The organism is Mycobacterium sp. SMC-18 (assembly GCF_045310895.1).
Taxonomy (GTDB): domain Bacteria; phylum Actinomycetota; class Actinomycetes; order Mycobacteriales; family Mycobacteriaceae; genus Mycobacterium.
This window is the reverse complement of the sequence record NZ_JBJIAL010000023.1, coordinates 1-55336: the sequence shown is the minus strand read 5'-3', so window position 1 is coordinate 55336 and position 55336 is coordinate 1. Positions and strand designations below refer to the sequence as shown.

At 66.8% G+C, this 55336-nt stretch carries 57 protein-coding genes and 4 tRNA genes (1 of these 61 cut by a window edge); 33 read left to right on the top strand and 28 right to left on the bottom strand.

Translation table 11 applies throughout. The annotated features are described in order from the left end of the window. On the bottom strand, positions 1–1030 hold the 5' portion of the coding sequence (locus ACJH6J_RS19650; protein WP_244872946.1) for a glycosyltransferase family 39 protein. It extends 872 nt beyond the left edge of the window; 1030 of the gene's 1902 nt are visible here — the first part of the coding sequence; it begins with the start codon at positions 1028–1030; its stop codon lies off the left edge, out of view. 172 nt (positions 1031–1202) lie between these two features. Between ACJH6J_RS19650 and ACJH6J_RS19645 the strand changes: the two genes are divergently transcribed. Then, positions 1203–2411, top strand: coding sequence for a lipase family alpha/beta hydrolase (locus tag ACJH6J_RS19645; RefSeq protein WP_406804418.1), 1209 nt, complete (start codon positions 1203–1205; stop codon positions 2409–2411). Between the two features lie 200 nt (positions 2412–2611). After that, the gene (locus ACJH6J_RS19640) at positions 2612–3352 is read left to right on the top strand and encodes a hypothetical protein (protein ID WP_406804417.1); all 741 of its coding nucleotides are present in this window, start codon (positions 2612–2614) and stop codon (positions 3350–3352) included. Positions 3353–3367: 15 nt separating this feature from the next. On the opposite strand, the gene pdxT is transcribed toward ACJH6J_RS19640, so the two are convergent. From pdxT to ACJH6J_RS19590, 10 genes are all read right to left on the bottom strand, one after another. Next, a complete protein-coding gene (gene pdxT, locus ACJH6J_RS19635) occupies positions 3368–3955 on the bottom strand; it encodes a pyridoxal 5'-phosphate synthase glutaminase subunit PdxT (RefSeq protein ID WP_406804416.1) in 588 nt (195 codons plus the stop codon). Then, positions 3952–4797 (bottom strand): acyl-CoA thioesterase II, encoded by an 846-nt coding sequence (gene tesB / locus ACJH6J_RS19630; RefSeq protein WP_406804415.1) that lies wholly within the window; start codon positions 4795–4797, stop codon positions 3952–3954. Before tesB ends, pdxT begins: the two co-directional genes overlap by 4 nt. 9 nt (positions 4798–4806) lie before the next feature. Next, positions 4807–5712, bottom strand: a complete 906-nt coding sequence (pdxS, locus tag ACJH6J_RS19625; protein WP_020101778.1) for a pyridoxal 5'-phosphate synthase lyase subunit PdxS — start codon at positions 5710–5712, stop codon at positions 4807–4809. Positions 5713–5781: 69 nt separating this feature from the next. Beyond that, positions 5782–6816, bottom strand: a complete 1035-nt coding sequence (locus ACJH6J_RS19620; protein ID WP_209841214.1) for an NUDIX hydrolase — start codon at positions 6814–6816, stop codon at positions 5782–5784. Further along, positions 6816–7946 (bottom strand): glycosyltransferase family 4 protein, encoded by a 1131-nt coding sequence (locus tag ACJH6J_RS19615; protein WP_135356932.1) that lies wholly within the window; start codon positions 7944–7946, stop codon positions 6816–6818. Before ACJH6J_RS19615 ends, ACJH6J_RS19620 begins: the two co-directional genes overlap by 1 nt. After that, on the bottom strand, positions 7946–8899 hold the full coding sequence (locus tag ACJH6J_RS19610; protein WP_135356931.1) for a phosphatidylinositol mannoside acyltransferase: 954 nt from the start codon (positions 8897–8899) through the stop codon (positions 7946–7948). Before ACJH6J_RS19610 ends, ACJH6J_RS19615 begins: the two co-directional genes overlap by 1 nt. Then, positions 8896–9555 (bottom strand): phosphatidylinositol phosphate synthase, encoded by a 660-nt coding sequence (gene pgsA, locus ACJH6J_RS19605; RefSeq protein WP_135356930.1) that lies wholly within the window; start codon positions 9553–9555, stop codon positions 8896–8898. Before pgsA ends, ACJH6J_RS19610 begins: the two co-directional genes overlap by 4 nt. After that, a complete protein-coding gene (locus tag ACJH6J_RS19600) occupies positions 9552–10184 on the bottom strand; it encodes an HIT domain-containing protein (protein WP_244602313.1) in 633 nt (210 codons plus the stop codon). Before ACJH6J_RS19600 ends, pgsA begins: the two co-directional genes overlap by 4 nt. Beyond that, on the bottom strand, positions 10181–12241 hold the full coding sequence (thrS, locus tag ACJH6J_RS19595; protein WP_406804414.1) for a threonine--tRNA ligase: 2061 nt from the start codon (positions 12239–12241) through the stop codon (positions 10181–10183). The genes ACJH6J_RS19600 and thrS overlap by 4 nt, the downstream gene beginning before the upstream one ends. 78 nt (positions 12242–12319) lie before the next feature. Next, positions 12320–12931: a PaaI family thioesterase gene (locus ACJH6J_RS19590; RefSeq protein WP_135356928.1), complete on the bottom strand. Its 612-nt coding sequence runs from the start codon at positions 12929–12931 to the stop codon at positions 12320–12322. A 33-nt stretch (positions 12932–12964) separates the two neighbouring features. Here ACJH6J_RS19590 and ACJH6J_RS19585 point away from each other — a divergent pair, with 33 nt between their 5' ends. Further along, positions 12965–13462, top strand: a complete 498-nt coding sequence (locus tag ACJH6J_RS19585; protein WP_135356927.1) for a DUF1990 family protein — start codon at positions 12965–12967, stop codon at positions 13460–13462. A 109-nt stretch (positions 13463–13571) separates the two neighbouring features. Here the strand turns inward: ACJH6J_RS19585 and ACJH6J_RS19580 are convergent, their stop codons facing one another. After that, the gene (locus ACJH6J_RS19580) at positions 13572–14813 is read right to left on the bottom strand and encodes an HNH endonuclease signature motif containing protein (RefSeq protein ID WP_135356926.1); all 1242 of its coding nucleotides are present in this window, start codon (positions 14811–14813) and stop codon (positions 13572–13574) included. 239 nt (positions 14814–15052) lie between these two features. Between ACJH6J_RS19580 and ACJH6J_RS19575 the strand changes: the two genes are divergently transcribed. After that, on the top strand, positions 15053–16822 hold the full coding sequence (locus tag ACJH6J_RS19575; RefSeq protein ID WP_135356925.1) for a bifunctional serine/threonine-protein kinase/transporter substrate-binding domain-containing protein: 1770 nt from the start codon (positions 15053–15055) through the stop codon (positions 16820–16822). A gap of 5 nt (positions 16823–16827) precedes the next feature. Here the strand turns inward: ACJH6J_RS19575 and ACJH6J_RS19570 are convergent, their stop codons facing one another. After that, positions 16828–17604, bottom strand: coding sequence for a transporter substrate-binding domain-containing protein (locus ACJH6J_RS19570; RefSeq protein WP_135356924.1), 777 nt, complete (start codon positions 17602–17604; stop codon positions 16828–16830). Between the two features lie 45 nt (positions 17605–17649). On the opposite strand from ACJH6J_RS19570, the gene ACJH6J_RS19565 reads away from it, so the two are divergent. Further along, positions 17650–18093, top strand: a complete 444-nt coding sequence (locus ACJH6J_RS19565; protein WP_135356923.1) for a hypothetical protein — start codon at positions 17650–17652, stop codon at positions 18091–18093. Here ACJH6J_RS19565 and ACJH6J_RS19560 read toward each other — a convergent pair. Beyond that, the gene (locus ACJH6J_RS19560) at positions 18090–18917 is read right to left on the bottom strand and encodes a class I SAM-dependent methyltransferase (protein WP_406804413.1); all 828 of its coding nucleotides are present in this window, start codon (positions 18915–18917) and stop codon (positions 18090–18092) included. The two genes, ACJH6J_RS19565 and ACJH6J_RS19560, sit on opposite strands and share 4 nt — an antisense overlap. Positions 18918–19065: 148 nt before the next feature. Here ACJH6J_RS19560 and ACJH6J_RS19555 point away from each other — a divergent pair, with 148 nt between their 5' ends. Together ACJH6J_RS19555 and ACJH6J_RS19550 are read left to right on the top strand one after the other, a co-directional pair. Continuing rightward, positions 19066–20463 (top strand): NAD(P)/FAD-dependent oxidoreductase, encoded by a 1398-nt coding sequence (locus ACJH6J_RS19555; protein WP_135356921.1) that lies wholly within the window; start codon positions 19066–19068, stop codon positions 20461–20463. A gap of 6 nt (positions 20464–20469) precedes the next feature. Next, on the top strand, positions 20470–21042 hold the full coding sequence (locus ACJH6J_RS19550) for a hypothetical protein (RefSeq protein WP_406802368.1): 573 nt from the start codon (positions 20470–20472) through the stop codon (positions 21040–21042). A 3-nt stretch (positions 21043–21045) separates the two neighbouring features. Here ACJH6J_RS19550 and ACJH6J_RS19545 read toward each other — a convergent pair whose 3' ends face one another. Further along, positions 21046–22494 (bottom strand): PPE family protein, encoded by a 1449-nt coding sequence (locus ACJH6J_RS19545; RefSeq protein WP_406802369.1) that lies wholly within the window; start codon positions 22492–22494, stop codon positions 21046–21048. 154 nt (positions 22495–22648) lie between these two features. On the opposite strand from ACJH6J_RS19545, the gene ACJH6J_RS19540 reads away from it, so the two are divergent. Then, entirely contained in the window at positions 22649–23386 is a 738-nt protein-coding gene (locus ACJH6J_RS19540; protein WP_135356919.1) for a GNAT family N-acetyltransferase, read from the top strand. Positions 23387–23399: 13 nt separating this feature from the next. On the opposite strand, the gene ACJH6J_RS19535 is transcribed toward ACJH6J_RS19540, so the two are convergent. Beyond that, positions 23400–23474, bottom strand: a tRNA-Val gene (locus ACJH6J_RS19535). 290 nt (positions 23475–23764) lie between these two features. Here ACJH6J_RS19535 and ACJH6J_RS19530 point away from each other — a divergent pair. From ACJH6J_RS19530 to ACJH6J_RS19515, 4 genes are all read left to right on the top strand, one after another. Then, positions 23765–23837: transfer RNA gene (locus ACJH6J_RS19530), tRNA-Gly, on the top strand. A 28-nt stretch (positions 23838–23865) separates the two neighbouring features. Next, positions 23866–23939, top strand: a tRNA-Cys gene (locus ACJH6J_RS19525). 14 nt (positions 23940–23953) lie between these two features. Next, a tRNA-Val gene (locus ACJH6J_RS19520) sits at positions 23954–24028 on the top strand. Positions 24029–24213: 185 nt separating this feature from the next. Further along, entirely contained in the window at positions 24214–24405 is a 192-nt protein-coding gene (locus tag ACJH6J_RS19515; protein ID WP_135356918.1) for an excalibur calcium-binding domain-containing protein, read from the top strand. A gap of 21 nt (positions 24406–24426) precedes the next feature. On the opposite strand, the gene ACJH6J_RS19510 is transcribed toward ACJH6J_RS19515, so the two are convergent. The 3 genes from ACJH6J_RS19510 to ACJH6J_RS19500 are packed head-to-tail and all read right to left on the bottom strand — an operon-like array spanning position 24427 to position 25771. Further along, positions 24427–24639 (bottom strand): three-helix bundle dimerization domain-containing protein, encoded by a 213-nt coding sequence (locus tag ACJH6J_RS19510; protein WP_135356917.1) that lies wholly within the window; start codon positions 24637–24639, stop codon positions 24427–24429. 59 nt (positions 24640–24698) lie between these two features. Beyond that, on the bottom strand, positions 24699–25178 hold the full coding sequence (locus ACJH6J_RS19505) for a DUF6653 family protein (protein WP_135356916.1): 480 nt from the start codon (positions 25176–25178) through the stop codon (positions 24699–24701). Next, positions 25175–25771, bottom strand: coding sequence for a TetR/AcrR family transcriptional regulator (locus ACJH6J_RS19500; RefSeq protein WP_135356915.1), 597 nt, complete (start codon positions 25769–25771; stop codon positions 25175–25177). The genes ACJH6J_RS19505 and ACJH6J_RS19500 overlap by 4 nt, the downstream gene beginning before the upstream one ends. A 530-nt stretch (positions 25772–26301) precedes the next feature. Here ACJH6J_RS19500 and ACJH6J_RS19495 point away from each other — a divergent pair. The 6 genes from ACJH6J_RS19495 (at position 26302) to ACJH6J_RS19470 (ending at position 30043) form a co-directional block, all read left to right on the top strand. Then, positions 26302–26622, top strand: a complete 321-nt coding sequence (locus ACJH6J_RS19495) for a hypothetical protein (protein ID WP_135356914.1) — start codon at positions 26302–26304, stop codon at positions 26620–26622. 110 nt (positions 26623–26732) lie between these two features. Then, positions 26733–27257 (top strand): hypothetical protein, encoded by a 525-nt coding sequence (locus ACJH6J_RS19490; RefSeq protein WP_135356913.1) that lies wholly within the window; start codon positions 26733–26735, stop codon positions 27255–27257. A gap of 18 nt (positions 27258–27275) precedes the next feature. Next, positions 27276–27929: a DedA family protein gene (locus ACJH6J_RS19485; protein ID WP_135356912.1), complete on the top strand. Its 654-nt coding sequence runs from the start codon at positions 27276–27278 to the stop codon at positions 27927–27929. Positions 27930–27981: 52 nt separating this feature from the next. After that, positions 27982–28761 (top strand): Clp protease N-terminal domain-containing protein, encoded by a 780-nt coding sequence (locus tag ACJH6J_RS19480; RefSeq protein ID WP_135356911.1) that lies wholly within the window; start codon positions 27982–27984, stop codon positions 28759–28761. A gap of 123 nt (positions 28762–28884) precedes the next feature. Next, positions 28885–29433: a hypothetical protein gene (locus ACJH6J_RS19475; RefSeq protein WP_135356910.1), complete on the top strand. Its 549-nt coding sequence runs from the start codon at positions 28885–28887 to the stop codon at positions 29431–29433. A 79-nt stretch (positions 29434–29512) separates the two neighbouring features. Next, positions 29513–30043 (top strand): GNAT family N-acetyltransferase, encoded by a 531-nt coding sequence (locus tag ACJH6J_RS19470; RefSeq protein ID WP_135356909.1) that lies wholly within the window; start codon positions 29513–29515, stop codon positions 30041–30043. Positions 30044–30046: 3 nt separating this feature from the next. On the opposite strand, the gene zapE is transcribed toward ACJH6J_RS19470, so the two are convergent. Then, positions 30047–31090 carry a cell division protein ZapE gene (gene zapE, locus ACJH6J_RS19465; protein ID WP_061001716.1) on the bottom strand — a complete coding sequence of 348 codons (1044 nt, stop codon included), beginning with the start codon at positions 31088–31090 and terminating at the stop codon, positions 30047–30049. Positions 31091–31115: 25 nt separating this feature from the next. On the opposite strand from zapE, the gene ACJH6J_RS19460 reads away from it, so the two are divergent. The 6 genes from ACJH6J_RS19460 to ACJH6J_RS19435 are packed head-to-tail and all read left to right on the top strand — an operon-like array spanning position 31116 to position 37712. Next, the gene (locus tag ACJH6J_RS19460) at positions 31116–31916 is read left to right on the top strand and encodes a pyrimidine reductase family protein (RefSeq protein ID WP_135356908.1); all 801 of its coding nucleotides are present in this window, start codon (positions 31116–31118) and stop codon (positions 31914–31916) included. A 36-nt stretch (positions 31917–31952) separates the two neighbouring features. Continuing rightward, positions 31953–33524, top strand: coding sequence for an alpha/beta fold hydrolase (locus ACJH6J_RS19455; protein ID WP_406804412.1), 1572 nt, complete (start codon positions 31953–31955; stop codon positions 33522–33524). Between the two features lie 35 nt (positions 33525–33559). After that, on the top strand, positions 33560–34837 hold the full coding sequence (aftC, locus tag ACJH6J_RS19450) for an arabinofuranan 3-O-arabinosyltransferase (protein WP_406804411.1): 1278 nt from the start codon (positions 33560–33562) through the stop codon (positions 34835–34837). Beyond that, positions 34834–35250, top strand: a complete 417-nt coding sequence (msrB, locus tag ACJH6J_RS19445; RefSeq protein WP_212811659.1) for a peptide-methionine (R)-S-oxide reductase MsrB — start codon at positions 34834–34836, stop codon at positions 35248–35250. Before aftC ends, msrB begins: the two co-directional genes overlap by 4 nt. A 3-nt stretch (positions 35251–35253) precedes the next feature. Beyond that, positions 35254–36333, top strand: a complete 1080-nt coding sequence (locus ACJH6J_RS19440; protein WP_406804410.1) for a VIT1/CCC1 transporter family protein — start codon at positions 35254–35256, stop codon at positions 36331–36333. Further along, positions 36333–37712, top strand: coding sequence for a DUF2252 domain-containing protein (locus ACJH6J_RS19435; RefSeq protein WP_406804409.1), 1380 nt, complete (start codon positions 36333–36335; stop codon positions 37710–37712). The genes ACJH6J_RS19440 and ACJH6J_RS19435 overlap by 1 nt, the downstream gene beginning before the upstream one ends. Positions 37713–37820: 108 nt before the next feature. On the opposite strand, the gene ACJH6J_RS19430 is transcribed toward ACJH6J_RS19435, so the two are convergent. From ACJH6J_RS19430 to hemE, 4 genes are all read right to left on the bottom strand, one after another. Next, positions 37821–39770: a glycosyltransferase gene (locus ACJH6J_RS19430; protein ID WP_406804408.1), complete on the bottom strand. Its 1950-nt coding sequence runs from the start codon at positions 39768–39770 to the stop codon at positions 37821–37823. Positions 39771–39898: 128 nt separating this feature from the next. Then, positions 39899–40600 (bottom strand): hydrogen peroxide-dependent heme synthase, encoded by a 702-nt coding sequence (hemQ, locus tag ACJH6J_RS19425; protein WP_406804407.1) that lies wholly within the window; start codon positions 40598–40600, stop codon positions 39899–39901. Positions 40601–40614: 14 nt separating this feature from the next. After that, positions 40615–41967, bottom strand: a complete 1353-nt coding sequence (locus tag ACJH6J_RS19420) for a protoporphyrinogen oxidase (RefSeq protein ID WP_406804406.1) — start codon at positions 41965–41967, stop codon at positions 40615–40617. A 7-nt stretch (positions 41968–41974) separates the two neighbouring features. Beyond that, positions 41975–43024: a uroporphyrinogen decarboxylase gene (gene hemE / locus ACJH6J_RS19415; protein WP_406804405.1), complete on the bottom strand. Its 1050-nt coding sequence runs from the start codon at positions 43022–43024 to the stop codon at positions 41975–41977. A 161-nt stretch (positions 43025–43185) separates the two neighbouring features. Here hemE and ACJH6J_RS19410 point away from each other — a divergent pair, with 161 nt between their 5' ends. Next, positions 43186–43722 (top strand): DUF3000 domain-containing protein, encoded by a 537-nt coding sequence (locus ACJH6J_RS19410; RefSeq protein ID WP_231575647.1) that lies wholly within the window; start codon positions 43186–43188, stop codon positions 43720–43722. 4 nt (positions 43723–43726) lie between these two features. Beyond that, positions 43727–44962: a ribonuclease D gene (locus ACJH6J_RS19405; protein WP_064859589.1), complete on the top strand. Its 1236-nt coding sequence runs from the start codon at positions 43727–43729 to the stop codon at positions 44960–44962. A gap of 70 nt (positions 44963–45032) precedes the next feature. Here ACJH6J_RS19405 and ACJH6J_RS19400 read toward each other — a convergent pair whose 3' ends face one another. Continuing rightward, complete coding sequence (locus tag ACJH6J_RS19400) at positions 45033–45485, bottom strand: lipoprotein LpqH (RefSeq protein WP_064859590.1); 453 nt, start codon at positions 45483–45485, stop codon at positions 45033–45035. A gap of 51 nt (positions 45486–45536) precedes the next feature. Continuing rightward, a complete protein-coding gene (locus tag ACJH6J_RS19395) occupies positions 45537–46466 on the bottom strand; it encodes an alpha/beta fold hydrolase (protein ID WP_064859591.1) in 930 nt (309 codons plus the stop codon). A gap of 107 nt (positions 46467–46573) precedes the next feature. On the opposite strand from ACJH6J_RS19395, the gene ACJH6J_RS19390 reads away from it, so the two are divergent. Beyond that, positions 46574–47401, top strand: a complete 828-nt coding sequence (locus ACJH6J_RS19390; protein WP_131808785.1) for a hypothetical protein — start codon at positions 46574–46576, stop codon at positions 47399–47401. A 12-nt stretch (positions 47402–47413) separates the two neighbouring features. Here ACJH6J_RS19390 and ACJH6J_RS19385 read toward each other — a convergent pair whose 3' ends face one another. Beyond that, positions 47414–47881 (bottom strand): PIN domain-containing protein, encoded by a 468-nt coding sequence (locus ACJH6J_RS19385; RefSeq protein WP_064859593.1) that lies wholly within the window; start codon positions 47879–47881, stop codon positions 47414–47416. Beyond that, complete coding sequence (locus ACJH6J_RS19380) at positions 47878–48165, bottom strand: type II toxin-antitoxin system Phd/YefM family antitoxin (RefSeq protein WP_082934757.1); 288 nt, start codon at positions 48163–48165, stop codon at positions 47878–47880. The genes ACJH6J_RS19385 and ACJH6J_RS19380 overlap by 4 nt, the downstream gene beginning before the upstream one ends. A 263-nt stretch (positions 48166–48428) precedes the next feature. On the opposite strand from ACJH6J_RS19380, the gene ACJH6J_RS19375 reads away from it, so the two are divergent. The 6 genes from ACJH6J_RS19375 to ACJH6J_RS19350 are packed head-to-tail and all read left to right on the top strand — an operon-like array spanning position 48429 to position 55279. Next, positions 48429–49886, top strand: a complete 1458-nt coding sequence (locus ACJH6J_RS19375) for a class I SAM-dependent DNA methyltransferase (protein WP_064859594.1) — start codon at positions 48429–48431, stop codon at positions 49884–49886. Beyond that, positions 49883–51064, top strand: coding sequence for a restriction endonuclease subunit S (locus ACJH6J_RS19370; RefSeq protein WP_167838140.1), 1182 nt, complete (start codon positions 49883–49885; stop codon positions 51062–51064). The genes ACJH6J_RS19375 and ACJH6J_RS19370 overlap by 4 nt, the downstream gene beginning before the upstream one ends. Next, entirely contained in the window at positions 51064–52287 is a 1224-nt protein-coding gene (locus tag ACJH6J_RS19365) for an exonuclease domain-containing protein (RefSeq protein ID WP_064859595.1), read from the top strand. The genes ACJH6J_RS19370 and ACJH6J_RS19365 overlap by 1 nt, the downstream gene beginning before the upstream one ends. A 36-nt stretch (positions 52288–52323) precedes the next feature. Then, the gene (locus ACJH6J_RS19360; protein WP_406804404.1) at positions 52324–54177 is read left to right on the top strand and encodes a hypothetical protein; all 1854 of its coding nucleotides are present in this window, start codon (positions 52324–52326) and stop codon (positions 54175–54177) included. Positions 54178–54231: 54 nt separating this feature from the next. Then, positions 54232–54921 carry a hypothetical protein gene (locus ACJH6J_RS19355; protein WP_064859615.1) on the top strand — a complete coding sequence of 230 codons (690 nt, stop codon included), beginning with the start codon at positions 54232–54234 and terminating at the stop codon, positions 54919–54921. 10 nt (positions 54922–54931) lie between these two features. After that, on the top strand, positions 54932–55279 hold the full coding sequence (locus ACJH6J_RS19350) for a hypothetical protein (protein WP_406804403.1): 348 nt from the start codon (positions 54932–54934) through the stop codon (positions 55277–55279). Positions 55280–55336: the final 57 nt, after the last annotated feature.

The following is a 55336-nucleotide window of genomic DNA, read 5'->3' as shown; positions in this document are numbered from 1 at the left end:
GCAGCGCGGCCGGCACCAGCCAGCCGATCTCGAAACCGAATTCACCGGTGAACAGCCGCGGCAGGCCCTGCGTCTGATCACCCATGCCGAAGCCATGGTGCCCGGCGGTCTTGATCGTCTCGCCGGCGGCGTGTCCGGCGTGTTCCCCGGTGAGGGTGTGCACGGTCGACGGCTTGTCGGGGTCGCTCTTGCCCATGTGGTTCTTGCCGAGCACGCGGCCAAAGCCGTTGTAGCCCAACACCAGATTCATGAAGCTGTTGTCGGTCGAGCCGGCCATGTAGGGCCGGGACGACGCCGGCCACAGGATCGTCAGCACCACGAACCAGCCGGCGGAGACCAGCATGGCCGCGAGTGCACCGAGCAGGTGCCACAGGCGGGCGCGTAGCGCGACGGGCGCGGCGACGAGGTACGCCAGACCGAGCGCCGGCATGACCATCAGACCCTCGAGCATCTTGGCCAGGAACGCGAAACCCAGTGCGACACCGGCCAGGGCCATCCACTTGGCGCCACCGCGGCGAGCCGCGCCGTGTGCACCGTTGTCGAGCGCACGGACCGTGAAGTACGCGGCCAGTGTCATCAGCAGCACCATGGCCGCGTCGGGGTTGTTGAAGCGGAACATCATGGCGGACACCGGGGTCAGCGCGAGCACCGCACCGGCGAGCAGCCCGGCCGCCGGACCACTGATCCGTCGTACCGCGGCGTAGAGCAGCCAGACCGAGCCGACGGCCATCAATGCCTCGGGGATCAACATGCTCGCGCTGCTGAAGCCGAAAATCTGGCCGGACAGCGCCATCACCCACTGTGACAACGGCGGCTTGTCGACGGTGATGACGTTGTTCGGGTCGATGGAGCCGAACAACAGCGCCTCCCAGTTCCGGGAGCCGGCCCACACGGCGGCGGCATAGAACTGGTTGCCCATGCCGTTGACCGTGATGTTCCACAGGTAGCCGACGGCCGTCACGATCAGCAGCAGGGCCAGCGCCGCGCGCTCGCGCGTCTTGGTGGGTGCCGTGATCTCCGGCTCGGCCATCGGGGCGTCCAGGACGGCGGATGTCGTAGTCACCCGACCATTAAGGCAGCCCCAGCTATGGCCCAGCTGTGAAGCGGGCGAGCCGCCGCTATGACGTGCGGACGCGATGAAACTGCTCACAATCAGCGGATTCACAGAAGACCGTCCCGGTGAACAGTCGTACACTCAACCTATGGACGACCCTCTCGCCAGCGAAGCCGCCGCCCTCACCGAGCTCGGCCTCAACGAGCTGGGCACTGCCGTCGACGGCATCCACAAGGTCCAGCGCGCCATCTCCGAGCGGGTCTTCCGGCTGGTGGGCCTCGGTGTCGGTCCCGCCGCCAAGCCCGTGAAGGTCGTCTACGACGCCATCACCGACGGCGTCTACTCCACCATCAGCCATGTGGCCACCACGGCCGCGCCCATCGCCGGCAAAGCCGTGCACGACCAGACCGCAGGCAAGCTGTCCGATCAGGCCGGTGGCGCGCGCGTCCTCGCCTTGCTGCAGGGATTGATCGGCGACAAGCTCCACGAGCAGGGTTCCGTGCTGGCGACGACGATGTCGGTGCGGGTCGACGGCCGGCCGGTCACCCTCGACACCGACAGCCTGCGCGCCGCCTACCCGGCCGCCACGGGTGACGTCGTGGTGTTCCTCCACGGCCTGATCGAGACCGAGGCCTTCTGGGCCCTCGGGAAGCGGCCGACGTACGCCCAGCGGCTCGCGGCCGACATCGGCATCACCGGCGTCGAGATCCGCTACAACACCGGCCTGCACATCTCCGACAACGGCATGCTGCTGTCCGAACTGCTGGACCAGCTGGTGGCCGCCTGGCCGGTGCCGGTCACGTCGATCTCGCTGGTCGGCCATTCGATGGGCGGGTTGGTCGTCCGGTCGGCGTGCGCGGTGCCCGGCGCGTCATGGGTGGACCGGGTACGCACCGTCGTCACGCTGGGCACCCCGCACACCGGCGCACCGCTGGAGAAGGTCGTGCACTACGGGTCGGCGGCACTCAGCGCACTGCCCGAAACCCGCCCGTTCGGCAGCCTGCTGCGCCGGCGCAGCACCGGGATCAGAGACTTGCGCTTCGGCTCACTCGACGAACGTGACTGGCGCGACTGCGAACCGGACGCCCTGCGAGCGCAGCAGCCACCGATCGACGTGCCCCTGCTCGAAGGGGTGTCGTACTACTGCGTGACCGCGACCATCGCCCGTACGCCGGCCAACCCGATCGGCTGGGTACTCGGCGACGGACTCGTGCAGGTGCGCAGCGCGCAAGGCCGAAGCCGCAAGCGCGACATGGGGTTCGACCGCGAAAATCGCCTGCACCTGCCGGAGGCGCACCACTTCACGCTGCTGAACGACGAGCGGATCTACGAGCGCCTGCGCGTCTGGTTGGCATAGTTAGCTACCGTCGTTGCGATCGCACTCGGCGATGTCGGCCGAACGGATGAACTTCACGGACTGACCACTCACTGGCAAATCAATCTGCACCACATAAAGCTGCATTACGTGCTATCACTATCCCGTTCAGTTAACTGTGCGCGAGCACTGAGGGGTAAGCGAGCCAGCACATGCGTGATCGGGTTATCGAAATTGCCAGGGTGACAGTGGCAGCGGGACTGATGTTGCCCGTACTGATGCAGACCGCCGTGGCCCACGCCGACCCGGTCGCCACCGTGAAGGCGCGGACCCAGCGGATGAGCGACGCCAATCTCAGTTCGCACCAAGAAGGTTGGTACAACGTCGGCGACAAGTTGACTCTTGTCTGCTCGAAGCGCGGACAGAACGTCAAGGGCTTCTTCAGTTTCAACATCCCCGGCGGATGGGACAATCTCTGGTACCAGACCTCGGACGGCCACTTCGTGGCCGACGTGGACATCGAAACCGGAACACTCAACGACGTGACGGGCGTCTGCGGCGACAGCCGCCAAGCGGCCCCCGCGGCTGCCCAACCCACCAGCGGGATCGCCGCCTTCGTCGCGAACACCAACGGACAGCAGATCGGCGACGGCCAGTGCGTGACGCTGATCAAGCGGTACCTCAGCGATGTCTACGGCATCGCCGCAGGCTCGTGGGGCAACGCGATCGACTACCGCAGCGGCGGCAGGGGCGGCAACGAACTCCAGTCCCGCGGGTTCACCTGGAGCAACGGCAGAGACTTCAGCGATGGCGACATCCTTGTGTGGCAACAGGATCCGCGGTTTGCCTATCTGCCGCAAGGGCACATTGCCACCTGGTACAACGGCAGGATCTACGACCAAAACTATGCCGGACGGCTGACCGCCGGTTCTGACCCGTTCTCCGGATACGGGTACCTCGGACGGTGGCGCAAGACGTCGTAGTCGCGCGCGACCGCGCTACCGGCCGAGGGACTCGACGAAGAGCTTGTGGATGCGCCGGTCGCCGGTGACCTCGGGATGGAACGACGTCGCGAGCATGCGGCCCTGACGGACGGCGACGGGATGTCCGGCCGCGCGGGCCAGCACCTCGACGTCGGGTCCGACGCGCTCGACCCAGGGCGCCCGGATGAACACCGCGTGGACGGGATCGTCGAGGCCGACGAAGTCGAGGTCGTCTTCGAACGAGTCGACCTGACGACCGAAGGCGTTGCGCCGCACCGTCATATCGATCCCGCGTAGCGGCAGGGCCTCACGGCCCGGCACGCCCGCGTCGTTGATCTCGGTGGCGAGCAGGATCATGCCGGCGCACGATCCGTAGCACGGCATCCCCGCGGCCAGCCGCTCGCGCAGCGGCTCCAGCAGCTCCAGCTCGCGCAGCAGGTGACTCATCGCGGTGGACTCCCCGCCCGGGATCACCAGGGCGTCAACGGTATTCAGCTCCGTAAGGCGCCGGACCGTGGACACCTCGGCGCCCGCCTCGCGCAGGGCGGCCAGATGCTCTCGGGTGTCCCCCTGCAAGGCCAGGACACCGACGTGCGGGCTCACTCCGCCGGTGGGACGAAGCCGCGGTTGTAGCGGGTCAGTCCCTCCTGCATCACAGCGGCCACCATCTCGCCGTACTGGTTGAAAATCTTGCCCTGCGTCAGCGCCCGGCCGCCGGTCGCCGACGGTGACGACTGGTCGTACAGCAGCCATTCGTCAGCCCGGAAGGGCCGCATGAACCACATGGCGTGGTCCAGCGAGGCGATGTTCATATGTTTGCGTACCTCAAGGTGATTCACCTGCGCCGAACCCAGCAGCGTCAGGTCGCTCATGTAGGCCAGGGCGCAGATGTGCAGGACGTGGTCGTCGGGCAGCGGGTCGCGGTGCCGGAACCAGACCTGCTGCTGCGACGCCTTGCCGGGCACCCGGGCCACCTGGTCGCGCGGCACGATGCGCACGTCCCACTCGGCGAACTGGGCGAACCCGGCGTCGTCGAACGCCCCGGCGGACCGGAAGCCCTTCGACAGGTCGGGCGGCGGCGGCACCGGCATGGCGTCCTGGTGCTCGATGCCGGACTGGTCGGTCTGGAACGACGCCGACATCGAGAAGATGTTCTCGCCGTGCTGGATGGCACTCACGCGGCGGGTGCAGAACGACCCACCGTCGCGAATGCGCTCCACCATGTACACCGTCGGTGCGCGGGCGTCACCGGGACGCAGGAAGTACCCGTGCAGCGAGTGCACCTGGTACTTCGGCTCCACGGTGCGCACCGCCGACACCAACGACTGACCGGCTACGTGGCCACCGAAAGTGCGCTGCAGAAAACCCGATTCCGGGCTGAAGACACTGCCGCGGTAGATGTTGACCTCGAGTTGTTCGAGGTCGAGTATCTGCTCGATTGCCACCTGTTGGTTTTACCAGCCACGCTCTGCGAGCCGATGAGGCTCCGGCACGTCCTCCACGTTGATGCCGACCATGGCCTCACCCAGACCGCGCGACACCTTGGCCAGCGTGTCCGGGTCGTCGTAGAACGTCGTGGCCTTGACGATGGCCGCGGCACGAGCGGCCGGGTCACCCGACTTGAAGATGCCCGAACCGACGAACACGCCTTCGGCGCCCAGCTGCATCATCATCGCGGCGTCGGCCGGGGTGGCGATGCCACCGGCGGTGAACAGCGTCACGGGCAGCTTGCCGGCCCGCGCGACCTCGACCACCAGCTCGTACGGCGCCTGCAATTCCTTTGCGGCAACGTACAGTTCGTCCTCCGACAGCGACGTCAGCCGACGGATCTCGCCGCCGATCTTGCGCATGTGCGTAGTGGCGTTGGAGACGTCACCGGTGCCGGCCTCACCCTTCGAGCGGATCATGGCCGCGCCCTCGTTGATGCGACGCAGGGCCTCACCCAGGTTGGTGGCGCCGCACACGAACGGCACGGTGAACTTCCACTTGTCGATGTGGTGGGTGTAGTCGGCCGGGGTCAGCACCTCGGACTCGTCGATGTAGTCCACGCCGAGGCTCTGCAGAATCTGCGCCTCGACGAAGTGGCCGATGCGGGCCTTGGCCATCACCGGGATGGTGACGGCGTCGATGATGCCCTCGATCATGTCCGGGTCGCTCATCCGCGAGACGCCACCCTGCGCGCGGATATCGGCGGGCACGCGCTCGAGCGCCATGACGGCTACGGCGCCTGAGCCTTCGGCGATGCGCGCCTGCTCGGGTGTTACGACGTCCATGATGACGCCGCCCTTCAGCATCTCGGCCATGCCGCGCTTGACCCGGGCGGTGCCCGTCTGACCGCTGTTGTCCGCTGCGGTATCCACTGCAATCTCCCTCAAGAATTTGGTACCCGCCAAGTCTAGTGGCCGTACCAAATCGGTTATCCGCGCAGGTCAGCGGATGGTCTGCGGCGCCGGGCCGGCCATCGCCGCCGGAGCCTTCCCGTCCGCCAATTCGCCTGCGAGGGAAAGGTATTCGCCGAGCTGCAATGGGTAGACAGTCTCACCATCGGCGGCCAGCCGGGCGATGACCGCCGCGTCGCACCAGCGGTGGGCGTGGATCGACTGCCGTTCGACCGTGGTGTGACCGGTGGTCACCGGCTCGAATCGTGAGGTGCGGTACACGAAGAAGAATTCCTCGCTGCGGATCACAGACCCGTTGAACTCGAACACCGCCTCACGCCGCCACACCGGGCCGATCAGATCGGCCGGGTCGACCTTCAGCCCGGTCTCCTCGGCCACCTCACGGGCTGCCGCGTCGGGCAGCGATTCGTCCGGTTCGACCGCTCCCCCGACGGTGAACCACCACCGCGGCGCCATCAGCGGGTCGGCGGCCGGGTCGCTGCCGCAGAACAGCAGCACCTGCCCGTCCTGGTCCAGCAGCACCACGCGGGCCGACGTGCGTCGTCCCACCGCGCCGGGCTCGTGCCGCGACGCCCGCTCGACGATCTCGAAATACGTTGGCATGGCCGCGGTTCCACCCAGGTGCAGCCAGCGCACCAGGGTGCGCTCGCGCAGGGCGAGGGTGTCGCGCACGGCGTCGTTGTGGAAGCGGCGGGCCAGCAGTACCCGGGCCTCGGCGTCGGCGAGCTCGGCGACCAGGGTGACCGGGATGGATGCCGGATCGACCTGCGCCAGGGCTCCCGACAGTTCGTTCTCGGCGGCCTCGCGGGCCGCGCGCGGTGCCCGCTCGGCTTCGTCCGCCAGCGCCGCGAGACGGCGGCCCGCCGGCCGGGAACCGTACGCGTCGGCGGCGACGGCCCGGGCCACCACCGCGCGCCGGGCCAGCGCCCCGTCCAGAGCCTGCCACGACAGGTCGTAGCGGACGTGCAGCCGGTCGAGCCGATGCGCGGTCTGATAGGCCCACACGACGGTGAACAGGACCGTGAGCACCAGCAAGACCAGTGCGACGATCAGCAGCCAGCTCATCAGGCCTCCACCCTGACCTTGATCCCCGATCCGGCCACCGTCTCGTAGACCAGCATGATCTGCTGCGCGACCACCGACCAGTCGTATCGCCGCACCGCCTGGGCGGCCGCCTCGGCGTACCGGCGGCGGGCGGCGTCGTTCGACAGCATCTCGACCAGCGCTTCGCCGAGGGCTTCGGCGTCGTCGACCGGCACCAGCCGGCCCGCCGCACCCTGGTCCAGCACGCGCCGGAAGGCGTCCAGGTCGCTGGCCACCACGGGTGTACCCGCGGCCATGGCCTCGACCAGCACGATGCCGAAGCTCTCGCCGCCGGTGTTCGGGGCGCAGTAGACGTCGGCGCTGCGCATCGCCGACGCCTTCTCGGCATCATCGACCAGACCGAGGAACCGCAGGTGCCCCGCATGCTCGCCGACGGTCTCCTTGAGTGCCTCCTCGTCGCCGCGGCCGACGACCAGCACCTCGACGTCCGGGCAGGCCGCCACGAGCTTGGGCAGCGCGCCGACGAGCACCTGCATGCCTTTGCGCGGCTCGTCGAACCGGCCGAGGAACAGCACCGTGCGGCCGGGCCGCGGATAGCCGGGCAGCAGCGGCGCGTTGTCGAACGCCGACACGTCGACGCCGTTGGGAATCTCGACAGCATCCGAGCCAAGGGCTTCCATCTGCCAGCGCCGTGCCAGATCGGACACCGCGATGCGACCCATGATCTTCTCGTTCCAGGGCCGCAGAATTCCCTGAAAGACGTTGAGTGTCAACGACTTCGTGGTCGACGTATGGAACGTCGCGACGATCGGGCCGTTGGCCACCATGAGCGCCAGCAGCGACAGGCTCGGGGCATTGGGCTCGTGCAGGTGCAGTACGTCGAAGTCGCCCTCGACGATCCAGCGCTTGACCATCCGGCGGGTGGCCGGCCCGAATCGCAGCCGCGCCACGGACCCGTTGTACGGGATGGGCACGGCCTTGCCGCCGGAGACGACGTAGTCGGGCAGGTCGGCGTGCGTCTCGGCCGACGAGGGCGCCAGCACACTGACCGTGTGGCCGTAGCCGCGCATCACCTCGGCCAGTTGCAGCACGTGTGCCTGAACGCCGCCCGGTACGTCGAACGAGTACGGGCACACCATGCCGATGCGCATCAGTCGTTCCCGGCCAACCGGGCCCGACGTTCCTCGGACAGGTCGGCCAGCCACTGCGGTTGCAGCATGTGCCAGTCCGTGGGGTGCGCGGCGATGCCCGCTTCGAAGCGGGTGGCCAGAGCCTGCGTGATGGTCGCAACGTCGCCGCTCGAGGTGTCGACCGGCCCGGAGATGTCGAACTGCCAGTCGTTGGGCTTGTTCCAGCAGTGCACGGTCAGCAGCGTCGCACCGGTCTTCAGCGCGAGCTTGGCAGCGCCGGCGGGCATGCGGGTCGGCTCGCCGAAGAGGTTGACCTGCACGCCATTTCGGGACAGGTCCCGGTCGGCCATCAAGCAGACGATGCGGTTGGCCTCCAACCGCTCGGTCAGCACGTCGAACGGCGGGCGCACTCCCCCCGTCAGCGGCAGAATCTCGAATCCCAGCGACTCGCGGTACTCGACGAACCGGTTGTACAGCGACTCGGGTTTGAGACGCTCGGCCACCGTCGTGAACTTGCCGTACTGGTGCACCACCGAGACACCGGCCATGTCCCAGTTGCCGCTGTGCGGCAGCGCCAGGATGACGCCGTTACCGTTCTCGAGCCCGCGGGCGATGTGGTCGGTACCCACCAGGCAGTGCCGGAGCCTCTCCCCGAGCGTGCGCTGGTTCATCGACGGCAGCCGGAAGGCCTCCCGCCAGTAACGGCCGTACGACGCCAGCGAGGCGCGGATGACGCGGCCCGGCACCTTGGCCGGCCGCACACCCAGCACGCGGGCCAGATTCTTGCGCAGCTGCTCGGGACCACCGCCGCGCGCCGCATACAGCGCACCGGCGTCGAACATGTTGCGGGCGGCGAACTCCGGCATGGTCCGGATCAGCCCCCAACCCGCGGCATAGCCGAGGTCCTTGAGCTGCTCGCCCATCGGGACGTCGAAACCCCCGAAGGACGGCACACCGCCGGTGGGGACGCTCATGGCTGCTCCTTCGACGGCGCACTCGACGGCAGCGGCTGGTCGGCGCCCGGCGAACGGCGCACCGAGGCGACCCGCTGGCCCAGCGTGATGATGCTGGCCACCGCCAGCAGCCACATCGCGATGGGCAGCGCCAGCGGCAGCGGATGGATCGGCAGGTCCGAGAAGCCGGCGCCCACCAGGACGATGATCAGCCGTTCGGGGCGTTCGATGAAGCCGCCGTCGGCGTTCAGTCCGCTGGCTTCGGCACGGGCCTTGATGTACGAGATGACCTGCGAGGTGACCAGGCAGATCAACGTGGCGACGGCCAGCGGCTTGTCGTGCATCTCGAACGCGATCCACCACAGCAGGCCGCAGAACACGGCGCCGTCACCGATGCGGTCACAGGTCGCGTCGAGCACCGCACCGAGTCGCGTGCCGTAGCCGCGTTCGCGGGCCATGGCGCCGTCGAGCATGTCGGCGAGCACGAAGAACCAGACCACCAGGGCGCCGTACCAGAGGTGCCCCGTCGGGAACAGCGTCAGCGCGCCGACGACCGACGCGGTGGTGCCCAGGACGGTGACGCTGTCCGGCGTCAGGCCGATGCGCAGCGCTCCCCGGGCCAGCGGGCGGCTCAACTTGGTGTAGGCCGCGCGGGTCAGGAGGTAGAAGTCGCTCACGGGGCGTCCTCAGTCCTTCCCGTCGCTCCGCTCGCCCCTGCCCCGTCCTGCGCCGCCCACTCGTCGGCCAGCAGCTTGCGGGTGTCGCGCAGCAGCTGCGGGATCACCTTGGTACCGCCGATGACGGTGATGAAGTTGGCGTCGCCGCCCCAGCGCGGCACCACGTGCATATGCAGGTGGTCGGCCAGCGAGCCGCCGGCCGAGGTGCCCAGGTTGAGCCCGACGTTGAACGCGTGCGGGTTCGAGATGGCCTTCATCACGCGAATTGCCTTCTGGGTGAACGCCATCAGCTCGCTGCTCTCGGCCTCGGTCAGGTCCTCGAGCTCCGACACCTTGCGGTAGGGCACGACCATGAGGTGTCCCGGGTTGTACGGGTACAGGTTGAGCACCGCGTACACCTGCTCGCCGCGCGCGACGATCAGGCCTTCCTCGTCGGACATCGTGGGAATGTCGATGAAGGGCTGCTTCGAGCCCGCGGACGTGCCCTCGCCGCCCTTCATCGGAGCGTCGACGATGTAGCTCATCCGGTGCGGCGTCCACAGCCGCTGCAGGTAGTCGACGTCACCGACACCCCGGTCCACAATGGCGTCTCCGACGCCGGGGTCCACGATGCTCCGATCCTCGGTCACGCCTGTGCGCCCCGCGCCTCGTTCACCAAATCTGCCGTCGGGAAAGCGTTTTCGCGACGCGCGATCCACCCGGCGATGAGATCGACGGCCTCGGCCACCGGGACGCCGTTGACCTGGGTGCGGTCACCGAACCGGAAGGAGACGGCACCCGATTCGATGTCCTTGTCACCGGCGAGCAGCATGAACGGCACCTTCTGATTGGTGTGGTTCACGATCTTCTTCGCCATCCGGTCGTCGCTGCCGTCGACCTCGACGCGAATGCCGCGCGACTTCAGTTGCGCCGCAACGTCGTACAGGTAGTCGAGGTGCGCGTCGGCGACCGGGATGCCGACGACCTGCACCGGTGCCAGCCAGGCCGGGAACGCGCCGGCGTAGTGCTCGGTGAGCACGCCGAAGAACCGCTCGATGGACCCGAACAGCGCGCGGTGGATGAGCACCGGACGCTGCCGGCTGCCGTCGGCCGCGGTGTACTCCAGCTCGAACCGGTCGGGCATGTTGAAGTCCAGCTGGATGGTCGACATCTGCCAGCTGCGGCCCAGCGCGTCCTTGACCTGCACGGAGATCTTGGGGCCGTAGAACGCCGCGCCGCCCGGGTCGGGCACCAGGTCCAGTCCGGAGGCCTCGGCGACCTCGCGCAGGGTCTCGGTGGCCTCGTCCCACAGCTCGTCGGAGCCGACGTACTTGTCCGGGTCCTTGGTGGACAGCTCCAGGTAGTAGTCATCCAGGCCGTAGTCGCTCAGCAGATCCAGCACGAACTGCAGCAGCGTGGTCAGCTCGTCGCGCATCTGGTCACGGGTGACGTAGATGTGCGCGTCGTCCTGCGTCATGCCGCGCACGCGGGTCAGGCCGTGGACGACGCCCGACTTCTCGTACCGGTACACGCTGCCGAACTCGAAGAGCCGCAGTGGCAGCTCGCGGTACGACCGCCCCCGCGACCGGAAGATCAGGTGGTGCATGGGGCAGTTCATGGGCTTGAGGTAGTAGTTCTGCCCCGGCTTGCGCAGCGTGCCGTCTTCGTTGAACTCCGCGTCGATGTGCATCGGCGGGTACATGCCGTCGGCGTACCACTCCAGGTGACCCGAGGTGATGTACAGCTGCTCTTTGGTGATGTGCGGGGTGTTGACGAACTCGTAGCCGGCTTCCTGGTGCTTGCGGCGCGAGTAGTCCTCCAGCTCGCGGCGCACGATGCCGCCCTTCGGGTGGAACACCGGCAGGCCCGAGCCCAGCTCGTCGGGGAAGCTGAACAGGTCCAGCTCCACGCCCAGTTTGCGGTGGTCGCGGCGCAGCGCCTCCTCGATGAGTTCGAGGTGCTTGTCGAGTGCCTCCTGCGACTCCCAGGCGGTGCCGTAGACGCGCTGCAGGCTGGCGTTCTTCTGGTCGCCGCGCCAGTACGCGGCGCTGCTGCGGGTGAGCTTGAACGCCGGGATGTGCTTGGTGGTGGGGATGTGCGGGCCACGGCACAGGTCGCCCCAAACCCGTTCGCGGGTACGGGGATTGAGGTTGTCGTAGGCCGTCAGCTCGTCGCCGCCGACCTCCATGATGTCGGCGTCACCGGACTTGTCGTCGACCAGTTCGAGCTTGTACGGCTCCTCGGCCAGCTCTTCGCGGGCCTGCTCCTTGGACTCGTACACGCGGCGGTCGAACAGCTGACCATCCTTGATGATCTTCTGCATGCGCTTCTCGAGCTTGGCCAGATCCTCCGGCGTGAACGGCTCGGCGACGTCGAAGTCGTAGTAGAAGCCGTCGGTGATCGGCGGGCCGATGCCGAGCTTGGCCTCCGGGAACAGGTCCTGCACGGCCTGGGCCAGCACGTGGGCGCACGAGTGGCGGATGACGCTGCGGCCGTCCTCGGTGTTCGCGGCGACCGGGATGACCTCCACGTCGACGTCCGGGGTCCAGGACAGGTCGCGCAGGCGGCCGTCGGCGTCCTTGACGACGACGATGGCGTCGACCTCGCCGCGCTGCGGTAGCCCGGCCTCGCGGACCGCGGCGCCGGCGGTAGTCCCGGCAGCGACCCGGATCGGGGCTGCTGGTGCGGGGCTGGCGACGGCGGTCATCGAGACACTCCTACTGGTTAGGTGACGATCGCGACCATGCTATCGGCACCGGTCATCGCTTCGCGGGCCAGCGCCGCCTCAAGGCTGACCCGGCTTGAGCCTGACGAAGAGGGCCTCGGCGTCGGCGAGCACCGTGTCGCCGTCCAGCAGCGCGCCGGTGATGAAGATCTTGCGGCCCTCGACGCGCTCCAGCGTCGCGGTGGCGTGCAGGTCTTTTTCGACCGGGACGATCTGCCGATAGTTGATGTGCAGGTAGGCGGTGCGCTGGAACGGGCTGTCGGTCAGGCGGTAGGCGGCATGCCCCAGCACCGAGTCGAACAGCAGCCCGATGGACCCGCCGTGCGCGGCACCGTTGCGGCCGAGGTGGAAGCGCCGGAAGCGGACGGGACCGGCGATCCGGCCGTCATCGGTGACCTTGAGATCCGACGGCACGTTCAGGACGTTGCCGCGGTTGGGCAGGTCGAGCCGACGGCCCGAAGGTGAGTGCCACTCGTCGGCGCGGTACGGCGCCAGCAGGGCGTTGGCTTGTTCGATGAGGTTCGCGGCCTCGGTGATGACGTCGTCCGGTGCATCAGCGCCGCGCGCGTGGTCGCCGGCCATGCGGACGGATTCGACGAACCTGCCGTAGTCCGGGCCGCCCTGGGTGGTCGGTTTGGGCGGGTTGAATCCTCCACCGGCATGCTTATCCACCTGTTTCTCTTATCACGGTGGCAAGGTGGCCCTATGCGACTGAGCGACCTGGCCGGGCTGGCATTCACCTACCCCGACGTCGGGGCGACCGCCGGCGAACTGCCGGAGGGCTACCACCACGTGCACGCGGAGGCCCGGATCGGTTCGGGTCGAGCACGATTCGACGAGGCGGCCGGCGCGGTCCTGCGGTGGGGTATGCAGCGGGGTGTCGGCATGCGGGTGGAGGCGACCACCGTCACCGCCGCGGCGGGCACCGACATGCTGGGCCGTCTCGGACCCGTGCAGGTCCCATGCCGCGTGGTGTACGTCGTCGACGAACCCGACCGGCGCGGATTCGCGTACGGGACACTGCCAGGTCACCCGGAATCCGGCGAGGAACTGTTCAGCGTGCGCTACGACCCGGCCACCGACGCAGTCTTCGCCGAAGCGACAGCGTTCTCGCGGCCGGCGCTCTGGTGGAGCCGGCTTGGAGCTCCGGTCTCACGGGTCGCCCAGCGGGTGATCGCGCAGCGCTACCTGCGCGCCGTTTGAGCGATCGGGCGGCTCGGCCGGTGCGCGGGCCTGCCGCTCCGCCGCTGAAGCGGCAGGCCCGCGATGTGTTGTCACTGTTGAGTTGTCAAGGTGCGCAATGCTTTGCGTGCTAGGCAGCTGCGTGGTCGAGGTGCATGGTGCGGCGGTTGTAGGCGGGGATGGGTTTTCGGTGTGGGTCGACGGCCGCGGGTGGGATGAGCCAGGGGTGTTTGTCCAGTCCCATGACCACATCCCAGCCGTCGTGGTGAACGTTGGCGTGGCAGGCCGGGCACAGCAGACACCCGTTGGCTAGTGATGTCTCACCGTGGTGGGTCCAGTGGATGATGTGGTGGGCGTGGGTGCGTCCGGGTGGGGCGCCGCATTTGATGCAGCACTGATCCCGCAGATACAGCGCTTTGCGCAGGTGCGCCGGGAACAACCGCTTCTCGCGCCCCATATCGAGGGGTACGTGTTCGCCGTCGACGATGATCGTGGTGACGGTGGTGTCGCAGCAGATTCGTTCCAGGGTCATGGTGCTGATCGACCCGATGAATTCCAACGTGGCCAAATCCGGGGCGTCCGCCGGGACGGTCACCAGTAGCTGCGTGCGCGGCGCGGAAGCGACGTCCCCGCCGCGGGCCGCGATGTCCAACACCGCCTCCAGGGCATCAGCCCGCCGCCTGCCCGCCGTGCGGATGTCGGGGGTGCCGTCGGATTCGGGCCGCGGCGCCGACCCTTGTTCGATCGCCGCGATGTACTTGGCCCCGACTTCGGCATCCAGGTCCGCGCGGATCTGCACGCGCCCGTCGCTGGTGATGCGGTGGTCGGCGGTGTTGATCGACCGGTCCTCGGCAGCCGGCAGCCCGCCTCCGGCGGCGGCGACCCGGTTGCCCAACCGGCGGGCGCGTTTGTCGATGTCGGCGGGGGTGGCGCCGGAGAAGAACTGCCCCAGCAGATCGGTCACCTGCGCGAAGCGGGCGGCGTCGTCGACCGGTCCGGGTGCGCGGGCGCGTATGTGGTTGATGCCCTTGACGATCGCATCGACATGTTCCCCGGAGATCGCGCCGTCGGCGGCGTGGGCCGCCAATGTGGGTAATGCCGGTAACGCGGCGCCGACCCGGACCAGCCGCTGCGCGACCGACGGGGCACACCCCAACGCCATCAACAGCTCCCGCGGTGTCCGGCCCTGCGCGGCGGCCGCCCCGCGGCGATCCAACACCCCGGTCACCGTCGCCGCCAGATAATCGACCACACCCCGGATGAGCAGCAGCACCCGCATAACCGCGACGGCATCGTCGCGGCACATCTCGTCGGGGACCTGCACGCCACGGAGGGCGTCGAGGCTGGTGCTGAGATCCGGTGCGATTCCCATGCCCAATTGTATCGAACACATGTTCGAATCACAATGCTTCTACTGATTCAAACTTCTGACAGGCAGCGGAGGCACTGTTGCAATGGCGCGCGTCGGCGGGACCGAAGAGGGGCCAACGCGACACCTCCGGCCGATCAGCCCGCACACCCCCTGCCAGACGACCTGACTGTGATTCACCCAGCCACTGCTGACCACGTGTTGTAGCTTTCACACGAAACTGACACGCCAAGGAGTGCTGGGTGGAGCCGACGCGATTCGGGCAGTACGAGCTGCGCGAACTGATAGGCCGCGGCGGCATGGGCGAGGTCTACGTCGCTTACGACACGAATACCCAGCGCACCGTCGCGCTCAAGGTGCTGCCGCCGCACCTCGCCAAGGACCCCGTGTTCCAGGAGCGGTTCAAGCGCGAGTCGCAGGCCGCCGCGGGCCTCAACGAGCCGCACGTCGTCCCCATTCATGGTTACGGCGAGATCGACAGCCAGCTCTATCTGGACATGCGGCTCATCGAAGGCCGCACCCTCGCCGAGATCCTGGCCGACACCGAGCATCGCCCGAGCCCCGAATTCTCCGTCCGAATCATCGAGCAGATCGCCGCAGCCTTGGATGCCGCGCACGGAACCGGGTTGATCCACCGGGACATCAAGCCCTCCAACATCCTGGTGACCGATCACGACTTCGCCTACCTGATCGACTTCGGCCTCGCCCGCACCGCCGGTGAGCACGGATTGACCACGGCCGGAAGCACTCTCGGCACCTTGGCGTACATGGCGCCCGAGCGGTTCGAGGGCGGCCAGGCCGACCCCCGCTCGGACATCTACGCACTGACCTGCGTGCTGTACGAATGCCTCACCGGCCGGCGGCCGTACCCGGCCGACAGTCTCGAGCACCAGATCGCCGGGCACGTCAGCGCGCCCGCGCCGAAGCCCTCTGACGTCGACCGGCGGCTCGCGGCATTCGACGACGTGATCGCCAAAGGCATGGCCAAGAAACCCGGCAAGCGCTACCAGCACGCCGGTGAACTCGCCGCGGACGCCCGCGCCGCACTGAGCGCGCAGGTCCGCGTATCGGGCCGCACCGGCACGCGCACGGGCTCGGGACGCCATGCGGTGCAGACCGACGAACCGAAGCGCCGCACCCGGCAGATCGTCGTCGCGGTCGGCGCGGTGATCGTGCTGGCCGCCGGCGCGGGAACGGCATGGCTCTACTGGTCCCGGCAACACCAGGTCGGGCCGTCGGGTTCGGTGCCGTCGATCGCCGCCAAGCTACCTGCCGATCTCAAGGATTCGGGCCGACTGGTCGTCGGAGTCAACATTCCTTATGCGCCAAATGAATTCAAGGCGCCCGACGGCAAGTTCACGGGCTTCGACGTCGACCTGATGACGGCGGTGAGCCGGGTCCTCGGGCTCGAGCCGGAGTTCCGGGAGATCGGCATCTCCAAGATCGTCGCTTCGGTGCATGACGGCATCATTTCGGTCGGGGCGTCCTCGACCACCGACACCAAACAGCGGGAGAAGTCAGCCGACTTCGTGACGTACTTCAAGGCCGGCGTGCTGTGGGCCAGGCGGGCCGGATCGAGTGTGGATCCCAACGCGGCGTGCGGATTACGGGTGGGCGTGCACCTCGGCTCGGTCGAGGAGACCGACCACCTGCCGGCCCGCAGCGCGGCATGCGTGGCGGCCGGCGTGGCACCCATCGAGATCGTCCCGATCGCCGGCCAGGACGGCGTCACCGCTGCACTGCTCGCCGGCACCGTCGACGCCATGGCCGCCGACTCGCCCGTCACCGGCTACGCCATCAAACTGAGCGGCGGCAAGCTGGAAGCGGCCGGCGGCATCGTCGATGCGCAGCCCTACGGGTGGCCGGTGGCCAAGGGCTCGTCGCTCGCTGCCGCGTTGCAGGCGGCGCTCAAACATCTGATGCAGACCGGTGAATACCGGGAGATCGCCACCAAATGGGGTGTGGAGATGGGCATCATCGACAAACCGGTCATCAACGGCGCGCTGCGCTAGGCCGGCTACTTCGGCCCGATGTCCGCACCCAGCCACCTGCGGCTGACCGCCGCGTAGCTGCCATCACCTTGAATAGTGCTGAGCCACTTGTTGATTCGCTGTTGCAGCGACACGGCATCCTTGGGCATCAGGTAGGCCTTCTGCGCGACGGTGAACGGCTGGTCTGTCGACACTCCGCACAATTGCGGATGTTGCGTGACCTGCCAGCGGATTTCGCTGCCGTCGGTGATCATGACGTCGGCCTTGCCCTCGATGACCTGATCGAAAATGGTGTTGTTGTCCGGATATTCGATGATGGTGGCGTGTTGCAGATTGGCGCGGTCGAATTGTTCATTGGTACCGCCGGGATTTGCGACCACTCGCACTCCCCCACGGTCGATGTCGGATAGCGAGCGGTACTTCGCGGCATCGGCGCACCGCACTATCGCAGCTTTACCGTCGCGTAGATACGGGTCGGAGAACAGCGCCTTGGCGGCCCGGTCTGCGGTGACGCTGATGCCTCCGACCGCCAGTTCACATTTCTGCCCCAGGTCGGCCATGAGCGTCGGCCAGGTGGTGGGCACCAGATGCAGGTCCACACCGGATTCTCGGGCGAAATCCCGGACCAGATCGATGTCCATGCCGCTCCACTCGCCGGCGGCGTCACGGTAGGTGAACGGGCGATAATCGCCGGTGCTGCACACCGTCAGCGCCTTCGGCGTGGATTTCTCCTGCGGCGAGCTGCATGCTGCCACCACCGCCACGACCAGCACCGACGCCGCCGCGAACACTGTGCGTCTCATGCAGCCAGACTCTCATGCGACCACCAACTCGCCTACGCTGGCTATATGCGTCGAATCGCGGCACTCGCAGTGGCAGGCGTACTGCTCAGTGCCTGCACGCAGACCGTGCCGGGACAGGCCGGCGCGCCAGGTGACCTCAAGTGGCAACGCCCCATCACCGATTCGGTTTCCAGCCTGGGCGGCACGCTCGGCACGGTCGGGGAAGCCATGACCGCGCACGACTTCGTCGCCATGTCGCGGGATTGCACGAAACTGCAAGGCACGTTGGACGATCTCAGCAAGAATCTGCCGACTCCCGACGCGGACGTCAACTCGTCGTTGCAGGACAGCATCGACAACTTCCGGTCGTTCGCCCGCGTCTGCACGATGATGACGCCGGGCACGGCGGACGCGTCGCTCGACCAGCTGAGCGGCTACCTGGACCGCGGCGACAGCTCCATGCGAAAAGCCTTGCAGCAGATGGGCATCGAGCTGCCGGCTGCCCGCTAGCCGGCCGGTTTGTAGGCAACCAGCCCAACGGCCGCCAGATCCGCGCGATGTCGTGCATAGGACACCCGCAACTGCCTGACCCGGCGACGGGCTTCCGGATGCCCCGCGAGCTTCGCGACGAAACGGATTGCGCCCCAGACACCTTCGTCGGCGATCTGGCGTCGCAGCGCCAGCGGTGAGGCGCGCGCGATCCGCACCCGCTCGACCGTCAGCCCCGCATCCGCCAGCAGTTGCTCCCACCCTGCCACCGTCAGCGGCCGGATCTTGGTCAGCGCGGCGCCGGCCAACTGACCCGCGATGTCGGCAGCCTCGGCGTGGGTGTCGGGCGCCATCGCCAATTCGTGCACCGCATAGCGACCACCCGGGCGCAGCAACCGCGCGGCTTCCGCGACGATCGCCTCTTTGGCGTCCGCGTCGTGCAGGGTGAGCAGCCACTCGCCGATCACCACATCCGCGCTGCCGTCGGGCAAGCCCGTATGTGCGGCATCGCCGACCCGCACATTGTCTTGCCCCGCCACCAGAGCGGCGGTGTCGGCGGCATCACGGTCCTGTTCCACACCCAGGTACGAACGCGGGGCACGGGCCAGAATCTCGGCCGCGGTACGCCCCATGCCGGGCGCGAATTCGACGACATCGGCATTGCTGACGTCCACATCGTCCAGCAACGCGCGCGTCAAATGCATGCCGCCGGGCCGCAATACCCGTTTCCCGAGTCTGGCAAGGAGCCAATGCCCGGCCACCGTGAAGTCGCCCCGGTCCGCTCTCGGCAGTGCCGGCGGGATCGGGTGCGGTGGGGCGTAATTGCCGTAGTGCCAATGGTTCATCGTTATTGCGATTCCCGCTCAGCCCGCCCGCAAACGTGTTCCGGCCAATGGCGTTCCACCGCAGGTCAACCCGTTGCCGCCCATAGTTCGTCAACTCCCAGTATGTTGGCCCTGTCGTTCGGTCCTACGTTGTGCCCGAAGGAGCCACATGACCATCGCGTCCCAGCGTCATCGCGTCGTCGTCATCGGATCGGGATTCGGTGGCCTGCAGGCCGCCAAGGCCCTCAAACGTGCCGACGTCGACATCACCTTGATCTCACGCACGACGACCCACCTCTTCCAGCCGTTGCTGTACCAGGTCGCCACCGGCATCCTGTCCGAAGGCGAGATTGCGCCCACGACGCGACTGGTCCTGCGCAAGCAGAAGAACGTCACGGTCCGCCTCGGCGAGGTCGAGCACATCGACCTGAAGGCACAGACCGTCACCTCCAAGCTCATGTCGCAAGTGACGGTCACGCCGTACGACAGCCTTATCGTCGCGGCCGGCGCCCAGCAGTCCTACTTCGGCAACGACCACTTCGCGACGTTCGCGCCCGGTATGAAGACCATCGACGACGCCCTCGAACTGCGCGGTCGCATCCTGGGGGCGTTCGAGGCCGCCGAGGTGGTCACCGACCCGGCGGAACGCGACCGCCGGCTGACGTTCGTCGTCGTGGGCGCCGGGCCGACCGGCGTCGAACTGGCCGGGCAGATCGCCGAGTTGGCGGAGCGCACCCTGGCCGGAGCGTTCCGCAGCATCAAGCCGCAGGACTGCCGCGTGATCCTGCTGGACGCCGCGCCCGCGGTACTGCCCCCGATGGGTCCCAAGCTCGGCGCCAAGGCGCAGAAACGCCTGGAGAAGCTCGGCGTCGAGATCCAGCTCAACGCGATGGTCAGCGACGTCGACTACAAGGGCATCACCGTCAAGGACAAGGACGGCACCGAGCGCCGCATCGACTGCGCCTGCAAGGTCTGGTCGGCCGGTGTGCAGGCGAGCCCGCTGGGCAAGCTCATCGCCGAGCAGTCCGACGGCACCGAGACCGACCGGGCCGGGCGCGTCGTGGTCGAACCCGACCTCACGGTCAAGGGGCACCCGAACGTCTTCGTCATCGGCGATCTCATGGCCGTCCCAGGCGTGCCGGGCATGGCGCAGGGTGCGATCCAGGGCGCCACCTACGCCGCCGACATCATCAAGCGGTCCCTGGCCGGCCAGGACGACCCGGCCAACCGCGAGCCCTTCAAGTACTGGGACAAGGGCAGCATGGCGACCGTGTCGCGGTTCGACGCGGTCGCCCAAGTGCCGGTGCCGTTGACCAAGAAGAAGCTGGAATTCGCCGGACCGTTCGCGTGGCTGTCGTGGCTGGTGCTGCACCTGGTCTATCTGGTGGGATACAAGAACCGCGTGACGACACTGTTCACCTGGTTCGTCACCTTCCTGGGCCGCGGGCGCGCGCAGATGGCGATCACCAGCCAGATGATCTACGCGCGCACCTCGATGCAGCTGCTGCAGAACCAGCTGAACGCATTGGCCGCAGCCGACAAGGTCGAGAAGAACGAATCCGCCTAGACGCGCATGGAGATCCGTTGGAACACAGACCATACGGAACGGCTTCGCCGCGTTGTGGTCGGCTGGGACGGCACCGAGGCCGGTGCGCCGTGCTTCCCGCCGGGCTGGGAACCTGAGCCCGACGATCTGCACCTGCTGCGGATTGCAGCTGCCCACGGCGGGTGCGCGACCGGCACGTATCGATATCGGCGACCCCCGGCCGATATCGGATATTCGCCGTTTGTCGCGCAGCTGACCGACGAAGCGGACTTCGACTTCACCGACCGACACCGCGCCCTACTCGCGCGAATGAGCTGGGAGCTGTCGGATCCCTACGACGACGAGGACATCCCCGGCGCCGACCCCAAACGGCCGTACGGCGACTTCACCTTCTACCAGATCGAAATGGCGCTGACGCTGGGCCTGATCCCGGCGCAGAAGCCGCCCGACCACGATCCGATGACGCCCGAGATCGCGCAAGCCATGACGGACCTGCATTTCCAGATGCAGCCGGCCCTGCAAATCTTCCTGCGGCACTTCGATATTGACGATGGTCGGGTGTTCCGCGGTGAGGAGTGGGGCGGCTGGGTGTCAGCCTGACCGTCAGTCGGCGTGATCGGGACTCCAGGTGCTCGGCAGCATCGGCGCACGCGCGCCGTCGCCGAACTGGTCGCCGGGCACCGCCGTCAATCCGGCCGGGGTCGTTCCCGCCCTCGATACGGCTCCGGTGAACCCCATAGGGCCGGCGCCGCTGTCCGATGCGCCGGATGCCCATTCCGGGGCGACGTCGAGGTCCATATATTCGACAGCGTCACCTTCTTGTTGGCGTCGGCGCGCCTGCCGGGCCGCCGCCGCAGCAGCCGAGGCTTCTCGGGCCGTCGCGGACTCCCGCGCCGACGCGGCGGCGTCGACACGCGTCTGACGCTGAAGCCACGCGCTCGCGCCGATTCCCGAACCGTCACCGACCGCATACGGGAAGCCGGGGTCGCCCACTGGCGGCGGTGCACTGGGTGCCGGTGTGGCGGGCGACGACACCGTGCCGGTCGGCGCCGGTGCAGAGGCACTTGCCGGGCCGGACGCGGGGGCGGCCGTTGACACCGGACTCGGCGTCGGGGCCGTGGCGATGGCGGGCATGGGCGTTTCCTGCGCCGCGGGCAGCGGCTCCGCACCGATCGCCGTCGGGGGCACCTGGATGCCCGCCAGCCCCGCGAAACCGGCCACCCAACCGAGGTTGGCGATCGCCAGGCCAAGTGCCGGCTGAATCAACGCCGGCGCGAACTGGCCCAGCACCGAAGCCAGTTGAGAGGCATGGAAAGTCACGTCCGCCAACACCATCGGCAGATTGGTCAGCAGCGCGGCGGGGTCGGTCAGCAAGTTGTTCCACAACAGTTCGAGGTGCTCGCCCATCTCGGCGCCGACGTCGAACCACCATTCCAGATCGGTCGGGTCCAGATCGCCGTGGCCATGGTCGTGGTCATGGTCATGGTCGTGGTCGTGATCGTGGTCGTCGTGCGCCACGATCTGCGGTGCGGGCGTGGAGTGCGGCGCGGATGTCGTTGCCACCTCAGAAACGGCTTCGTACGTCGCCATCGCGGTCGCGGCCTGTACCCACATGCGGACGTAGTCGGCTTCGGTGACCGCGATGGGAATCGTGTTGATACCAAAGAAGTTTGTGGCCACCAGTGCTGCCTGCGTGGCGTGGTTGGCGGCCAGTTCGGCGAGTGTGGGCATCGTGGCCAACGCGGCGCTGTAGGCGCCGGCGACGGCCTCATGTCGGGCTGCGCGGGCGTGGCTTTCCAGGCCGCTCTGGGTCAGCCACTCCAGATACGGAACGTGTGCGGCCACATATCTCTCGACGGTCGGCCCCTGCCACGCTCCCGCGTGCGTAGCCGCGAGGACGGCCCGAAGCTCCTCGGCGACTGCCGTGTAGGTCGCGCCGAGCGAGGACCATTCGGCGGCGGCCGCGAGCAATGGACCCGGACCCGGACCGCTGCTGAGCAGTGCCGAATGCACCTCCGGCGGCGACGCCATCCACACCGGCATTGCCATCACGCATCCCCCGCCCCGTTAACGATAATGAAAACTATATTCATTAAGGCTAGCAGGCGGGTGCCGCAGTCCGAGAAAATGCGTTGCCGATCGAGCGAAGGCTCTGAAAGATGCGACTTGTCCAGGTCAACCCGCCAGCGCCCCCGGGAGTTCAGCCGTGTCCGACTTCTCGCCGGTCATCACCGACTACTGGGCCGCCGCATTCAGCGGAAAAACGTTGCACACCAACGAACATCTGACGATCACCGTCAACCCCGACCGCGCCCACGACGATCGCGCCGCGATCCTGCGGACGGCCGACGACGACCTGGTGTCGATCGCCGTGAGCCCCGCTGTCGCCGACGCGCTGACCAATGACATTGCCGCACTCGGCAATCCGACCGAGGCCGACATCAGAGCCACACTGGCCACCCGGGGCGTCATGCTGAACGGCGCCGACAATGTGTTTTATCTCTCAGAATCGGCGGCCGACGACATTCTCCGCGACACCGGATCAGCAAACGTCCGCCCACTGACCGATCGCGACGCCGACATCTTTGCGTCGTTCAAAGCGGCTGTGCCGGAACGGGACTGGGACGAGGCGTACGTCGAGCTCGACCACTGGGCCGTGTTCGGCGCATTCGACGGACACGGGCGCCTCGCCAGCATCGGCAGCATGTACCCGTGGGACGACGTGGTTCCGCTGGCCGACATCGGAGTACTGACTCTGGACTCCGCACGAGGCCGAGGACACGCAAACACGTTGGTACGTGAGATGTTTCGCTACGCGCTCACGCAGGGATTCGAGCCGCAATACCGATGCCGGCTGGACAATGCCGCCTCGATCAAGCTGGCCGTCAGTGTGAATCTGCAGCAGTTCGGGCAATGGGAAACCGTCATGCCCGACGATGCGTGACGGTGGGATTGTGTGGTGGTCCCGACTGGGATCGAACCAGTGACCTTCCGCGTGTGAGGCGGACGCTCTCCCCCTGAGCTACGAGACCGGGGAATCTCACCGACCGGATCGGTGCGACGACAGACACTAACACGTCCCGCGACCCGAACGGGAATCGCGTCCCGCCGACGCCGGACCACGCCCGCCGGGACCGACCGAACCCACCACCACGCCGCCTCAGGAGTCACGGGACACAACGCCCGAAACACCGGCCAAGACGCCGTCACCTCTGCGAACCAGGCCGTTTACCAGCGGTTTTCACGCGATTTGTATCTGCTCGCATTCGTGCACTAATGTCTTGCATCGCAACGGACGAACAAAGTTCAACCGGAGCGAAACGCGGATGTAGCGCAGTTGGTAGCGCATCACCTTGCCAAGGTGAGGGTCGCGGGTTCGAATCCCGTCATCCGCTCGAAGGTGCGAATGGCATCAGCCCCAGTGGTGGAGTGGCCGAGTGGTGAGGCAACGGCCTGCAAAGCCGTGCACACGGGTTCGATTCCCGTCTCCACCTCCAAGAGTTTCAACCCGGCGCGATTAGCTCAGCGGGAGAGCGCTTCCCTGACACGGAAGAGGTCACTGGTTCAATCCCAGTATCGCGCACCAGAGTTTCACGACAGGCCCGGTTTTCGAATCGGGCCTTTCTTTTACCCGCACCCAGCAACCCGCAATATATTCGTACCATCGCGCTGTTTTTCCTCGAATCCACGTACAGGCCAGTGATGATGGCTGTAACGTCCAGCTCGCAATATCGGCATATTGCCGAACCGAGCTAACTCTCCGAGGTCGAAATGTTGCGTGCGTTGATCGTTGCTGCCCTGATCACCTCTGCCGGCGTGGCCATCGCCCCCGTCGCGCAGGCATCCGGATACAAGAACTGTTCGGCAGCTCATGCCGACGGTCGGTACAACATTCCGCAGGGCGATCCCGACTACAAGGCGTCCCAGGACCGCGACAACGACGGCATCGCCTGCGAGGGCTGAGCGGAGCCCGCCGCCGCGGGCTCAGACCGCGGCGGCCCGCAGGCCTTCATCCAGTTCTTCACGGACGTGCCGCTCGACAAGAAGTGGCACAAAGTCCCGCACCGTGCAGGACGCAAAGCCTTCATGCGCACGCCGAACCGCGGTGGCAATCTGCGCGGGATCAAGGGCCGGATAGCGCGCCGCCAGGCGTGCCACGACGTCGTCGATCGCTCGCTCTTCGCTGAACTCGCGCATCGACATATTCTCGCGCAGCGCTCCCCCACACGATGCCGAAACGAGATAACAGAGTCCGGTCACCGACCGGCGGCCACCTCGTCGTAGAAGATGCCCAGCCGGTCGATCCGCCAGAGCTGCCCGTACACCACCAGGACGGCGCCGAACACGGTCGGCCAGATGAGCAGCGCGCCGAGCCCCCACGTCAGCAACACGGCACCGGTCACCGCGCCGGCGACCCAAATTCTTTGGACGACAGCGAATCCCGCCGGCATCTGCGACCGGTCCTGCATCCACAGCCGCTCGCCGTAGATGCCGCGGGAGGACCAGGCGACCGGCTTGTCGACGGGCGCGAACGCGTGCGGGTTCCACCACAACCACGCGATGACCACGCCGACGGGCACCAGGGCCCACCAGCCGATCCAGACGCGACTCCAGATCGCGAGCATCATCAGCGGGATGGCGGCGAATCGCGTCCACACGCTCCATGGGTTGGCGTGGCGCCGCCAGGCCTCGTCGCTCATGCCCGCGGCGCGGGCGTACTTGTCCAAGAGCTTCATCGCAGCATTCCCCTCGCCAGAGTTCGGATGGTCGCCTCGAGCACGTCGTCGTAGCCGGCGCCGAACCGGTCACGGTTCATCACCAGCAGACCGACGGTCCGGATGACGCCCAGCAGGGTGTCCGGGGCGATGTCGTCGACCAAGACGCCATCCCGCTGGCCGGCCGCGAGGTAATCGAGCACCGGGCTGACGATCTGCGGCATGACGCGCGCGAGTTGCTCGGGCCCGACGCGGCGGCTGACCGCCGTCAGCTCGTCGGCATGCGTCAGCAGCCTCCGATAGAACGGATCGTCGACGAGCACATCAGTGATGGCACGCATGAGGCAGACGAGGTTCTCCTCGTCGACCGACCGACCCAGCACCTCTCTGAGCCGAGCTCCCATCCGGGGCGCCCGCCGCAGCATCACCTCGAGATAGAGCGACTCCTTCGAGTCGAAGAACGCGTAGAAACTGCCCTTGGCGATCCCCGCCGGCCGGACGAGTTCATCCAGCGACGTCTTCTTCAGCCCTTGGGCGGCGAAGAGCTGCTCGGCCGTATCGACCAGGGTGCCCGCAATGCGCGCCTTCTCGTCGGACGTGAACGCCACCGCCATAGCTATGACTCCTTTGGTCAGACAGTCATAGCCTACGTGTTTGCAGCCCTCTCCGCCAGGGCATCCCACCACCACTCAACGCCCCGAAGGCGCTGTCACAGTGAACGCTGAAGGATTTACCTCAGCCGGTGCGTAACGATTTACTGCCGACCTTCGATGAACTAGCTCAGGACGGTGCTACCAATAGCCATCGGCCGATGTTGACGGATCCGCCAGCTAATTCACCGCGGACACCTGCGCAGCCGCGCGCACCGGTCGGCGGGCCGCCTACTCAATTGACGTAACGACACCGGCATCAGCGCAGTTCACATCACTTGCCGCCCAAATCTCCGCGATCGGCCGAGTGAATCCGCCCCGTGCCACACCAGCCCCATCAGGCAACAGGCGGGCCGACTCGTACTTTCAGTCAGCAAATCCAAATCTGTTACATCAACATTTCAGCAAAGTTCGCTCAATTGGTTGCGCAATGCCCGAATGTGGACTACAAATGTTTGCTGTAAGCGAGTTTCGCTCCAGGAGGGACACCAACCATGGCTAACATCACCACTCGCATCGCAGGATCGATTGCTCTCGCTGGAGGCGCCGCGGTCATCGCGCTCGCCGGTGCGGGCTCAGCTGCCGCAGACACCACGCCCGACCAGCAGATCGGCCAGTTCGGTACGCAGATCAACCAGGCCCTCGGCCAGTTCGGCACCCAGAACTTGCAGGCCCTGGGCCAGGCCGGCACGTGGTACAACCAGGCCGCCGGCACCGCGGGCACCTACTACAACCAGGGCGCCGGCCAGCTCGGCACCTACACCACGCAGCAGCTCGTCGGCCTCGTCGGCGGCGTCTTCGCACCGCAGCACTGATCTCGCGAGAGACATTTCAGGGCGTGGGCCGCAACGGCCCACGCCCTGCGCTGTTTTCTCCGCCACTCAGCGCCCCACACACATTGCTAGAAGAGCTAAACTTTGTCGTCATGAGCTCAAAGACGTCGATCGCCGCCGCCGCGGCACTGGCCGTGGTGAGCTGGGGCGCATCGACGGCGGTTGCCGTGGCCGACCCCACGCCCGCTTCCCCGGGTCCCGCGGCTCCCGCCGCAGGCCCGAAGACCAGCATCGACGGTGACGGGCTGTTCATCGTGGGCAAGGACATCGCGCCCGGCACCTACGCCACCGCCGGACCGGTCGGCGACAAGCGCTGCTACTGGCGGCGGATGAACAACGTGGACCCGCACGCCAAGAACAACGTCATCGACAGCGCGATGACCGCCAAGGCGCAGGTCGTGCTGATCGATGAGACCGACAAGGCGTTCAAGACCAGCGGCTGCCAGCCGTGGCACGTCACCGATGCCGCGCCGGACTCCGCCGGACCGGGTCCCAACATTTCGCCGCAGGCGCGCGCCGCGATCGCGATTCTCGGCACCCTCGGCGGAGGCGGCGGCGCTCCGGCGCCGGCGCCCGCACCCGCACCGGCGGCGCCCGCACCTCCAGCTACGCCGTAGTAGTGCATCCTTAGCGGCATGGACGTCGACGCGCTGCTGCAATCGATCCCGCCGGTGGCGGTGTATCTCGTGGTCGGGCTCGTGATCGGGCTCGAAAGTCTGGGCATTCCCCTGCCGGGCGAGATCATTCTGGTCACGGCCGCCGTCATGTCGTCCCGCCACACGCTGGACATCGACCCGATGGGCGTCGGACTGTCCGCCGCGGCCGGCGCCATCATCGGCGACTCGATCGGCTACAGCATCGGCCGCCGGTTCGGCATGTCACTGTTCGAACGCCTGGGCCGGCGGTTTCCCAAACACTTCGGCCCCGGCCACGTCGCACTGGCCCGCCGACTCTTCAGCCGCTGGGGCGTCTGGGCCGTCTTCTTCGGCCGCTTCGTCGCACTGCTGCGCATCTTCGCCGGGCCGCTGGCCGGGGCGCTCAAGATGCACTACACGCGCTTCCTGGCCGCCAACGCGGCCGGCGGCATCGTGTGGGCCTGCGGCACCACGGCCGTCGTCTACTACCTGGGCGTGGCCGCCGAGAAATGGCTGGCCCGGTTCTCCTGGGTCGCACTGCTGGTCGGTGGCCTGCTCGCCCTGACCGTGACCATCGTGCTGAAAGAGCGCACCGCCAAGGCGATCGAGCAGTTGGAAACCGAGCACGACTGGGACACCCTGCGACAGTCGTAGCTTCCGTCAACTTGCGGTTGACGAATTCCATGCGTCAACCTACGGTTGACGCATGGCCACATCTGCTGAATCCGCGCACACCTCCACCCCCAATCCGATCGCCGGCACCATCCGCCTCGACGACCTCATCGAGGCAATCAAGAAGGTGCACACCGAACCGCTCGACCAACTCACCGACGCGATGCTCGCCGCCGAGCATCTCGGCGACATCGCCGACCATCTCATCGGCCACTTCGTCGACCAGGCCCGCCGCTCGGGAGCGTCGTGGACCGACATCGGCACCAGCATGGGCGTCACCAAACAAGCCGCCCAGAAACGCTTCGTCCCCAAGGAACCCCGATTCGACACCATGGATCCCAAGGACGGGTTCAGCCGCTTCACCCCGCGCGCCCGCACCGCTGTCGTCGAAGCCCAGCAGGCCGCGCACACGTCGCGCAGTGCCGAGATCACCACCGACCATCTGTTGCTCGGGCTGCTGACCGACCCGGGTTCACTGGCCATGGTGCTGCTGAGCAACCAAGGCGTCACCGCGGACCAGATCCGCACGGCCGCCGCCGTGCCCGTCGGCACTGCCGAGCCCAAGGCGCTGATCCCGTTCGACGGCGCCGCCAAGAAGGTCCTGGAACTGACGTTCCGCGAGGCACTTCGATTGGGGCACAACTACATCGGGACCGAACACATCCTGCTGGCTTTGCTCGAATCCGAGGACGCCGACGGACCCCTGCACCGGCTCGGTGTCGACAAGGGTCGTCTCGAAACCGAGCTCGAGAAGATGCTCACCGACTTCGTCGCCGCCCAGCAGTCGGCCGGCGAGCAGTCCGGGCCCGCGTGAGTGTCCACTGACAGGGACAAAACGTCCCACTGGCCTCGGCCGAGTGGCGAGATCTACTCCATTCCGGCGAGGTCATGATGGCGGTATGCCATCATGCGATGCAGTCATAACGGAGAGGACGCGATGAGCACGGGCGTGAATGGCAACAGGACCTACCGCTGGCTGGCGGGTTTGCTCGGCGCGTTGACCCTGCTGGCGGCCACGCTGGCGCCCGCCGCGGCGGCCGAGACGAGCATCGGCAACCTCGGCCAGACGCTCCGCGTCGACTACAAGGGCCTCGTCGCGGACGTCACCGTCCACAACGTGCTGCCGTCGGACGAACCGCCGGGCTGGACCTGGAACGGCTCGCCGCGCTGGCGCGCCCAGGGCGGCCCGTGGAAGGCCGACGTCACCGTGCACGTCATCGCGACGCCCAATCCCCACTGGATGGCCACCGGGGTCACGTTCAGCGGCGTCACCCCCTACGCCGACGCCTACGCCTCCAAGCACACCGACGACCCCAACGCGCTGGAACTCAAGCTGCTGAGCGCGCCCGCGGGCTCGACCGTCGACGGCGTCGTCTACTGGGACGTCTACCGCGGCTTGGTGACCAACGTGGTCATGCTCAACCCGGCCACCGGCACGCACCTCGCGCAGTGGAACATCTGGCAGCCGGGCGACCAGCTGCCCTGAGACTCATACGTCCGGACATAAACTGCCCCTGCCCCGTGCGGACAGGGGCAGTTTTGTGTTTCCGGACAAGGAGATCCCGATGACGGTGCAGGTTCGGCAGGCGCAGACCGACGATCTCGTCGAACTCGCCGACGTGGCCGCCGCGACGTTCCCGTTGGCCTGCCCACCGTCGTCGACGCCGGAGAACATCGCGGCCTTCATCGCCGGCAACCTGTCCGCCGATCGGTTCGGCGACTACCTGCGCGATCCCGAGCGCGCGGTGTTCGTCGCGCACGACGAGGCGCGAATCCTGGGCTACACCATGCTGATTCGCGGGGTGGCCGATGACGCCGACGTGCAGCGCGCCGTGCCGGACCGGCCGGCCGTCGAACTGTCCAAGTGCTACGTGCTGCCCGACGCCCACGGCGGCGACGTCGCGGCGACGCTCATGGATGCGTCGGTCGCCTGCGCGCGGGAGCTCGGCGCCCGCTGCGTCTGGCTGGGCGTCAATCAGGAAAACGAACGCGCCCAACGCTTTTACCGCAAGCACGGCTTCGAGGTCACCGGCACCAAGACGTTTCAGCTCGGCGCCCGGACCGAGAGCGACTACGTGTTGGTGCGGCCGCTGTAGACCTCAGGCGTGCAGCTGCGTGCCCTCGTGGGTCAGCGCGAGCAGGCGCGACGTGGCGCGCAGGTACTTCTTGCGGAAGCCGCCGGCCAGCATCTCTTCGCTGAAGACGGTGTTCATCTTCTCCCCCGACGCCACGACGGGAATGCCCGCGTCGTACAGCCGGTCGATCAGCGACACCAGGCGCAGCGCGACGGACTGGTCGTACACCATGTGCACGCCCGTGATGAAGACCTGGTGCACGTCTTCGATCAACGCGTGATAGCGCGACGGGTGCATGGTGGCCAGGTGTGCGCACAGGGCATCGAACTCGTCGAGCGTGGCGCCGTCGACGCCGACCGCCCAGGTCCGCACGTCCTCTTCCGACGGCGGCACCGGGGCCGACGGCAGCGCCCGCTGCCGGTAGTCGGGTCCTTCGACGCGGACGGTGGTGAAAATGCTTGACAGCGTGTTGATCTCGCGCAGGAAGTCCTGCGCGGCGAAGCGGCCCTCACCGAGCTGTTCGGGCAGCGTGTTCGACGTCGCCGCAATCGAGACGCCGCGCTCGACGAGCGCCGAGAGCAGCCGGGAGATCAGCGTGGTGTTGCCGGGATCGTCGAGCTCGAACTCATCGATGCAGACCACCACATAGTCGGACAGCAGGTCGATGCACTCGGTGAAGCCGAAGACGCCGGCCAGCTGCGTCAGCTCACCGAACGTGGCAAACGCGGCGGGGCCCGCGTTCGCGCCGGCCAGCGTGTAGTACGTCGAGGCCAGGAGGTGGGTCTTGCCGACACCGAAGCCGCCGTCGAGGTACATGCCGACCCCGGGCAGTGCTTCACGCTTGCCGAACAGCTTCTTCTTGCCGGCCCGCTGGCGGACCGCGTCCTCGCAGAACTTGCGCGCCGAGACCACCGCGGCGGCCTGCGACGGCTCGTTCGGATCGGGCCGGTAGGAGTCGTAGCTGACGTCGGCGAACGTGGGCGGCGGGACCAGTTCGGCGATCAGTCTTTCCGGCGTGACGGTCGGATGACGATCGGTCAGGTGCGCGACTTCGCTGGCCCCAGGCATTAACGCACCATAGCGGCGTGTTGCAATGATTCACGTGTCCGATCCCGACGCTGCGACGCAGCTCACAGAGCTCAGCGCGGTAGGCGCCCCCTTCCCGGCCGACCCGGAGACCGGCGACGACACGCTGCTGGCGCCGTTCTACAGCTACCCCGCGGAGCTGGACCGGCCGTGGGTGCGGGCCAACATGATCTCCAGCCTGGACGGCGGCGCCACCGACGACGGCCGCGCCGGCGGCCTGGCCGGCCCCGGAGACCGGGCACTGTTCGGCTATATGCGCCAGCAGGCCGACGTCATCCTGGTCGGTGCGGCGACCGTGCGCATCGAGAATTACTCCGGCGCTCAGATGTCCGCGCCGCAACGCCAGGCCCGCCAGCTCCGCGGCCAGGCCGAGGTGCCGCCCATCGCGGTCATCACGCACAGCGCCGACATCCCGCACGACGCCAAATTCTTCACCCGCACCGAAGTACCGCCGCTGATCCTCACCAGCCGCGACAGCATCGACGACACCTGCCGCCGGTTCACCGGGCTCGCCGACGTCATCGACGCCTCCGGCACCGCCCCCGACCGCGTCGACCCGCACGTCGTGCTGCGCATCCTCGGCGCGCGCGGGCTCAAGCGGGTGCTGACCGAGGGCGGACCGTCCGTACTGAACATGCTGATCGAGGAAGACCTGATCGACGAGATGTGCGTGACCATCGCGCCGATCCTGGTCGGTGGATTCGCCCGGCGGATCGCCTCGGGCCCCGGCGAGGCACACACCCGGCTACGCCGCAGCCACGTCCTCACCGATACCGCGGGCTACCTGTACACGCGCTACGTCCGCTGACCGGTCTCACCCACCGGCATCGCTACTGTGGTGGCCATGCGTCGCCGCCTGCTGCTCCCGGCCCTGAGCCTGTCGACCGTGGTGCTGTCTACGGTCGTCGCGGGATGCGCTCCGTTGCTGGCCGCCAACCCTCGCTACGTCACCGACTCCGGCGCCCGCCCGCAGGGCGCGGCGACCACCTCCAAGACGCCCGAGGGGCCGCCGCCGATCGCCGTGCCCAAGAAGGACATGACGTGGCATGAATGCACGTCCCGGGTGTTCGGCGACGCGACGGTGCCCGCCGTGCCCGGCGTCATCCTGGACTGCTCCGACTACGACGCCGATCTCGATTCCCTGGGCGGCTCCGCCGGGACCGTCAGCATCGGTGTAGTGCGGGCCCGGCTGGCGACGACCCCGGCCGATGCCGGACCGATCGTCATGACCACCGGATCGGACATCCCGACGTCGCACCAACTGCCGGTGTGGCTGCAGCGCGGCGGCGTCGACCTGTTGAAGGCGCGCCCGGTCGTGGCCGTCGACCGCCGCGGCATGGGCATGTCGGGCCCGCTGAGCTGTGTGTCGAGCAATGATCGCCAGGACCTGCTGGACCAGGCCCAGTTCCTGTCGGGCGACGACCAGGTGGCCAACCTGGCGAAGGTCGCGACCTCGGCCACCACCGACTGCACCGACAGCATCGCGCCGGGAGAGTCGGCCTACGACAACGCGCACTCGGCCGAGGATCTCGAGCGGCTGCGCAGCACCTGGGACGTGCCCGCACTGGCCGTTCTCGGCATCGGCAACGGCGCCCAGATCGCCCTGGCCTACGCGGCGTCGCACCCCACCAAGGTCGCCCGGCTGGTGCTGGACTCCCCCTTGCCGCTGGGCATCTCCGCCGAAGCGACGGCCGAGCAGCGGGTCAAGGGCCAGCAGGCGGCGCTCGACGCGTTCGCCGCGCAATGCGTGGCCAACAACTGCCCACTGGGCCCGGATCCCAAGGGCGCCATCGACGGCATGCTGGCCGAGGCCCGCGCCGGGCGCGGTGCCGGCGGCGCGTCGACGGCCGGTCTGGTCGAGTCGATCACCACAGCACTGGGCTACCCGCGCGGCGACGGGCTGGCCAACACCCTGTCTCTCGCCGGCGCGCTGGCCGCCGCCCGCGGCGGCGACGCGACGGCGCTCAACGCGCTGAGCAAGACGGCCGAGGACACGCGTCAGACAGACGGACAGTTCGTCAACCGGTGCGACGACTCCGTCAACCGCCCCACCCCGGACCGCGTCCGTGAACTGCTGGTGGCCTGGCCCAAGAAGTACCCGCAGTTCGGCGCCGTCGGTGCGCTCAGCCTGGCGCCGTGCCTGAGCTGGCCCAGCAGCCCCGCGCCCGCGGCCCCCAAGGAACTGAAGGTGCCGATCCTGTTGCTGGGCACCCACAACGACGCGATCGTCGGCGGCGACGGCGTCGCCGCGGTGGCGGCCATGGCGATCAACGCGGGCAACAACAGCCGCCGTGTCATGTGGCAGGGCACCGGCCACGGCACCCTCGTCTACACGACGGCGTGTGCCCTACCCCCGGTGCAGGGCTACCTGACCACCGGCAAGCTGCCGGACACCGACACGTTCTGCCCGGCCTAGCAAGCCGGTCCGACACCCCGTTATAGGGTTCGGTGGTGACGCGCCCTCTATCGCTCCTGAGCGTCTTCGGTCCCCGCACCGGCCCACAGAGCACCGCGAATATCGTTCGCAATGCGCTGTGGCCCATCGCGATCGTGTCGATCATCCACCGCAGTTACGTGCTGACGACCAACGGTTACATCACCGATGACTTCGGTCCGGTGTACCGCGCGGTGTCGAACTTCCGGCGGCACTGGGCCATCTACAACGAGCACTTCAACTATGTCGACCCGCACTACCTGTACCCGCCCGGCGGCACCCTGCTGCTGTCGCCGTTCGGGTTCCTGCCGGAGTTCGCGTCGCGGTTCTGGTTCGTCGCGATCAACTCGATCGCGATCATCATCGCCGCCGGCCTTCTGGTACGGCTGTTCAAGTTCTCGTTGACGTCGGTGGCGTTGCCCGCCCTCCTGCTGGCCATGTACTGCACCGAATCGGTCACCAACACACTGGTTTTCACCAACGTCAACGGCTGCATCCTGCTGGCCGAGGTGCTGTTCTTCACCTGGCTGCTGGACGGCAAGAAGAACCACGAATGGCTGGCCGGAGCCGCCATCGGCCTGACGCTGGTGCTCAAGCCACTGCTGGGCGTCCTGCTGCTGCTGCCCCTGCTGAACCGGCAGTGGCGGGCCCTGGTCGCCGCGTTCGCGGTACCCCTGGTCTTCAACGCCGTGGCCTGGCCGCTGTCGGCCGACCCGATGGGCTTCGTGCGCAACACCGTGCCGTACATCTTCCAGACCCGCGACTACTTCAACAGCTCGGTGCTGGGCAACGGCATCTACTACGGCCTGCCGATGTGGCTGATCATGCTGCTGCGCATCGCCTTCGTGGTGCTCGCCGCGGCCAGCCTGTGGCTGTTGTACCGCTACTACCGCGAGCGCGACCAGCTGTTCTGGATGCTGACGTCGTCGGGTGTCCTGCTGATCACCTCGTGGCTGGTGCTGTCGTTGGCGCAGGGCTACTACTCGATGATGCTGTTCCCGTTCCTGATGACGGTGGTACTGCCGCGGTCGACGATCCGCAGCTGGCCGGCGTGGCTCGCGGTGTACGGCTTCCTCACCATGGACCGCTGGCTCATGTGGCGGTGGCCGACGACCGGCCGGTTCCTCGAGTACATCAAGATCACCTACGGCTGGTCGTTGATGCTCGTCGTGGTGTTCTGCGTGCTGTACTTCCGCTACCTCGACGCCAAGAAGGACGGCCGGCTGGACCAGGGCATCGACCCGTTGTGGTTGTCCAAGCCTCAGCCCGCTCCCACGGGTAGCGTGAGCGCATGAGCATTCCGCCGCCGAAAGTTGAACTCACCGACTCTCAGTGGCGGGAGAAACTGACTCCCGCCGAGTTCCACGTGCTGCGCGAGGCCGGGACGGAACGCCCGTTCGTCGGCGAATACACCGACACAAAGACCGAGGGCGTCTACCAGTGCCGGGCCTGCGGCGCCGAGCTGTTCCGCAGCACCGAGAAGTTCGATTCCCATTGCGGCTGGCCGTCGTTCTTCGACCCGGCCGACTCGGACGCGGTGATCCTGCGGGCCGACAACAGCCTCGGCATGCGGCGCGTCGAGGTGCTGTGCGCCAACTGCCACAGTCACCTCGGACACGTCTTCGAGGGCGAGGGCTACCCGACCCCGACCGACCAGCGCTACTGCATCAACTCGATCTCGCTTCGCCTGGTTCCGGCCGAGAGCTGAGACGTGGTCGCGCAGCCCACCGACGCACAGTTGCGGCGGTGGCGGCAGCACCTGGCCAATGAACGCGCCGAAGCTGCCGTCTACCGCGATCTGGCGCAGCGCCGTCAGGGCGCCGAACGCGACATCCTGCTCGAACTCGCTCTCGCGGAAGGCCGGCACGAGAAGCACTGGCTGACGCTGCTCGGCGACCAGGTGGGCAAGCCGCATCGGCCCGACCTGCGGACCCGGGCCCTCGGGTTTCTCGCCCGGCACCTCGGCTCGGTGTTCACCCTCGCGCTGGCGCAACGGGCCGAAGCGCGCTCGGAGTACGAGACCGACGTCGACGCCACGCCGACCATGGCCGCCGACGAGCGCATCCACATGGAAGTTGTTCGCGCCCTTGCCAGTAGAGGCCGCGACCAGCTGTCGGGCAGCTTCCGCGCCGCGGTGTTCGGCGCCAACGACGGGCTCGTCAGCAACCTGGCACTGGTCCTGGGCATCGGCGCCACCGGGGTGTCGAGCGCGACGATCCTGGCCACCGGACTCGCGGGCCTGATCGCCGGGGCCCTGTCGATGGGCGCCGGCGAGTACGTCTCGGTCAACTCGCAACTCGAACTGCTCGAGGCGTCGACGCCCAGCGCCACCGCGGGCACCGCCGTGCGGGCGCTCGACGTCGACGCCAACGAACTGGAGCTGGTCTACCGGGCCCGCGGGATGAGCCCCGAGGACGCGGCCGTCCGCGCCGCCGACGTCTTCGCGAGCCTGCGGGCGGGCGCGTTGGCCGACTCGCCGCTGGGCGAGGTGTCGACCGAGAAGCACGAAGCCGTCGGCACCGGGCTGCAGGCCGCCGCGTCCAGCTTCATGTTCTTCGCATCCGGCGCGCTGATCCCCGTGCTCCCCTACCTGTTCGGGCTCACCGGCATCACCGCCGTCGTCGTCTCGGCGGTCCTGGTCGGGCTGGCGTTGCTCTCCACGGGCATGATCGTCGGCCTGCTCTCCGGCGGGCCGCCGCTGCGACGAGCGTTGCGCCAGTTGATGATCGGCTATGGCGCGGCCGCGGTGACGTACGTGCTGGGCCTGCTGTTCGGGACCGCGGTCGGCTGATGAAGCAGTCGGTGCAGGAACGCCGCGATGCCGGGCGCGCCGCCCGCGCCAGGCTCCCCCGAGCGGCGCTGGCCGACGTCCACATCACCGCCGACCGCCCCGACCCGGTGGCTCTGCTGCAGTCGCAGGCGACCTCCCGGATCGCCAACCTCGTCCCCATCCGATACGGCCGGATGCTGACCTCGGCGCTGGCCTTCTATCGCGGCGCGGCCCTGATCATGGCCTCAGATCTGGCGGCCGGCCCACACACCGGGCTGACCGCGCAACTGTGCGGCGATGCCCACCTGTGCAACTTCGGCCTGTTCGGCTCACCCGAACGCAATCTGGTGTTCGACGTCAACGACTTCGACGAGACCCTGCCCGGGCCGTGGGAATGGGACGTGAAGCGGTTGGTGGCGAGTCTGGCAATCGCCGGCCGGGACAACGGCTTTCAAGCAGACGCCCGCGCGGAGGTGGTCCGCAGCTGCGTCAGCGGCTACCGCACCCGCATGCAGGAGCTGGCCGGCATCGGCGAACTGGCGGCCTGGTACACCCAGACCACCGTGGACGCCGAATTGCAGAACAGCGTCGACACCAAGTTCGCCCGCGAGATCCAGCAGACCGCAGCCAAGGCCCGCGCCCATGACAGTCTCCAGGCCGTCGCGAAGCTGACCGAAACGGTCGACGGCCAGAGCCGGCTCATCAGCCGGCCACCGTTGGTGGTCCCCATCGAGGAACTGGTCGGCGCCGACCGGGCCCGGCAATACGAACAGCAGATGACCCCGTTCATGCAGCGCTACCGCGACAGCCTGGAAGACAGCAGACGGGTCCTCATCGAGCGGTTCGACTACGTGACCATGGCGCGCAAGGTGGTCGGCGTCGGCAGCGTCGGTCTGCGGGCGTGGATCGTGCTGCTGAGCGGGCGCGACAGCGGCGACCCGCTACTGCTGCAGATGAAGGAGGCCCAGCCCTCGGTCCTGGAGCGTTTCCTCGGCGCCAGCGCGTATGCGAATGCCGCCCAACGGGTTTCGGTCGGGCAACGGCTGATGCAGGCCAGCAGCGACATCCTGCTCGGGTGGCTGCACGCCGTCGGGCCGGACGGCTACGAGGCCGACTACTACGTCCGTCAGCTCCACGACTGGAAGGGTGCGGTGTCGGTGCAGACATCGAGCCCGAAACTGCTGGCCGACTACGGACGGGCCTGCGCCCACGCACTGGCCCGGGCCCACTCCCGCACCGGCGATCGCATCGCGATCGCCGCCTACCTCGGCAGCAGCGACGCTGCCGAAACGGCATTGACCCGGTTCGCCGAGGCCTACGCCGACCAGAACGAGCGCGATTTCACCGCGCTGCGCGACGCTGTCACCGCTGGGCGGGTGACCGCAGAGTCCGACCTCTGACTCGTTGTCCGAAACTTGTGGTGCCATCCTGATTCCATGACCGGCCAACAGAACGAGTGTCAGTGCTCGACTGTCGTGTCAATGTGGCCGACTCAGAACTTGTCTCAGCTAATCGGCATTGCTCGCCTCAAAAACCCGCTGCCAGGTGCTGGGGCTTGTAAGGCGAGGGCGGGCGTGGCGGTAGGTGCGGCGCATCCTTGGAAAGGCGGTGCTGACACGGATGCTGAGCCCGACTGATTCGCGCAGCAGGGCGAACATTTTGGCCCGGTCGCGCTGACGGTAGACCACGCCGCGCCCGTCGGCGGTTGTCACGGTCACCCCGTCGACCTTGCAGAGCGAGAACCACCGCGCGTCCTGCGTCGCGACGTTGATCTGCGGACGCTGGTGATGGATGGGCTCGTGCGACTTGAGCTGGTGCAAGACGCCGCGGCTGAGCCGAGTCGCGATCGCCGGCAGGTTGGACGGAATGGTGACCTTTTGGCGCCACTTCTTGTCCGACGGCGTGGGCAGCGCCGTCGCGCTCTCCAGCACCACCGCGTCCGGGTACTGTGCGCGCAAGTTGCGGACGTCGGGTAACGCGGACTCCAGGATCGAGAGGATATGGTCGGGCCCGGCCAGGAAGTCATCCATCGCCTTGTTCTGGATGGCGACGGTCGAATACTCAAGGCAGACAAGGTGTTTGATCGTCGCCTTCAAGTGGCTGGCCACCAGGCCGCGAACGTTGCCGTCCCAGTGCATGGCAGCGACGACGAGCCGGTTGCGCAGGTGGAAGTACGCCTGCCAGTCGATGGCGTCGTCCTTGTCACTCCAAGCCATGTGCCAGATCGCCGCACCGGGCAGCGTCACGGTCGGATAGCCGTGTTCCCCGGCGCGCAGCCCGTATTCGACGTCGTCCCACTTGATGAACAGCGGCAGCGGCTGACCCAACTCCTCGGCGACCTTGCGCGGGATCATGCACATCCACCAGCCGTTGAAGTCGACGTCGATACGACGGTGCAAGAGCCTGCTGCGGTACTCCTCCTCGTCACTGAGCCGGTACTTGGCGAAGTTGTGGTCGTATTCGGTGTTGACCGCTCCCGACCACATGAAGTTCGCCGAATCGACCATCTCACCCATCACATGCAGGTGCGAGGGCTCCTGCAGGTTGAGCATCTGGCCGCCGACGAGCGTGGGCACCTTCGCGAACCGGTTGAACGCCAGCGCCCGCAGGATCGAGTCGGGCTCGACGCGGACGTCGTCGTCCATGAACAGAATCTGTTCGCAGTCAGTGTGTTTCAGCGCCTCGTACATGACCCGGCTGTAGCCGCCGGACCCGCCGAGGTTGGGCTGATGGTGAATAGACAGCCGATCGCCGAGCGCGGCCGCAGCGGCGTCGAACCCGGGATGATCCTTGGCCTTCTTGGTGCCCTGATCCGAGACGATGACGGCGCTGATCACCTCGTCGACCGCCGGGTCCGAGGTCAGTGCGGCAAGTGCGTTGACGGCGTCCGACGGCCGGTTGAACGTCGGGATGCCGACGGCGATGTTCGCCCTCCCGGGCGCGGCGATCGGCGCGTACCAGCCTGCGTGGTGCAGCGTGGAATTCGCGTCGGTGGTGATGTCGAACCAGATCCAGCCGCCGTCCTCGAACGGGGTCAGCTCGATCTCGAACTCGAGCACCGCGGGCTCACCCTGGGTCGCGCTATGGATCGGGGCGCCGCCGACGGTGATCCGGGCTCCGGTGGACTTGGAGCGGTAGACGTCAACGCGGGCACTGCCGGTCAACTCGACGCGCAACACGACCGATTCCAGGATCGACCAGCGCCGCCAGTAGCTGGCCGGGAACGCGTTGAAGTACGTCGCGAACGAGACCTCGGACTCGGCGCCGATCTCCAACGTCGTCCGGGTGGGCGCGTGGGCACGCCGCGCGTTGGTGTCCGATTCCTCTATGTAGAGCTTGCGAACGTCGAGCGGCTCACCCGGGCGCGGCAGTATGACGCGGGCCAGTGGGCTGGCCGCCCGTGACTGCCCGGCCTCCAACGCGCCCGACGAGACATCTGCGAAAACCAGCTCAGGCATACCCGCGATTAGACCACCACCGCCAAATAACTCTCGTTTCTAGAGAAACGAGACGTCGCATGTCTTGTCTCCAACGGCGGCGTGAAGACGCGCCACTAAAGGCCCGCGGGGCCCAGCTAGGCCTCTGGCTACGGCAGGTTGGCGACCAACTGCTCGATGCCGACCCGCGGGCCGGTGAAGAACGGCGTCTCCTCACGGACGTGGCGGCGCGCGTCGGTGTAGCGCAGCTTCCACATCAGCTCGACGATGCGAGCCAGGTCCGGACCCTCGAAGGCGAGAATCCACTCGTAGTCACCCAGCGCGAACGCCGGCACGGTGTTGGCGCGGACATCGGGGTACTCGCGGCCACCCATGCCGTGCTCGACCAGCATGCGGCGACGATCGTCGTCGGGCAGCAGGTACCAGTCCAGCGACCGCACGAACGGGTAGACGCAGATGTAGTCGCCCGGGTCCTCGCCCGCGATGAACGCCGGCAGGTGGCTCTTGTTGAACTCGGCCGGACGGTGCAGCGCGACGGCGCTCCACACCGGCTCGGTGGCGGCGCCCAGCGCGGTGCGACGGAAACCGGTGTAGGTGGCCTGCAGGTCCTCGACGCGCTCGGCGTGGGTCCAGATCATGAAGTCGGCGTCGGCCCGGAAGCCCGCCACGTCGTACAGCCCGCGGACGACGACGCCCGCGTCTTCGCGCTTCTTGAGGTACGCGGCGGTCTCGGCGGCGATGCCGGCCCGCGACTTCTCGTCCGCGGGCAGCTCATCCGGCTGCACGGCGAAGACCGAGATCATCATGTACCGGGTCACCGCGTTGAGGGCGTCGTAGTCGAGCTTGGCCATGCGTCTATCGTGCCCTATCGCGGAACGCCGCCACCGACCACCTCCATGGCCGCGCGGGTTCCCGACGCCACACATGCGGGCACCCCGATGCCGTCCAGATAGCCACCCGCGACGGCCAGTCCCGTCGGCAGCCCGGCGCGCAGCTCGTCGACCAGTTCCAGGTGACCGGGACCGTACTGCGGCATAGCATCGATCCAGCGCTGCACCAGGTAGTCCACCGGCTCGGCGGTGATCCCGAACAGTGCCCGCAGGTCCTCCAGCGACCATGCCAGCAGCCGGTCGTCGCCGACATTGCGGGCCAGATCGTCACCGAACCGGCCGTACGACAACCGCAACAGCTCGACGTTGCCGCCGCGCCCCCACTTGCGTGACGTGAGGGTTATCGCCTTGGAGTGCAACGCTTCTCCCGCCGCCATCAGGACTCCGGACTGCTGCGGCAGCGGGGTCCCACCCGGCAGCGCCAGCGCGACCACCGCGGCCGAGGCGACCGGGATCAACCGTGCCATGGCCGCACTGCCCGGTGCGACGTTCTCGAGCAGCTTGGCCACGCGCGGCGCGGGAAGCGCCAGCACCACGGCGTCGGCCGACCAGTGCTTGCCCTCGTCGTCACGCAGTTGCCAGGCGCGGCCCACCGAAGCCAGTCCTTCAATGCCCACCTGCGCCCACTGAGCGCCGGTCCGGCGGACCAGTTCGTCCAGCAGCACCGCGTACCCGCCGTCGACCGCGCCGAACACCGACATGGTCGTGGTCGGCGCTGCCGCGAGCACCGTGTCCACAGCTGCGGTGAGACTCGGGGCACCGCGGTCCAGCGCGGCGGCCAGTGCCGGGACGGCGCTGCGGATGCCGATGGTCTTGGCCGAACCGGCGTACACGCCGGCCAACAGCGGATCGACCGACCGGGTCACCACCTGTGCGCCGAACCGGTCACCGACCAGTTGCGCGACGGTCGGGTCGGCGTCGAGGCGCCAGTGCAGAGGGCGGGTCGGCTCGCCGGCGATCTGGGCCAGTGTCGCGTCGTCGACGAGGCCGCGCAGGTTGGCGCCGGGCCCGGGGATGCCCTGCATGGTGCCCTCGGGCATCGGGTGCAGGCGGCCGCCGCTGTAGATCAGCGGGCGGACGCCGGTGGTTCCGATCTGCCGCAGACCCAGTTCCTTGAGCAGTGACGTGACCTCGGGCCGTCGGGCCACGAAGGCCTCGGCGCCGACGTCCAGGGACTGGCCGGCGAGGCGTTCGGTGCGCAGGACACCGCCGAGCCGGTCCGCCGGATCGAAGACGGTGATGCGCGCCGACGGGTCCGCTTGGCGCAGCCGGTACGCCGCGACCAGACCCGAAATGCCACCGCCGACAACGCAATACGTCTTGCTCATCGGTGGCTCACAGCGAGTGGGCCAGCGCCACTGCTTCGGTGACCACACCGGGATCGGTCGACGGCAACACGCCGTGACCGAGGTTGAAGATGTGCCCGGCGGCACCGGCCTCGACGGCCCGGCGCCCGTCGGCGACGACCTGGCGGACGGCGTCGTCGACCACGCGCCAGCCGGCCAGCAGCACCACGGGATCGAGGTTGCCCTGTAGCGCCTTGCCGGGGCCGACCCGACGTGCGGCGTCGACGAGGTTGGTGCGCCAGTCGACCCCGACGACTGTCGCGCCGGCCTCGCCCATGGCACCCAGCAGCTCGGCGGTGCCGACGCCGAAGTGCGTCATCGGGACGCCGTGGTCCTTCAGGGAGGCGAAGATGCGGGAGCTGTGCGGCAGCACGTAGTCCCGGTAGTCGGCGAGCGACAGGGTGCCGGCCCACGAGTCGAACAGCTGGATGGCGTCGACGCCGGCGCCCAGCTGGGCGCGCAGGAACTCGATGGTGAGATCCGTCAGCTTCGCCATCAGGTCATGCCAGGTCGCGGATTCGCCGAGCATCATGGCCTTGGTCTTCTCGTGGTTGCGGCTCGGGCCGCCCTCCACCAGGTACGAGGCCAGCGTGAACGGTGCGCCGGCGAAACCGATCAGCGGAACCTCACCCAGTTCGTTGGTAAGCAGGCCGATGGCTTCGGCCACCGGCGCCACCTGGTGGGGCTCGAGCGGCTTGATGCCCTCCACGTCGTCCGCCGTCCGGATCGGGTGGGCGATCACCGGCCCGACGTCCGGGACGATGTCCAGGTCGATGCCCGCCGCCTTGAGCGGCACCACGATGTCCGAGAACAAGATGGCAGCGTCGACGCCGTGACGGCGCACCGGCTGCATGGTGATCTCGCAGACCAGCTCGGGGTTGAAACACGCCGAGAGCATGGTGTGGGTGGCGCGCAGGGCGCGGTACTCGGGCAGGGACCGGCCGGCCTGCCGCATCATCCACACCGGGGTCCGGTCCGGGGTGCGGCCGGTGGCGGCAGCCAGATAGGGCGATTGCGGCAGTTCACGACGGGTGCTCATCACTGCTAATGCTGCCATGCCCGGTTCGGTCGCTTATACCCTGTCGCGCGGCCAAATATCGGGCTATCGGCGCGCCTGCTTACGCGACCGGCCGGATCGGGCTAGCGTCCCAGAATGTGACCTCCGCCGAGCCGGCCCAGTTCCGCACTGCTGTTGCGGCAATGAACGCCGCCACCGTGCGCCAGGAGATCGAACTCGGCCCGATCCGTCCGCCGCAGCGGCTGGCTCCCTTCAGCTACGCGCTGGGCGCAGAGGTGCGTCATCCCGACGCCTCCGTCGTTCCGGAGAGCTCTGAGGGCGATGCCTTCGGACGTCTGATCCTGCTGCACGATCCCGAAGGCGCTGAAGCCTGGGACGGCACCATGCGTCTCGTCGCCTACATCCAGGCCGATCTGGACTCCACCGAGGCCGTCGACCCACTGCTGCCCGAGGTGGCGTGGAGCTGGCTGGTCGATGCGCTCGAGTCGCACGCCGACGGCGTCACCGCGCTGGGCGGCACCGTCACCGCGACGACGTCGGTGCGCTACGGCGACATCTCCGGCCCGCCGCGCGCCCACCAGCTGGAGCTGCGGGCGTCGTGGACCGCGACATCGCTGGAGCTGGGACCACACGTGCAGGCGTTCTGCGAGGTGCTCGAGCACGCTGCCGGACTACCGCCTGCCGGTGTGACCGATCTGGGTTCGCGCACGCGCGCGTGACCGCATGACTGACGCTGATCCGGTCGAGACGTCTGACGACGATCCCGACGTCACTCCCCTGCTGGCACCCGCCGACGGCGTGCCTCCCGTTGCCATCTACGCGAGCGACATCGCCCGCGCCGGTGAGCTTCTGGCATCCGGACACGGCGCCTTCGCGATCGACGCCGAGCGGGCGTCGGGCTTCCGCTACTCCAACCGGGCCTACCTGATCCAGATTCGGCGCGCGCGCGCCGGCACGGTGTTGATCGACCCCGTCAGCCACGGCATCGACCCGCTGAAGGCGCTGGCGCCGGTGGCCGAGGTCGTGAATTCCGACGAGTGGATTCTGCACGCGGCCGACCAGGATCTGCCGTGCCTTGCCGAACTGGGTATGAAGCCGCCGTCGCTGTACGACACCGAACTGGGCGGCCGGCTCGCCGGATACGACCGGGTGAACCTGGCGGCCATGGTGCAGCGGCTGCTGGGCCTCGGCCTGAAGAAGGGGCACGGCGCGGCCGACTGGTCCAAGCGCCCGCTGCCCGCAGACTGGCTGAACTACGCGGCGCTCGACGTCGAGGTGCTGCTGGAATTGCGCGCCGCGGTGGCCGCCGAGTTGGAGTCCCAGGGCAAAACCGAATGGGCCGCACAGGAATTCGAGTACATGCGGACCGTCGAGCCCGCCCCGACGCGGCGCGACCGCTGGCGTCGGACGTCGGGCATCCACAAGGTCCGCAACGGACAGGCGCTCGCGGCCGTGCGCGAGCTGTGGCAGACGCGCGACGTGATCGCGCAGCGGCGGGACATCGCGCCCGGCCGCATCCTGCCCGACGCGGCGATCATCTCGGCGGCCGTCGCCAATCCCGACACGATCGAAAAGCTCACGGCACTACCGATTTTCGGCGGCTCGCGGCAGAAGCGCAGCGCCCAGGTGTGGCTCGACGCGCTGGCCCGGGCCCGCGAAGCCGATCCGCCGGCTTCCGAACCGAACAACGGGCTGCCGCCACCGGCCCGGTGGTCGCGTCGCAAACCCGAGGCGTTCGAGCGGCTGGAAGCCTGCCGCGGCGGGCTCTCCGAACTGTCCGAAAAGGTTTCGGTTCCTTCCGAGAACTTGGTGACGCCGGAGACCGTGCGGCGGCTGTGCTGGGATTGGCAGCCCGTGACTGACGTCCCTGCTGCGGTCGAGGAGTTCCTGGCTGCAGCCGGCGCCCGCCCGTGGCAGCGCGAGCTCTGTGGCCCGGTCTTGGCTACTGCGTTGGGTTAGGTGCGCGTTCACCCTGTACCTAGGGCGCAAGAGTTCAAGAAGGTCGCACCCCTGGCGCAGGCTCAACCAATCACGGGGCACCGATCGCCGGGACGGTGTCATGCGGATGCGCGTCCTGGTAGCCGGGGCAGGTGGTCTGGATTTTGAACGTATGCCATTGGGACTCACCCGGATTCGGCGGCATGCGCCCGCTGACGGTGTAGGTGTCGTCGACTTTGATTCCGGTGACCTCTTGTGGGTCGGCGATGAAACCCGTCACGTCGCCGTCGCGCAAGCCCACCTTCTGCACGACGACACGGCCGACCTGGGTGAGCTGGATCCGAACCAGCTGACCCGTCTTGCCCTGGGCCAGGATGACCAAGCCGCCGCCGGCGAGTTGCCGGGTGCAGACGACCGTGCCGGTGTTGATGGTGTGTGGTTCCCCGTCGAAGACGATCGAGGTGACGGTCGGCGTCCCGGATTCGCACGCACTGATCAACAGGACAGCCAGCACCGCCACCAGATCCGGGCGGTGGACGCGCATGCCGCAAGTGAACCAGTTGGCGCCGCGTTGTGCGCGCAAAAGCGCGCAGGGTCAGCGGGCGCCGAACGGCCGCCACAACAGCGGCGTGACGAACTCCAGGAAGTGCTCGAGCACGGCCTCGGGCGCTTCGATCTGCGGCCAGTGCGCGATGTCGTCGGCGAGCATCACGACATCCGGGTTCGGGATGACCTCGCGGTACCTCGCGGCCATGTGGGCGCCCGAATTCGGGTCGGACGGGCCGTCGATCAATCGCATGGGGATCGTCGTCTCACGCATCGCACGCACCCAGCGGTTGCGGTGAACGTAGCGGTCGTTGATGAAGCGACCGACCTGGTGCATGACCTTCTTGCCGTCGTTGTAGTCGAGGATCTCGTGGAACTTGTCCATCAGTTCCTTCGACGGTTTGGTGTTGACGCCGAACATCTCGTTGATGGTCGGGTCGGCCAGTCGCCGCGACAACGGCGTGCCCTGCAGCGGACTGATGATGTCGCCCAATGGCGTACTCGACAGCGCCTTCTGCAGCAGCCGCGGGGTGTACGACTCGACGAACAGCCCGCCGTTGAGCCAGGTGATCGACTCGATGTTCAGCTTGCCGTACGACTGATCGCCGAACCGGTTGCGCGCCAGCAGTTCCTGGCACACCGAGTCGCCGATGTCGTGAGCCAGGATGTGCGCGGTCTGTACGCCGAGGTGGTCCAGCAGCGCCTCGTGCATATCGGCGTGGTCGTGCACCGAGTACTGGTACGCGGACGGTTTGGCCGAGAAACCCATGCCCATCATGTCCGGCGCAATCACGGTGAACTTCTCGGTGAGCGTCGGCCAGATCAGTGACCAGTCCCAGGAATTGAACGGGTAGCCGTGGATGAGCAGCAGCACCGGTCCGGTGCCCAATTTCAGCCCGTCCTGGCGGTAGAAGATGTCGAATCCGAGGTAGTCGAAATACTGGCCGGCGGACTTCCAGGCTTCGAGTTCGTCGTGCATGGGTTGAGCGTAGGCCGCGGACAGTCTGACGTCGCCGCACCGCGTCAGCCAGGCATGTTGGCACGCCGAATTACCATTGGGAGCACGGAACAGAGAAGGACATCGGGATGATTCGGCTCCTGCTAGTGCTCGGCGTCGTCGCGGTCATCCTCGCTGTCGTCATGATTCTCGGCGGCGCCGCGCTCGGGGCAGTCTTCACCTCCGATCGCAAGGCACGCCGCCCCCTGCCGGCCATGACACGGGCCTGGCTGCTGTGCATCGCCATGGTGCTCCTGGTCGGTGTCGCGACGGAGGGCATCCTGCTTCTGCCCGCCATGGGCATCGCCGCCATCGGGTTGTTGATCATGCACATCGTGATCGACAGTCGGGCCGGGACTGCGCGCGAACGGTCACCACAGGAGACCGAACGTGCCCGGCTCGTTGAGGAGTTCGGAGACGATGGTGTCGAGCTGCTCGACGGCGCACAGGCCGCCATCGAGCGGATCGAGCGCTCGGAAGCCGCGGTCGACGGCTGGCTCGGTAACGACCTCGACTTCACCGCCGACCTGACGGCAATCCGTGAAAACTGCCGTGCCACACAAGAACTCAAGGGCTTGATCACAGAGCTCCGCGGGATCGCCGAGCCCGATTCCGACGATCTGGCGATGCTGGAGGACGCCCGGACGAAAGTTCGGGAGCTGGGGTCACGGTCGTGGGCGCGGGTGTATGCCCTGCAGGGCTGCGCCGAGAAGGCCGAGGAGATCGACCAGTCGCTGCGCGACGACCGCGCCCGGGCACAGCTCGCGGAAAAGCGCGACGACATCCGCAGCCGCATGGCCGCGAGGTTGTACGGGGTCGAGGCGGCACCGGCTCAGACCCCGTCGTCGTCGGTCGACAAGATCACTGGTCTTGCTGCTGCATATCAGGAGATCAGAGGTCGAGCGGGCGGCGGCTGACGCAGTGGGCCGCTACTTCGGCAGGTCAGACGGCTCGACCTGGGAAGCACTCGACTCTGCGGACGGCAACTCTTCGGGATACACGATGTCGATCTCCGCGATGGACTGCGGAAAGTCCCTGCGGTTGTTGGTCAGAAAGCGATCAGCACCCGCTGCGACTGCGGTTGCCAGGTGTGCCGCGTCCGCGGCTCGCAGACCATAGGACACCGCGAACGCGAGGGACACGCGTGCGGTGGGCGCGTCAAATGGCTGAAGCTCCAGTCGACTCAGCAGGCTCACAAGTGCTGCGCATTCACCAGATTCGGGGTCATCCCGCATCGGCTTCGCCAGGACCTCAGTGAGCAGCAGAACGGAACCGACACCTACCGCTTCGCCCGCAGCGGCATCCGCGAACAGCGCGGCAACCCTAATACCAAGCGGATGGTCTTTGGCCGCCGCGTAGATCAAGACATCGGCGTCGAAGGCGGTCTTTGGGCTCATCGGCCGCTACGACTGCGGCGCACCGCCTTGACGAGTTCGTCCGCACGGTCAGCTTCGAGTGACGGTCCGCGAAGTGGCTCCGATCGTGCCCTTTGAAGTAGGTCATCGATGCGATCGGCTTCATTCCAGACCGGCGAAGCGCGGCGCGCCCTGAGCACATCAGGACTCACCAGCACGGCGACAACGCGCCCGTGCCTGGTGATCGCGACCTCTTCTCCCCTCTCAACGCGGTCGAGCTGGGCGGGAAGGGTCTCGCGCGCGGTGCTGGCGCTGATCGTGGGCATTAGCAAATTGTACGTTGACGTACGATACTGGACAATCAGCGATTGGAATCGACTGCGTACGCGTTGCCGTCCGGGCGATGCTCAATGAGCCGGCTTTCGCCATCCAACGCCACCGTCGTGATCCCACGAGAGGTAGGGCGTTGCAACTGTTCAGCGGGTGGCGAGGGACTGACGCCGACACTCGCAGCGCTGACAGATCGGCCGTTGTCGGTGGCCTCCTATATACAGTCCTGTTCAGATTCGCATGAGAGGTAAGGAGCGCCGTGATCACCGGTGAGTTGAAGAGCAAGGTCGACCGCGTCTGGGACGCGTTCTGGTCGGGGGGTATCTCCAACCCAATTGAGGTGATCGAGCAGATCACCTATCTGCTCTTCATCCGCCGTCTCGACGACCTGGAAACCCTCGCCGAGAACAAGGCCCGACGTACCGGGTCGTCCGAGGGGCTGCGGTTCGGGCCCGACCAGCAGGATCTGCGGTGGTCGCGGTTCAAGAACGACGAGCCCGGTGTCATGTACGGCCTCATCGCCGACGGGGTGTTCCCGTTTCTACGGGCACTCGGCGGTGACGGGTCGACGTATTCCGAGCACATGCGTGACGCCCGCTTCACCATCCCGACCCCGGCGCTGCTGTCGAAGGTCGTCGACATGCTCGACGACATCCCGATGGCTGACCGGGACACCAACGGCGACCTGTACGAGTATCTGCTGTCCAAGATCGCATCGGCCGGCGTGAACGGCCAGTTCCGCACGCCACGCCACATCATCGAGCTGATGGTGAAGATGACCGCACCCGGCCCGACGGACGAGATTTGCGACCCGGCGTGCGGTACCGCTGGCTTCTTGGTGGCTGCATCGGAGTATGTGCGTGACACGCATGAGTCGGTCCTGACTGACGCTTCCCAACGGAAACACTTCCACAACAGCATGTTTCATGGATACGACTTTGATTCGACCATGCTCCGTATCGGCTCGATGAACATGCTGATGCACGGCATCGAAGCTCCCGACATCAGGTACCGCGATTCGCTGTCCGAGGGCGCGTCGGAGGACGCCGAGAAGTACACGTTGATCCTCGCCAATCCTCCTTTCGCCGGCTCGCTGGATTACGAGGCCACGTCCAAAAATCTGCAGCGGGTGGTCAAGACCAAGAAGACCGAACTGCTTTTCGTGGCGCTGTTTTTGAAGCTGCTGAAGCCCGGCGGCCGGGCTGCGGTGATCGTGCCTGACGGTGTACTGTTCGGATCGTCGAAGGCGCACAAGGAACTTCGCCGGATGTTGGTTGAGGACCAGAAGCTCGATGGCATTGTGAAATTGCCGTCCGGAGTGTTCCGTCCCTACGCGGGCGTGTCGACGGCGATCCTACTGTTTACCAAGACCAATTCTGGTGGCACCGAACACGTTTGGTTCTACGACGTCACGGCCGACGGTTTTTCGCTCGATGACAAGCGGAACCCTGTCGAGGCCAACGACCTGTCGGACGCTTTGTCGCGGTGGGCGTTACGCGACGCTTCGGAATTGGAGCGGGAGCGGACAGAGCAATCGTTCTGCGTGCCCATCGCCGACATCGTGGCCCAGGGCTACGACCTGTCACTAAACCGGTACAAGGAGATCGTGCACGACATTGTCGAGCACAGGCCACCGCCGGCGATCATCGCGGAGATCGAGAAGTTGGAGGGCGAGATCGCAAGCGGGTTGGCACAATTGAAGGCGATGCTGTCGTGAAGCGGCCGACCGTTCCAATAGGAGAGGTCGTTCGATTCCAAGCCGGTGTTGGATTTCCCCCAGCGCTGCAAGGACGCGTCAGTGGCGATCTTCCGTTCGCAAAAGTGGGCGACATCTCCAGACATGGCCGCAGCGGCAAGCAGTACATTCGCACAGCCGACCATTACGTCGACAATTCCGATCTAAAACAATTGCGCACGCAACCAATCGCTCCAGGCAGCACGCTCTTCGCAAAGATCGGCGAGGCAATTAGACAAAACCATCGGGTTATCGCCGCACAGCCAATGCTCATCGACAACAATGCGATGGCTGCTATACCCGGAACCAATGTTGATCCAGCCTATCTGTTCCGGTTTTTGCAATCTGTTGACCTCTACCAGTATGCAACTTCCACCACAGTCCCATCACTCAGGAAGTCGGACTTAGAGCGGATTGATATCCCCCTCCCCACGCTATCTGAGCAGCGCCGTATCGCCGCGATCCTCGACCACGCCGACGCCCTGCGAGTCATGCGTAGGCGCTCCATCCGAGCGCTGGCCGAATTGACCGACGCTGCATTCATCGACTGTTTCGGTCACGCGCCGGAACCATCGGCGCTACTTAATGACGTTGCAACAGTGTCGTCAGGAATCACGAAGGGGCGCAGGACTAATGATGCAACATCGCCAATACCCTACCTGGCGGTCGCAAACGTCCAGGCCGGGCGCCTTGAACTAGGTTCAGTCAAAACGATTGATGCAACGTCATCCGAAATTGAGCGCTACCGACTAGAGTTTGGCGATCTGGTCCTCACCGAAGGTGGAGATCCCGACAAGCTCGGCAGAGGAACAGTCTGGCGCGACGAGTTGCCGCTGTGCTTGCATCAAAACCATATCTTCCGCGTCCGCATTCAGGATAGTTCGTCGCTCCACCCCGACTATCTGTCGGCCTTCATCTCCAGCAACCAATCACGGTCGTACTTCCTGAAATCTGCAAAGCAGACCACGGGAATCGCATCGATCAATATGACACAGCTGAAGGCTCTGCCAGTCCACGTACCAACTGCCGAAGCCCAGTTACGCTACCTCGATCTGATCCGGTCAATCAACGCTCAGCGTGCCACCGTTGCCGCGTCAGTCAGCGCGTGCGATCATCTCTTGCTCTCCCTCCGGTCCCGCGCCTTCCGAGGTGAACTCTGATGCCGTTCGCCGTAATCGATTTTGAGACAACGGGTCTGGTTCCTGAGCGCACCGACCGCGTGGTGGAGATCGGCGTCGCCCTCACTGATGATTGCGGCCGAATCGAGCACGAATGGACCACCCTGGTCAACCCGCATCGCGACATCGGGGCTACTCACGTCCACGGCATCCAGGCCTGCGACGTCGTTGACGCACCTGACTTCGCCGCCATCAGCGATTACCTGCTCGAAATGCTCACTGGCCGTGTGGTCGTCGCGCACAACGCCAGTTTCGACATGCGGTTTCTGCATTGGGAGCTCCAGCGGGCCCAGTATGTGATCCCCGAACGACCAGCCGCGCTCTGCACACGAAAATGGGGCGGGCGCATGACGGGGGCCGCCAAGCTCGCCCACTGCTGCGAAGCACTCGGAATCTCACTGATCAACGCGCACTCGGCAATTGGTGATGCTCACGCAACCGCTGAACTCCTGCCACACCTGCTCGCATTCCACGGCAGCTCCCCCGAGTGGCGCTCCGACCTGGACCGGTCGGCGACCTTCGGCTGGCCAGCTGCCCGCAGAGATGCGCCGCAACCTGTCGTCGCTCATCGTGGACAGTCATCTGCCGACCCGTACTCGTGGCTGCGGTCCGTCCTGGGAGCCGCCTGGGTCCCCGCCACTCCTGAAGATGAAGCGTCCTACATGGTTGTGCTGGATAGCGCCTTGCTCGACCGGGAGATCTCACGCAGCGAGGGCAAACAGCTGCTGGCCTCCGCCGAAGCGGCTGGCCTATCCCGGGGAACCGTAGCGCGGCTGCACCAGGACTACTTGCGTGCTGTAGCGAAGGAAGCGCTGGCCGACGGCGTAGTCACCGACGAGGAGCGGTCCGAGCTCAATGCTGTCGCCGCTGCCCTGGGTTTCGGCCCGCCCTACGTCGATGAAGCGCTAGCCTGGGCAGCTGCAGAGGCGCCCGAAACCATAGAGGAAGCGACTGCATTCACGCTACGCCCGGGCGACCGGATCGTGTTCACCGGCGAGATGAATCGTGGCCGCGACGAATGGGTTTCGACGATCTGCGCCGCGGGGCTTGCCTCCGGCGGCATTTCCAAATCGACGCGTCTGCTCGTCGCGGCCGATCCTGACTCGCAGAGCGGCAAAGCTGCCAAGGCGCGCCAGTACGGGATTCCGGTGGTCAGCGAAGCGGCGTTCGAGAAAATGCTCGCCACGTATCGGGCGGCATCGTGAATCCCACAGCGGCACAGTAATTTCTAGGGGGAGATCGTGTTCGACGAGCACTGGATGGTCCAATTCTTGGAAAGGGTGCGCGCGGACAACGCCGAGCAGGGCATCCATGTCCTCTACCGAATCCTCCCAGGCTCGACCCCGAAGTGGGACACCGTCACCCTTCCGGTACAGGGCGCACGCGACCCGCTCATTGGCTTGTCGTATGTCCCGACGGCCACCGTCGTCTACGCGCGGTACCGACCGGCAAAATCAGGCGTCAACTTTCTCGCGTTCGTGTTCTGGCCAGACGGATCGCACTGTGCACTAATCGGGGACAACAGCGGACCAATCCAGTCCGTCGTCGACGGCGCATCCAACTTCCGAATGACGTATCTGGCGCTCAGCAGAATCGCCTGGGACACACCGATGCTGCCAGGTGGTCATTCACCGGATAACTGGATAGTGCGTGCCGCATTGAAGGATTTCGTCACGGAGGTCACCTGCAGTGGCCTTGTCGATAGCGGCGCCACGTATTGGCAAGCCGACGAGAACCTGCGACTCGGCATCGCGAAGCGCATCGCGACGCTACGGCGAGCAGCGAATCCTCACATCGCGGTGGTGACCGAAGGGCAGGACGAGTGGTACAAGCTCCATGATTTCGCCCCGTTTCTCGGCCGGCTCGACTGGTCGGATTTGGATTCCGTAACGCTGGCAACTGATCTCGGCTACACCGACGACGCGGCCCGTTGGTGGACGTCCCAAGGCATCGGGTGCCTGGAGCTGGTAGACCTCCCCACCACGCAGCAGAGTCTGTCCGCACTCAAGGTCAAATATCCGATCGCCGAGGGCAACGTGTGGAGCATGCTCGGCGCTTTCGAACGGGCAGTTAGCAACCACGATGTGTCTCCGGCAGAGCGCATGCGTGCTCGCTGGCAAGCCGACGATCCTCAGGCCCTGTTGCACCTGACGCGGGAAGTCGTTGCGAACAACGCGAATAGGCGGGGACAGATGCTTATCGGGTATGCACGCACCGATAGCGGTCAACTGCAACAACTCTCGCAAGTTGCCGTGAACTACGCAGCCAACTCCATTGGCTTGGATCTCGCGGCCGTCCCTGATATCGACCAGGCCGACGGCGTTCTCCTGATCGGAGTCAATGAGTGCGGTTGGACCGCCCAAGCCGCGAACCGTGACGGCGAGCACGGCGCCGCGGTGAGTTCAGCCGACGACAACCTCCAGTTCGTCGCCCCAATCGCAGACGCAGACAGCGTGGCCGCGCTGCGGCGGACTTTTACCGGGCACGCGAGTTTCGACGTCGACTACACACCATTCGATTGGCTACGGCGACGCATCATGTTCGGCGTCACACGAGCGCTGGAAAAATTGCCAGTGCAGCGCGACGCCATCCGTCCCATCACCGCTGCGCTCGCGACACTCCTCCCCTCGCTCGATGTGGACACCGACACGCAAGATGGGTCGGCCTCAATAGAGAGAATGCTCGATTTGACACTGCTGCTACAAACGATCGCCCATGCGAAAGCAATTGTGGCGGCATCGCTTCCAGCAGACTGGCTGGATGACGCCGAGTCGGGCAACCACGATCCTGCGGCGTTGTGGCAGCTCATCGCCGAAGGTCTTGCAGGAGTCCGACAACTTAGGTGGGACGACTTGGGCGTCGAACCTTTAGCCGAAGCGTGGGCGATTCCCACCGCAGAAGCAACATGGTGGGGGGCTAAAGGGCTGGGACAGCGACAGTTGCTCATGCTCCCGGACGAAACTGAGTCGATGATTCGCGCCGCCAACGTGATCGTACGACTGTCTGACTCCTCCGTACCCACGAAGCATCTGCGCCAGCGGCTGGAACTGCTTTTCGGCCAAGATGTTCCGGTGTTGTGGAGCTTGCTGCCCTAGCATTGTCGGTCCCGTCCGATATACATGCCGGTTAACTACATCGAAGGAGCCAGCATGTCGAACGACTTTCCTCTGAAACCCGGCGACACCGGAACTGTCGCCCAGTTGAGCCTGTGCGCCGGTGGGCTGGTGCGCACCTGGACCGAATCGTCCCGGTTGTGGTCGGTGCCCGACGACGAGTACTTGCGTTCCGTCATGGGATCCGGAACCATCGCCCGCACGGCGCGTGAAGAGCACCGCTTCCGCGAAGTGGCGATCCTCTCCGAGGACACCGGCACCCTGTGGCTCCAATCCCGATTCCCGTCACCAACCGACGATGGCACGTTGCAAGTCCAGGGCAGCATTATCGAACTGCAGCCCGCCCATGAACCGTCGGAATCCACCTACGACGATGTACGCGAACTTCTCACCCAAGCGATCGGCCATGCGCTGAACAACAACGAATATCTGCTGGTCGAGCACGGCGGATGGGACGCGCCGCCGGAGCCATTTTGCCTTTTCATTGTCATTCCCGACGGCGATGGCTTCGTCAGCATCATCGAAACCGCCCCTGCGCCATCGGGTTCAGAAATTTGGGCACCGCACATTGTGGCCGGACATGAGAGCACCACGTTGTCCGCACCAGCCAATGCAGACACCATCGAAGTCGCTCCCCTGATCATGCTGGATGCCATCGAGACGTGGGGCCTCGCGCCGTGGGACCTGGCGTTGACTTTCGGCACCCGGCAATCACCCGCCGTCTAGCGTCACCCACATGGGACTCGATGCGCACGTGGCGTGCAACTGTTTTCGCGACGGACTGTGCACCGAACCGCCAGTTCCCCGAACCATGCTCACGATCAACGAATGCGGCGATGTTGAACTGATCGACGAGCAGAACTGCGACGTAGATGTGGCAAACGACGTCTACGACTGGACGATTCACGCGTGCGCGCACGAGGACATGGTGCTCGTCAGCGAGTGGGTCGGAAACATTTCTGGTGTGGCGTGGCTGCGAAGTGTGGCCGCTGGCCTCCACCCTGAGCGCTTCGGCAAGCTAGCCAGGATCCTGTCTCGACTCAGTGGACTGATGGATAGTTACACTGAACCATCCCGCGTTTGATGCGCACCTCCTTCCTTGGGAAGGTGCATGTCATGCCGAGCAAGTACGACCCGGAGA

Excerpts from the sequence above, each read along its gene's own strand:
- ACJH6J_RS19560 (WP_406804413.1), bottom strand. The coding sequence starts at position 18,917 with ATGAACCATTGGCACTACGGCAATTACGCCCCACCGCACCCGATCCCG.
- ACJH6J_RS19420 (WP_406804406.1), bottom strand. The coding sequence starts at position 41,967 with ATGAGCAAGACGTATTGCGTTGTCGGCGGTGGCATTTCGGGTCTGGTC.
- msrB (WP_212811659.1), top strand. The coding sequence starts at position 34,834 with ATGAGCATTCCGCCGCCGAAAGTTGAACTCACCGACTCTCAGTGGCGG.
- ACJH6J_RS19365 (WP_064859595.1), top strand. The coding sequence starts at position 51,064 with ATGCCGTTCGCCGTAATCGATTTTGAGACAACGGGTCTGGTTCCTGAG.
- ACJH6J_RS19385 (WP_064859593.1), bottom strand. The coding sequence starts at position 47,881 with ATGAGCCCAAAGACCGCCTTCGACGCCGATGTCTTGATCTACGCGGCG.
- ACJH6J_RS19400 (WP_064859590.1), bottom strand. The coding sequence starts at position 45,485 with ATGCGCGTCCACCGCCCGGATCTGGTGGCGGTGCTGGCTGTCCTGTTG.
- ACJH6J_RS19405 (WP_064859589.1), top strand. The coding sequence starts at position 43,727 with ATGACTGACGCTGATCCGGTCGAGACGTCTGACGACGATCCCGACGTC.
- ACJH6J_RS19460 (WP_135356908.1), top strand. The coding sequence starts at position 31,116 with ATGATTCACGTGTCCGATCCCGACGCTGCGACGCAGCTCACAGAGCTC.
- ACJH6J_RS19485 (WP_135356912.1), top strand. The coding sequence starts at position 27,276 with ATGGACGTCGACGCGCTGCTGCAATCGATCCCGCCGGTGGCGGTGTAT.
- ACJH6J_RS19620 (WP_209841214.1), bottom strand. The coding sequence starts at position 6,816 with ATGAGCTGGCTGCTGATCGTCGCACTGGTCTTGCTGGTGCTCACGGTC.
- ACJH6J_RS19350 (WP_406804403.1), top strand. The coding sequence starts at position 54,932 with ATGGGACTCGATGCGCACGTGGCGTGCAACTGTTTTCGCGACGGACTG.
- ACJH6J_RS19500 (WP_135356915.1), bottom strand. The coding sequence starts at position 25,771 with ATGGCGGTGGCGTTCACGTCCGACGAGAAGGCGCGCATTGCGGGCACC.
- ACJH6J_RS19495 (WP_135356914.1), top strand. The coding sequence starts at position 26,302 with ATGGCTAACATCACCACTCGCATCGCAGGATCGATTGCTCTCGCTGGA.
- zapE (WP_061001716.1), bottom strand. The coding sequence starts at position 31,090 with ATGCCTGGGGCCAGCGAAGTCGCGCACCTGACCGATCGTCATCCGACC.
- ACJH6J_RS19585 (WP_135356927.1), top strand. The coding sequence starts at position 12,965 with ATGCGACTGAGCGACCTGGCCGGGCTGGCATTCACCTACCCCGACGTC.
- ACJH6J_RS19480 (WP_135356911.1), top strand. The coding sequence starts at position 27,982 with ATGGCCACATCTGCTGAATCCGCGCACACCTCCACCCCCAATCCGATC.
- ACJH6J_RS19570 (WP_135356924.1), bottom strand. The coding sequence starts at position 17,604 with ATGAGACGCACAGTGTTCGCGGCGGCGTCGGTGCTGGTCGTGGCGGTG.
- ACJH6J_RS19615 (WP_135356932.1), bottom strand. The coding sequence starts at position 7,946 with ATGCGCATCGGCATGGTGTGCCCGTACTCGTTCGACGTACCGGGCGGC.
- ACJH6J_RS19610 (WP_135356931.1), bottom strand. The coding sequence starts at position 8,899 with ATGAGCGTCCCCACCGGCGGTGTGCCGTCCTTCGGGGGTTTCGACGTC.
- ACJH6J_RS19580 (WP_135356926.1), bottom strand. The coding sequence starts at position 14,813 with ATGGGAATCGCACCGGATCTCAGCACCAGCCTCGACGCCCTCCGTGGC.
- thrS (WP_406804414.1), bottom strand. The coding sequence starts at position 12,241 with ATGACCGCCGTCGCCAGCCCCGCACCAGCAGCCCCGATCCGGGTCGCT.
- ACJH6J_RS19470 (WP_135356909.1), top strand. The coding sequence starts at position 29,513 with ATGACGGTGCAGGTTCGGCAGGCGCAGACCGACGATCTCGTCGAACTC.
- ACJH6J_RS19435 (WP_406804409.1), top strand. The coding sequence starts at position 36,333 with ATGAAGCAGTCGGTGCAGGAACGCCGCGATGCCGGGCGCGCCGCCCGC.
- ACJH6J_RS19505 (WP_135356916.1), bottom strand. The coding sequence starts at position 25,178 with ATGAAGCTCTTGGACAAGTACGCCCGCGCCGCGGGCATGAGCGACGAG.
- ACJH6J_RS19390 (WP_131808785.1), top strand. The coding sequence starts at position 46,574 with ATGATTCGGCTCCTGCTAGTGCTCGGCGTCGTCGCGGTCATCCTCGCT.
- ACJH6J_RS19645 (WP_406804418.1), top strand. The coding sequence starts at position 1,203 with ATGGACGACCCTCTCGCCAGCGAAGCCGCCGCCCTCACCGAGCTCGGC.
- ACJH6J_RS19550 (WP_406802368.1), top strand. The coding sequence starts at position 20,470 with ATGGAGATCCGTTGGAACACAGACCATACGGAACGGCTTCGCCGCGTT.
- ACJH6J_RS19490 (WP_135356913.1), top strand. The coding sequence starts at position 26,733 with ATGAGCTCAAAGACGTCGATCGCCGCCGCCGCGGCACTGGCCGTGGTG.
- ACJH6J_RS19380 (WP_082934757.1), bottom strand. The coding sequence starts at position 48,165 with ATGCCCACGATCAGCGCCAGCACCGCGCGCGAGACCCTTCCCGCCCAG.
- ACJH6J_RS19510 (WP_135356917.1), bottom strand. The coding sequence starts at position 24,639 with ATGCGCGAGTTCAGCGAAGAGCGAGCGATCGACGACGTCGTGGCACGC.
- ACJH6J_RS19565 (WP_135356923.1), top strand. The coding sequence starts at position 17,650 with ATGCGTCGAATCGCGGCACTCGCAGTGGCAGGCGTACTGCTCAGTGCC.
- ACJH6J_RS19430 (WP_406804408.1), bottom strand. The coding sequence starts at position 39,770 with ATGCCTGAGCTGGTTTTCGCAGATGTCTCGTCGGGCGCGTTGGAGGCC.
- hemQ (WP_406804407.1), bottom strand. The coding sequence starts at position 40,600 with ATGGCCAAGCTCGACTACGACGCCCTCAACGCGGTGACCCGGTACATG.
- ACJH6J_RS19455 (WP_406804412.1), top strand. The coding sequence starts at position 31,953 with ATGCGTCGCCGCCTGCTGCTCCCGGCCCTGAGCCTGTCGACCGTGGTG.
- ACJH6J_RS19355 (WP_064859615.1), top strand. The coding sequence starts at position 54,232 with ATGTCGAACGACTTTCCTCTGAAACCCGGCGACACCGGAACTGTCGCC.
- ACJH6J_RS19395 (WP_064859591.1), bottom strand. The coding sequence starts at position 46,466 with ATGCACGACGAACTCGAAGCCTGGAAGTCCGCCGGCCAGTATTTCGAC.
- hemE (WP_406804405.1), bottom strand. The coding sequence starts at position 43,024 with ATGAGCACCCGTCGTGAACTGCCGCAATCGCCCTATCTGGCTGCCGCC.
- ACJH6J_RS19515 (WP_135356918.1), top strand. The coding sequence starts at position 24,214 with ATGTTGCGTGCGTTGATCGTTGCTGCCCTGATCACCTCTGCCGGCGTG.
- ACJH6J_RS19475 (WP_135356910.1), top strand. The coding sequence starts at position 28,885 with ATGAGCACGGGCGTGAATGGCAACAGGACCTACCGCTGGCTGGCGGGT.
- ACJH6J_RS19410 (WP_231575647.1), top strand. The coding sequence starts at position 43,186 with ATGAACGCCGCCACCGTGCGCCAGGAGATCGAACTCGGCCCGATCCGT.
- ACJH6J_RS19555 (WP_135356921.1), top strand. The coding sequence starts at position 19,066 with ATGACCATCGCGTCCCAGCGTCATCGCGTCGTCGTCATCGGATCGGGA.